The 57,671-nt window shown below is 39.1% G+C and carries 51 protein-coding genes and 1 pseudogene (2 of these 52 only partly in view); 37 read left to right on the top strand and 15 right to left on the bottom strand.

The window, feature by feature from the left end; all coding sequences use genetic code 11:
• Positions 1–122, bottom strand: partial view of a hypothetical protein gene (locus tag BUA60_RS23370; protein ID WP_258364888.1) — the 5' portion only. The gene continues 10 nt to the left of window position 1, outside the view; the window shows 122 of its 132 coding nt (coding positions 1–122); its start codon is at positions 120–122; the stop codon falls past the left edge of the window.
• Positions 123–810: 688 nt separating this feature from the next.
• Here BUA60_RS23370 and BUA60_RS09485 point away from each other — a divergent pair.
• Entirely contained in the window at positions 811–1,230 is a 420-nt protein-coding gene (locus BUA60_RS09485; protein WP_072861493.1) for an OsmC family protein, read from the top strand.
• 113 nt (positions 1,231–1,343) lie between these two features.
• On the opposite strand, the gene BUA60_RS09480 is transcribed toward BUA60_RS09485, so the two are convergent.
• Entirely contained in the window at positions 1,344–4,298 is a 2,955-nt protein-coding gene (locus BUA60_RS09480) for a TonB-dependent receptor (protein ID WP_072861492.1), read from the bottom strand.
• A 489-nt stretch (positions 4,299–4,787) separates the two neighbouring features.
• Between BUA60_RS09480 and BUA60_RS09475 the strand changes: the two genes are divergently transcribed.
• The 3 genes from BUA60_RS09475 to BUA60_RS09465 all read left to right on the top strand — a co-directional run bounded on the left by BUA60_RS09475 (position 4,788) and on the right by BUA60_RS09465 (position 8,321).
• Positions 4,788–5,243 (top strand): cold-shock protein, encoded by a 456-nt coding sequence (locus BUA60_RS09475; protein WP_072861491.1) that lies wholly within the window; start codon positions 4,788–4,790, stop codon positions 5,241–5,243.
• 1,205 nt (positions 5,244–6,448) lie between these two features.
• Positions 6,449–7,732 carry a serine hydrolase domain-containing protein gene (locus BUA60_RS09470; RefSeq protein WP_072861490.1) on the top strand — a complete coding sequence of 428 codons (1,284 nt, stop codon included), beginning with the start codon at positions 6,449–6,451 and terminating at the stop codon, positions 7,730–7,732.
• 160 nt (positions 7,733–7,892) lie between these two features.
• Positions 7,893–8,321 carry an FKBP-type peptidyl-prolyl cis-trans isomerase gene (locus BUA60_RS09465; protein ID WP_072861489.1) on the top strand — a complete coding sequence of 143 codons (429 nt, stop codon included), beginning with the start codon at positions 7,893–7,895 and terminating at the stop codon, positions 8,319–8,321.
• A 169-nt stretch (positions 8,322–8,490) separates the two neighbouring features.
• On the opposite strand, the gene BUA60_RS09460 is transcribed toward BUA60_RS09465, so the two are convergent.
• Entirely contained in the window at positions 8,491–10,779 is a 2,289-nt protein-coding gene (locus tag BUA60_RS09460) for a type IA DNA topoisomerase (RefSeq protein WP_072861488.1), read from the bottom strand.
• Positions 10,780–11,021: 242 nt separating this feature from the next.
• Between BUA60_RS09460 and BUA60_RS09455 the strand changes: the two genes are divergently transcribed.
• Both BUA60_RS09455 and BUA60_RS09450 read left to right on the top strand, forming a co-directional pair.
• Complete coding sequence (locus tag BUA60_RS09455; RefSeq protein ID WP_072861639.1) at positions 11,022–11,717, top strand: 3-keto-disaccharide hydrolase; 696 nt, start codon at positions 11,022–11,024, stop codon at positions 11,715–11,717.
• A gap of 169 nt (positions 11,718–11,886) precedes the next feature.
• On the top strand, positions 11,887–12,585 hold the full coding sequence (locus BUA60_RS09450) for a protein-L-isoaspartate(D-aspartate) O-methyltransferase (RefSeq protein ID WP_072861487.1): 699 nt from the start codon (positions 11,887–11,889) through the stop codon (positions 12,583–12,585).
• A gap of 29 nt (positions 12,586–12,614) precedes the next feature.
• On the opposite strand, the gene BUA60_RS09445 is transcribed toward BUA60_RS09450, so the two are convergent.
• From BUA60_RS09445 to BUA60_RS09435, 3 genes are all read right to left on the bottom strand, one after another.
• Entirely contained in the window at positions 12,615–13,202 is a 588-nt protein-coding gene (locus BUA60_RS09445; protein ID WP_072861486.1) for a pseudouridine synthase, read from the bottom strand.
• A gap of 79 nt (positions 13,203–13,281) precedes the next feature.
• Positions 13,282–13,665, bottom strand: coding sequence for a DoxX family protein (locus tag BUA60_RS09440; RefSeq protein ID WP_072861485.1), 384 nt, complete (start codon positions 13,663–13,665; stop codon positions 13,282–13,284).
• Between the two features lie 75 nt (positions 13,666–13,740).
• The gene (locus BUA60_RS09435; protein ID WP_072861484.1) at positions 13,741–15,042 is read right to left on the bottom strand and encodes an alpha/beta hydrolase family protein; all 1,302 of its coding nucleotides are present in this window, start codon (positions 15,040–15,042) and stop codon (positions 13,741–13,743) included.
• 213 nt (positions 15,043–15,255) lie between these two features.
• Between BUA60_RS09435 and BUA60_RS09430 the strand changes: the two genes are divergently transcribed.
• Both BUA60_RS09430 and BUA60_RS09425 read left to right on the top strand, forming a co-directional pair.
• Entirely contained in the window at positions 15,256–15,669 is a 414-nt protein-coding gene (locus BUA60_RS09430; RefSeq protein WP_072861483.1) for a Fur family transcriptional regulator, read from the top strand.
• 53 nt (positions 15,670–15,722) lie between these two features.
• Positions 15,723–17,705, top strand: coding sequence for a heavy metal translocating P-type ATPase (locus tag BUA60_RS09425; RefSeq protein WP_072861482.1), 1,983 nt, complete (start codon positions 15,723–15,725; stop codon positions 17,703–17,705).
• Positions 17,706–17,708: 3 nt separating this feature from the next.
• Here the strand turns inward: BUA60_RS09425 and BUA60_RS09420 are convergent, their stop codons facing one another.
• Positions 17,709–18,548, bottom strand: a complete 840-nt coding sequence (locus tag BUA60_RS09420; RefSeq protein WP_072861481.1) for a sugar phosphate isomerase/epimerase family protein — start codon at positions 18,546–18,548, stop codon at positions 17,709–17,711.
• Between the two features lie 281 nt (positions 18,549–18,829).
• Between BUA60_RS09420 and BUA60_RS09415 the strand changes: the two genes are divergently transcribed.
• The 5 genes and pseudogenes from BUA60_RS09415 to BUA60_RS09395 all read left to right on the top strand — a co-directional run bounded on the left by BUA60_RS09415 (position 18,830) and on the right by BUA60_RS09395 (position 25,603).
• On the top strand, positions 18,830–19,852 hold the full coding sequence (locus BUA60_RS09415) for a metal-dependent transcriptional regulator (protein ID WP_084532549.1): 1,023 nt from the start codon (positions 18,830–18,832) through the stop codon (positions 19,850–19,852).
• Positions 19,853–19,855: 3 nt separating this feature from the next.
• Positions 19,856–22,049, top strand: a pseudogene (gene feoB / locus BUA60_RS09410) (ferrous iron transport protein B).
• A 165-nt stretch (positions 22,050–22,214) separates the two neighbouring features.
• Positions 22,215–23,321, top strand: coding sequence for a nickel-binding protein (locus tag BUA60_RS09405; RefSeq protein WP_072861480.1), 1,107 nt, complete (start codon positions 22,215–22,217; stop codon positions 23,319–23,321).
• Between the two features lie 363 nt (positions 23,322–23,684).
• Positions 23,685–24,167 (top strand): cupin domain-containing protein, encoded by a 483-nt coding sequence (locus BUA60_RS09400; RefSeq protein ID WP_072861479.1) that lies wholly within the window; start codon positions 23,685–23,687, stop codon positions 24,165–24,167.
• Positions 24,168–24,214: 47 nt separating this feature from the next.
• Positions 24,215–25,603 (top strand): FAD-binding oxidoreductase, encoded by a 1,389-nt coding sequence (locus BUA60_RS09395; protein ID WP_072861478.1) that lies wholly within the window; start codon positions 24,215–24,217, stop codon positions 25,601–25,603.
• Between the two features lie 79 nt (positions 25,604–25,682).
• On the opposite strand, the gene BUA60_RS09390 is transcribed toward BUA60_RS09395, so the two are convergent.
• The gene (locus BUA60_RS09390; RefSeq protein WP_072861477.1) at positions 25,683–26,420 is read right to left on the bottom strand and encodes a phytanoyl-CoA dioxygenase family protein; all 738 of its coding nucleotides are present in this window, start codon (positions 26,418–26,420) and stop codon (positions 25,683–25,685) included.
• A 76-nt stretch (positions 26,421–26,496) separates the two neighbouring features.
• On the bottom strand, positions 26,497–26,889 hold the full coding sequence (locus BUA60_RS09385) for a DUF2784 family protein (RefSeq protein ID WP_072861476.1): 393 nt from the start codon (positions 26,887–26,889) through the stop codon (positions 26,497–26,499).
• Positions 26,890–27,075: 186 nt separating this feature from the next.
• On the opposite strand from BUA60_RS09385, the gene BUA60_RS09380 reads away from it, so the two are divergent.
• The 5 genes from BUA60_RS09380 (at position 27,076) to BUA60_RS09360 (ending at position 33,841) form a co-directional block, all read left to right on the top strand.
• Complete coding sequence (locus BUA60_RS09380; RefSeq protein WP_072861475.1) at positions 27,076–29,019, top strand: helix-turn-helix domain-containing protein; 1,944 nt, start codon at positions 27,076–27,078, stop codon at positions 29,017–29,019.
• A gap of 179 nt (positions 29,020–29,198) precedes the next feature.
• On the top strand, positions 29,199–29,711 hold the full coding sequence (locus BUA60_RS09375; protein WP_072861474.1) for a hypothetical protein: 513 nt from the start codon (positions 29,199–29,201) through the stop codon (positions 29,709–29,711).
• Between the two features lie 203 nt (positions 29,712–29,914).
• Positions 29,915–32,038: a M3 family metallopeptidase gene (locus tag BUA60_RS09370; RefSeq protein ID WP_072861473.1), complete on the top strand. Its 2,124-nt coding sequence runs from the start codon at positions 29,915–29,917 to the stop codon at positions 32,036–32,038.
• A gap of 203 nt (positions 32,039–32,241) precedes the next feature.
• Positions 32,242–32,757 (top strand): DUF4440 domain-containing protein, encoded by a 516-nt coding sequence (locus BUA60_RS09365; RefSeq protein WP_072861472.1) that lies wholly within the window; start codon positions 32,242–32,244, stop codon positions 32,755–32,757.
• Between the two features lie 193 nt (positions 32,758–32,950).
• Positions 32,951–33,841 carry a DUF4382 domain-containing protein gene (locus tag BUA60_RS09360; RefSeq protein WP_072861471.1) on the top strand — a complete coding sequence of 297 codons (891 nt, stop codon included), beginning with the start codon at positions 32,951–32,953 and terminating at the stop codon, positions 33,839–33,841.
• A gap of 224 nt (positions 33,842–34,065) precedes the next feature.
• Here BUA60_RS09360 and BUA60_RS09355 read toward each other — a convergent pair whose 3' ends face one another.
• The 3 genes from BUA60_RS09355 to BUA60_RS09345 are packed head-to-tail and all read right to left on the bottom strand — an operon-like array spanning position 34,066 to position 36,388.
• Positions 34,066–34,743, bottom strand: coding sequence for a type 1 glutamine amidotransferase domain-containing protein (locus tag BUA60_RS09355; RefSeq protein WP_072861470.1), 678 nt, complete (start codon positions 34,741–34,743; stop codon positions 34,066–34,068).
• A gap of 42 nt (positions 34,744–34,785) precedes the next feature.
• Positions 34,786–35,784 carry an NADP-dependent oxidoreductase gene (locus BUA60_RS09350; protein ID WP_072861469.1) on the bottom strand — a complete coding sequence of 333 codons (999 nt, stop codon included), beginning with the start codon at positions 35,782–35,784 and terminating at the stop codon, positions 34,786–34,788.
• 25 nt (positions 35,785–35,809) lie between these two features.
• The gene (locus tag BUA60_RS09345; protein WP_072861468.1) at positions 35,810–36,388 is read right to left on the bottom strand and encodes a TetR/AcrR family transcriptional regulator; all 579 of its coding nucleotides are present in this window, start codon (positions 36,386–36,388) and stop codon (positions 35,810–35,812) included.
• 414 nt (positions 36,389–36,802) lie between these two features.
• Between BUA60_RS09345 and BUA60_RS09340 the strand changes: the two genes are divergently transcribed.
• From BUA60_RS09340 to BUA60_RS09300, 9 genes are all read left to right on the top strand, one after another.
• Entirely contained in the window at positions 36,803–37,612 is an 810-nt protein-coding gene (locus BUA60_RS09340) for an AraC family transcriptional regulator (protein ID WP_072861467.1), read from the top strand.
• A gap of 89 nt (positions 37,613–37,701) precedes the next feature.
• A complete protein-coding gene (locus BUA60_RS09335) occupies positions 37,702–40,212 on the top strand; it encodes a TonB-dependent receptor (protein WP_072861466.1) in 2,511 nt (836 codons plus the stop codon).
• A gap of 272 nt (positions 40,213–40,484) precedes the next feature.
• Entirely contained in the window at positions 40,485–41,825 is a 1,341-nt protein-coding gene (locus BUA60_RS09330; RefSeq protein ID WP_072861637.1) for a DEAD/DEAH box helicase, read from the top strand.
• Between the two features lie 5 nt (positions 41,826–41,830).
• The gene (locus BUA60_RS09325; RefSeq protein WP_072861465.1) at positions 41,831–43,144 is read left to right on the top strand and encodes a DEAD/DEAH box helicase; all 1,314 of its coding nucleotides are present in this window, start codon (positions 41,831–41,833) and stop codon (positions 43,142–43,144) included.
• 47 nt (positions 43,145–43,191) lie between these two features.
• On the top strand, positions 43,192–44,742 hold the full coding sequence (locus BUA60_RS09320; RefSeq protein WP_072861464.1) for an SDR family oxidoreductase: 1,551 nt from the start codon (positions 43,192–43,194) through the stop codon (positions 44,740–44,742).
• Between the two features lie 111 nt (positions 44,743–44,853).
• Entirely contained in the window at positions 44,854–45,633 is a 780-nt protein-coding gene (locus BUA60_RS09315) for a HipA family kinase (RefSeq protein ID WP_072861463.1), read from the top strand.
• The gene (locus BUA60_RS09310; protein ID WP_072861462.1) at positions 45,623–46,006 is read left to right on the top strand and encodes a DUF3037 domain-containing protein; all 384 of its coding nucleotides are present in this window, start codon (positions 45,623–45,625) and stop codon (positions 46,004–46,006) included. The genes BUA60_RS09315 and BUA60_RS09310 overlap by 11 nt, the downstream gene beginning before the upstream one ends.
• 326 nt (positions 46,007–46,332) lie before the next feature.
• Positions 46,333–46,527 (top strand): cold-shock protein, encoded by a 195-nt coding sequence (locus BUA60_RS09305; RefSeq protein WP_031444295.1) that lies wholly within the window; start codon positions 46,333–46,335, stop codon positions 46,525–46,527.
• Positions 46,528–46,643: 116 nt separating this feature from the next.
• Positions 46,644–47,093: a KTSC domain-containing protein gene (locus BUA60_RS09300; protein WP_072861461.1), complete on the top strand. Its 450-nt coding sequence runs from the start codon at positions 46,644–46,646 to the stop codon at positions 47,091–47,093.
• A gap of 237 nt (positions 47,094–47,330) precedes the next feature.
• Here the strand turns inward: BUA60_RS09300 and BUA60_RS09295 are convergent, their stop codons facing one another.
• Complete coding sequence (locus tag BUA60_RS09295; protein ID WP_072861460.1) at positions 47,331–47,720, bottom strand: DoxX family protein; 390 nt, start codon at positions 47,718–47,720, stop codon at positions 47,331–47,333.
• A gap of 215 nt (positions 47,721–47,935) precedes the next feature.
• Between BUA60_RS09295 and BUA60_RS09290 the strand changes: the two genes are divergently transcribed.
• The 9 genes from BUA60_RS09290 (at position 47,936) to BUA60_RS09250 (ending at position 55,486) form a co-directional block, all read left to right on the top strand.
• Positions 47,936–48,508, top strand: coding sequence for a TetR/AcrR family transcriptional regulator (locus tag BUA60_RS09290; protein ID WP_072861459.1), 573 nt, complete (start codon positions 47,936–47,938; stop codon positions 48,506–48,508).
• Between the two features lie 101 nt (positions 48,509–48,609).
• Positions 48,610–49,710, top strand: coding sequence for an MBL fold metallo-hydrolase (locus BUA60_RS09285; RefSeq protein WP_072861458.1), 1,101 nt, complete (start codon positions 48,610–48,612; stop codon positions 49,708–49,710).
• A 14-nt stretch (positions 49,711–49,724) separates the two neighbouring features.
• Positions 49,725–49,931 (top strand): hypothetical protein, encoded by a 207-nt coding sequence (locus tag BUA60_RS09280; protein ID WP_143153156.1) that lies wholly within the window; start codon positions 49,725–49,727, stop codon positions 49,929–49,931.
• Positions 49,932–50,032: 101 nt separating this feature from the next.
• Positions 50,033–50,914, top strand: a complete 882-nt coding sequence (locus BUA60_RS09275) for a carbon-nitrogen hydrolase (RefSeq protein WP_072861457.1) — start codon at positions 50,033–50,035, stop codon at positions 50,912–50,914.
• Positions 50,915–51,943, top strand: coding sequence for an agmatine deiminase family protein (locus BUA60_RS09270; protein WP_072861456.1), 1,029 nt, complete (start codon positions 50,915–50,917; stop codon positions 51,941–51,943). It abuts the gene before it with no gap.
• Positions 51,944–52,214: 271 nt separating this feature from the next.
• Entirely contained in the window at positions 52,215–53,075 is an 861-nt protein-coding gene (locus BUA60_RS09265) for a helix-turn-helix domain-containing protein (protein WP_072861455.1), read from the top strand.
• A 68-nt stretch (positions 53,076–53,143) separates the two neighbouring features.
• Entirely contained in the window at positions 53,144–53,692 is a 549-nt protein-coding gene (locus tag BUA60_RS09260) for a carboxymuconolactone decarboxylase family protein (protein WP_072861454.1), read from the top strand.
• Between the two features lie 70 nt (positions 53,693–53,762).
• Entirely contained in the window at positions 53,763–54,185 is a 423-nt protein-coding gene (locus BUA60_RS09255) for an OsmC family protein (protein ID WP_072861453.1), read from the top strand.
• Positions 54,186–54,382: 197 nt separating this feature from the next.
• Positions 54,383–55,486, top strand: a complete 1,104-nt coding sequence (locus BUA60_RS09250) for an acyltransferase family protein (RefSeq protein WP_072861452.1) — start codon at positions 54,383–54,385, stop codon at positions 55,484–55,486.
• 314 nt (positions 55,487–55,800) lie between these two features.
• Here BUA60_RS09250 and BUA60_RS09245 read toward each other — a convergent pair whose 3' ends face one another.
• Positions 55,801–56,166, bottom strand: a complete 366-nt coding sequence (locus BUA60_RS09245) for an arsenate reductase family protein (RefSeq protein ID WP_072861451.1) — start codon at positions 56,164–56,166, stop codon at positions 55,801–55,803.
• A gap of 20 nt (positions 56,167–56,186) precedes the next feature.
• Positions 56,187–56,402 (bottom strand): hypothetical protein, encoded by a 216-nt coding sequence (locus tag BUA60_RS09240; RefSeq protein ID WP_072861450.1) that lies wholly within the window; start codon positions 56,400–56,402, stop codon positions 56,187–56,189.
• A 396-nt stretch (positions 56,403–56,798) separates the two neighbouring features.
• Between BUA60_RS09240 and BUA60_RS09230 the strand changes: the two genes are divergently transcribed.
• Positions 56,799–57,671 carry the 5' portion of a zinc-binding alcohol dehydrogenase family protein gene (locus tag BUA60_RS09230; protein WP_072861448.1) on the top strand. 141 nt of this gene lie beyond the right edge of the window, so 873 of the gene's 1,014 nt are visible here — the first part of the coding sequence; it begins with the start codon at positions 56,799–56,801; the stop codon falls past the right edge of the window.

The following is a 57,671-nucleotide window of genomic DNA, read 5'->3' as shown; positions in this document are numbered from 1 at the left end:
TAGATTCTGCGCTCGGCCCAACGGTTCTTCTTGATACTTTTAAAATTTACCATTAGAATACTTTCCCCTGTCAACTGAAAATTTGTTGATTCTGATTGTGATTTATGAATAAATGATTTCATGATTGTTGTTTTAAGTTTTTTTAATTACCTGAAACGCCTTTTGGTGTTCCAAATGTTGCTTTTAGAGTTTTCAATTGTTTGTTTTACGAAATGCTTATTGATTGTTTCCATGATGTTGATTTTTAATTGATGTTTAAATTGTTTTATTTATTGATTTTTAATTGTGGTCTGTTAACTGTACCTTCTTTTGCTATTCCAAATTCTACTTTTTGAAGATTCCAATGTTTGCTTTACAAGATGTTTGTTTATTGTTTCCATGATATTTTATTTAAATATGATTAATTGATTTACTACTAGAAGACGACGGAAGTATAAAATTGTTACAGTACTATGTATAAAATAGTACCGTTTTAAGCAATATTTAACAAATATATTCCATCGATAGGGGCGTGAGATGTTTTAAGTATTTGATTATCAGTTAATTGTAAAAACTTAATTTTTATCGACCTTAAAAAAAATAATTTGGTTTATAGGCCAAGAAAGGCACTATAAAGGAATTGTATGAATTTTATCGGATTATTATTACCTATTTAATATCTTAGAGGTTAGTGTGCTTAATTATTCGCTAGACATATATTAAGTGGTATATCCAAATACCCTAAAGAAAAGGGATTATATAGATCATTTAAAGACGAAGTAGTTGGAATTAGGTAAATAATAAATTGTAATAACTTAAAAATTAATAAGTATGAAATTCAGTAGAAAAGCAAGTGCAAACTGGAAAGGTAGCGGAAAGGATGGCAAAGGTACCTTGAGTACGGAAAGTACCATCTTGAAGGATACTCAATATTCCTTTAAGTCACGTTTCGAAGATGGCAAGGGTACCAACCCTGAAGAATTGGTTGGAGCGGCCCATGCAGGATGTTTTACCATGCAGCTCAGTTTTTTATTGGGGGAGGCTGGATTTACTCCCACTAATTTGGATACAGCTGCCAAGGTAAACTTTGAGGATGGGAGTATACCTCAGATATCTTTAAGTCTTAGTGGTACGGTACCGGGGATTAAATTGGATCAGTTTAAGGAAATAGCACAAAAGGCTAAAGAAATTTGTCCCATTTCCAAATTGTTGAAAACAAATATAGTGTTGGATGTGAGCCTGCAAAGCTAAGCTAATGCGTATTTATGGCCCTGCTTAAGGTTTACCCTTCAGGCCCCAATTATAATAAGGAAAAGCCACTGTTAAGTGGCTTTTCCCATTTATGTGGACGCTATTTGCAATTCCTATTTAAGTGTAAAATTTACCCTGGCAAAAAGGAATCTACCACCTATTCCAAATTGTTGTGCTCTACGGGACCAATCGAAACGACCGTCGCTACGGTTACCAAATTCGTCCTTGGCCCTGTCCGGATAGATATCGAATAAATTATTTGCCCCTATCGTCAAAGTTAGGGCATCCGTTGCCTTATAGCCTACAGAAAGGTCTGTAACCAATTTAGTGCCGAACACCTGTTGGTTGGCCACCGTTGTTGTTGCTTCGGTTACCTCTCCAAAGTATACATTTCTAAGGAAAATGATAAATTTATCGGAGGTAAGGCTGTTGGAAAGGTTTATCTTGGTCCTAGGCACTGCCTCTTCCAAATAAACCCTACTGTCCTCTGGAAAGTAGGTGCCGACCTTACCAGCATTTCTTAGTACATCCGATGCATTGATATCCCCCACTTTTTTTGTTTTGGACAGCGTTCCGGCAAGATCCGATTTTAACCTCCAATTGGCACCCAGATCCGTTCTGTGGGTAAGAACAATATCCAGTCCTTTGGATTCGGTATCAATCGCATTGGCGAAGAATGAGGCTGCCGTGGCATTGGCTTGTCGTAATATATTCAACAATTCCAATTGTGATCCAGAATATACAGCTGGTATGTCGTCCACTCCTGTACCTGCATCAGCTGAAGGGCTAAACTGCCCTGTATAGACAACTCGGTCATTTATTTTAACGAAATAACCGTCTACAGTTATAGTTAAATTGGCATCCGGTATTTTGGCGGTAAGCCCCAAACTGACACTTTGGGAAGTTTCCTCCTTCAACTGTGGAATACCCAAAAGGTCGGCCGCCCTACTATTATTAGCAAAAGTCCCTACCTCCTGTGGATTGCCCTGGTTGTCAAATATGGTCGAGGTGGAATTAAAATTGATTTGGTGTAGGGAAGGTGCCCTAAAGCCTGTATTCAAAGCGCCACGAATATTCAGATTATCCGTAGCCTTGAATCTTCCTGCCAATTTAAAATTGATGGTGCCTCCGAAATCGCTGTAATTTTCATAACGGGTGGCGAAACTTGCCAAAAACGCTTCTGAGAAATCAGCTTCTACATCAAAATATCCTGCTACACTACTTCTTCCCCTAGAAAGTTCATTACCTGGCGCAAAACCTGGAAACACTTGAGAACCCCCAGGTCTAGCACTTCCGAAAAAATCCCTTGAGGGAGACTGGCTAGCCACAGTAATTAATTGTCCAGCACTGGTATATTGGCCATAAGAAGCTGGCTCTCCAGCCACAATATCATAGTTCTCCACTCTATATTCTGCACCAAAGGCAATGTTTAACCCCGACATTACGTCGTCAAAGAATTGAGTGATGTCCAAATTGGAGGTGTTTTGAAGAAAAGAAAATCCCCCTGCATCGAAAAAGGTAGGAGAGGCATTTTGCATGGAGGCATTATGTGTGTTTCCAATGGTATATAAAAAAGAATTCTTACCATATGTATTACTTAAGTCAATGCTCCAATTTCCAACCATCCCCTTTATTCCAAGAGATATGGATTGGTCTTTAATACTAGAGTTGATTTCGGGTAGAAAACCATTGAAATAAGCTGGGGTATAGGTCCTGTTTTGGTTAGGTAACCTATAAAATCCTGCTGAATTACCAGTTCTCGAGCTGATTCCTGCAAAAGAGTACAGGGTAGTGCCGATATCATCCAAGGGCAAGGAGAAATTTGCAAATAATCTACCCCCACGCAAGGCAGACTGTCCTACCCGCATATTGTAGTCACTTCTTTGTTGCCCTCGGGCCGCTAATTCCTCGGTCGTTGTATTATTGGATAATGGGTTGTAAAAAATGACTGTGCCATCACTATAAACTTTAGTTGGGCTATGTAACTCCTCAGGGGTAAAGCCACTTATCAAATCTTTATCATCCTGGGTTAAAAATGGAAGATTCTGAGCCAAGGAAACCACATCGGAATCCCCTAGATTGGCCAGATCCATACCTTGACTCACAGCCAATCTTTCCACAGAGTTATAAGCATTGAATATAGAACCTTCCCACTCTTTCATTCGGCTATAGTCTTCCCTAACGTCAAAATCTCCGGAGAGGTTTATAAATCCACCATTATCACCTAATGGAATACCGTAACTGGCAGAAATATTGGTGGTTTCACCGTCCACACCCCCGGTTTGATCATTGGCATTTTTGGTAAAATTGGCCCCTGTGGTGACGGTTGTGGTAAGTTCATTTACATTTTTGTTCAATATAATATTGATAACCCCTGCAATGGCATCCGAACCATATTGAGCGGCCGCACCGTCCCGTAAGACTTCTATACGCTGTATGGCAGCAGCAGGGATGGCATTTAAATCCGTTCCCACGCTTCCTCTACCAAAGGTTCCATTTACGTTGATCAAAGAAGAGGTATGCCTTCTTTTGCCATTAATCAATACCAAGACCTGATCTGGTCCCAAGCCTCTAAGGGAGGCCGGATCAATGTGATCTGTACCGTCCGAAATGGTCTGGGTATTGGAGGTGAAGGATGGTGCCACATAATTTAAAATCTGGTTTAGATTCACTTGGGGGGCCACATTGTTCAGTTCCGTCATGTCTATGACATCTACGGGAACCGTACTTTCTGTGGCAGTCCTATTTGGATTACGTGAACCTACAATAATTACTTCTGACAAGGCCACACCTGAAGTAAGCCGTATGTTCATTACGGTATTGTTGACCGTTACCTGTAAGGTTTCGAATCCAATATAGGAAACCACTAAAATGTCGCCCATGGAGGCCTCAATGGTAAAGTTGCCATCAAAATCCGTGGTTGTACCTGTGGAAGTCCCTTTAATTACAATGGAGGCACCGGGCAATGGTGTTCCCTCTTCATCCAAAACTGATCCCGTTATTTGGGCGTTGGTAAAACCAACCATCCCAAAAACGAAAATCACTGCAATAAAGTAATACTTTTTCATATGTGAGTTTTTTGAGTTTATATGCTTAGAAGTTAAGGATTTTTAAGGTGAATTGTAAGAAAAAATCCCAAAATGTGATGCAATCATTTAAAAAAGAAGACTTTACAAACGGGTTTGTTACAAGAAGCATTGGTGTTGCTTAGGGATTGGAAGTACTTGGTGCTATGGGAATTGACATAGGACCATGGTATTTTAATGAAGAAATAGCATAGAAGCGGTAATTTCTTCTTTTTATATCCCAAAATCCTGAAAATCATGTCCAATTTTCTTTAATGGAGATAAAAAATTGGGGGACTAAATTAAAATATTTGAAATACTAGCCTTATATTTGTTGAAATTAAAAGAGTTGCGCATTGACCTGTAATTACCATTGCTGCTACTAAATTCTTGGGTAGATAAAATTAGATTCATTTTTCTTTTTCAAACACTCGTTTAGTATTTCAACCGCTGCTCAGACGAGATTTACAATTTATAATTTTAAAAAAAACAATGGCAAAATCGCAACAAACGTATAGTAAAAGTGAAAAAGAAAAGAAGCGTCTAAAAAAGCGCGAGGAGAAACAAAAGAAAAAGGAGGCCCGTAAATTGGAGTCTAAGGAAAATGGACCTGGTATCCAATTTGCCTATGTTGATCACGACGGAAATTTAACGGATACGCCACCAGATCCCACTAAAAAAATAAAAATAGATGCCTCTACCATAGAAATAGGGGTGCCTAAAAGAGATGACAGTGATGTGGAGGAATTCGACCCGGTTAGAAATGGTAAAGTATCATTCTTTGATACTTCCAAGGGATTTGGATTTATAATCGACACTGAAAATCAAGAGAAGTATTTTACCCATGTTAGCGGGCTCATAGATGAGATTGCTGAAAATGACAAGGTTTCCTTTGAACTTGAAAAGGGGATGAAAGGTATGAATGCCGTACGAGTAAAGAAAATTTAGTATCCAAGCCAGTTTGCTTATAGGAATTGGCTTATTTATAGATTTTAAGGAATAGTACATATTAATCCATAAACGTATTGGATTTATGTACTATTTTTTTTTGTCCTAAATTTATACAAGAAAGTCCTGTATAAATGGGATCATGCTTAATTATTGTATTTTTTTTTGACTCAATTTATGGACATAATCGAATGAATATTTTATTGTAGTAATTCTTTCATTTTACTGAAGTGGTTGTTATTGTTTTTTATCGGATTTCGTGAATCTTCAATTTCTTTGCTTGTCCAAAGAAACCGACGCAGGAGGTTCATGAATACCATATTGCAAAATAGACATGCAATGAATAAAACGAAACCGCCGGTTCACGAATTCATCTTTAAGAAAATAACCAGCCATGAGCTAAACAAACCCGCCTTACCGTCGGGCAGGAGAAAAGACCCTTCTTCACTAGGTGGTCCCTAAAATCTCGGGATTTTATGGACTGATGCCATGGCCTAAATTATTTCCAAGGCTTCAATAATTCTTTACGGCCATAACGTCTTCACCACGGAAGAAGATTGACCTAACAATGGACATCTAGGACAATATTAAACGTTATTTAATAAATGATTTATTGACACTATGTCGGCTGAAAGAACAAAGGAACGGCCTATTTTTGTTTTAGTAGTTAATCAAGGGGTTTTCACTCTGGGTTTAGGAAGGCGTCCATAGAGCATTTCACCCTAGTGAAAGCGGCCTGGACGCTGCGGCCGTGAGAAGTCTGTAGATTTCAAGAAAAGAAAAATCAGCCTAGCCTAGGCTACATCTGGCTCCTCTTAACCAAGGTACACCGTACCTTGGTTATTCAGCCCTGGTCGTTTTTTGGGCGATGCAAAAAATGAACAGAACACGAACAGTGGGATAGCCTATTCTATCTTTTTCTAATACACACACAAACAACTTTTGGAATTGATCCCATAAATGTGTCAATTTTCGGCAAGCGCAAAGAATTTTAGCGTAATATAAGGCTCTGCCCAGTTATGCACAAAGCCGTACCCAGTAGATGTGTTTGGACAGATATTATACTCTATTAGCCAAGACCCAAGGAGGGAAATCGATCCAACATATAAAATCAGGATCGAAAACTGTTTATTGTTTTTTTAAACCAAAAAAAATAATAACTTCTGGCCTTCTTTAAAAGAGGAACTAATCAAATATTTAATACCATGGTAAAATTCATCAAAGGAAACATCCTATTATTGGGATGTCTATTCTTTTTATCCTTTTCACAATCTCAAAATTTAGATTCGGCCCTGCCCGAGGAGGTGGGGATGTCCGCTGAAAGGTTGGAACGATTATCCGCTACTTTGGAGCAGTATGTTAAAGACGGCAGAATGTCTGGAAATGTTGCACTGATAGCCAGAAAGGGAAAAGTAATCTATCACAAGGCGTTTGGGGCGAGTGATATTGAGGCAGGGAAAAAGATGACCAATGATGCCATATTTAGAATAGCTTCACAAACGAAGGCCATAGTAAGTGTGGCAGCCATGATCTTGCAGGAGGAAGGAAAACTATTGATTGCAGATCCAATAGGAAAATATTTGCCGGAATGGAAAGAAACAACCGTAGCCAAAATACGTGATGATGGTGGGTATGATGTTGTAAAGGCTAATCGTTCCATAACCATCAGGGATTTATTGACCCATACTGCCGGTATTGGCTACGGTCATGGCCCCGCAAAAAAAGAATGGGAAGAGGCCGGGATACAGAACTGGTATTTTGCAGACCGAAATGAACCTATTACGGAAACTGTGGCGCGAATGGCAAAATTACCTATGGATGCGCAGCCCGGCGAGCAGTTTGTATATGGATATAACACGGATATTATAGGGGTAATTGTTGAAAAAGTCTCCGGAAAATCATTGGATGCATTTATAAAGGAAAGAATCTTGGATCCTATAGGCATGGTGGATACACATTTCTATTTGCCTAAAAATAAAACTGAAAGACTGGCTACTTCTTATATGGCCTATGAAGGCAAGCCTTTGGAAAGATCACCAGATCCCGGTTTGGGTATAGGTCAGGGCCATTACATTAAGGGTCCACGCAAAAGCTTTTCTGGTGGTGCCGGTCTTCTTTCTACGGCCATGGACTATGCTAAATTTTTACAAATGATGTTGAATGGAGGTACATTTAACGGAAATAGGATATTGTCCCCGAAAACCGTGGAATTGATGATTGCCGATCACGTGGATATTCGGGGGATTCCCTATGGAAGTAGAAAAGGCTCAGGATTTGGGCTCGGTTTTTCCATTACAAAAAATGTAGGTGAAAGGGGAGAGCCTGGTTCTGTAGGTACTTTTGAATGGGGTGGGGCATATGGGTCCACTTATTGGGCAGACCCGGTGGAAGAGCTTGTAGTAGTTTATTTTAAACAACTCATACCCACCAATGGGGTTGATGATCATGCCAAGTTGAGAAGTTTAGTATACCAAGCCATTTTGGAATAAGCTTTTCCCAATATTTTGTTGAAACTATGTGATTATTAGGGAAAAGTGTTAAGATATTGTAAATTTTAGAGGATTTAGAGCAATCTATTCTTTTAAAAAATCTTTATCCCATAGGTTTGCACATTAATAGTCAGATTAAAAATTAGAGATACTGAATTTTATGAGTAGAGTTAAGGAAAATGACAAGGTAAAAGTACATTACACTGGAAAATTAAAAACCGGACAAATTTTTGATAGTTCTTTGGAAAGGGAGCCTATTGAAGTTACTTTGGGACAAGGACAACTAATTCCTGGTTTTGAAAAGGAATTGGTGAATATGGAGGTCAATGAAAAGAAAACGATAACCGTACCCAAGGAAGAAGCTTACGGAGATATTATGGAAGAATTATTTCATGAAATTAAGAAGGCAGAACTTCCTGAAGACATTAAACCCGAAATAGGAATGATGTTGGTTGCAAAAAATCCGGACGGTACAGAAAACCAATTGCGAATTACAGATGTTAAGGAAGAAAGTATTGTTATTGATGCCAATCACGTTTTGGCAGGGCAGGACCTTACTTTTGAATTGGAATTAGTAGCCATTTTATAGGCTTATAGATTATACGGCATTGACTTTCCATTTTTGTGTAGGCAGTGCAAAGTACATAAGGACCGTCCATTTTTTGGGCGGTTTTTAGTTTCCGCTAATCCCAATGTTCTATTCTTGGATGAATGATCCATTTGGACTAAACTATTTCCTTTTCCCTAGGGTTGGAATATTAGTAATTCCCATTCAAAATAGAAAGAACTAGGGCTTTGGTCAAAGGTTTGTCCAAAGCTTTGGCTTTTACCTCACTAAAAGTAAACCTGAAATCGCAGCCTTTGTTGTGATTGCTGCAGCCATAGGACGTTTTGCCCTTAACAATCCTACCATTTTTGCATTTGGGGCAACTTGGGACATCGGTATTCGGCTTTTTCTTTGGTTCCAGAATAACCTTAAAATTTTCATCGAAGCGTAGCAGGCCTTCAACATCCTCTGCGCCATTGTATGTAAACCCCTTTAAATTTACCGTACAACCCTTTTGTAGCAGCCTGATCATCTGCTTTTCTGAGATTTTTTTGTGGTGAATAGTAAATGGCAATAAAAAATCACAGCCATTTTTGTACCCACTGCAGCCATAGGCCGACTTCCCTTTTATTAGGTTGCCGTTCTTGCATTTTGGACAGGTTTCATCCGTAATGCCACCTATATTTTTTTTAGTTTTTTGGGTTTCTTTTTTAACGGGTTCCTGAGAATGGGAGATATTGGCGCGTTGGGTCTCACTTCTTACTTCATATACCAATTCATCTACCATCCTCTTCATGTTGGCAATAAACATGCCGGCACTAAACGCGCCTTTTTCTATGTCCTTTAATTGCTTTTCCCACAACCCTGTCAATTCTGCAGATTTTAGCAATTCGTTTTGTATGGTATCAATAAGTTGAATACCAGTTGGGGTAGGTAATACCTGCTTTTTTTTTCTTTCTATGTACTTGCGCCTAAATAAGGTTTCTATTATACTGGCGCGGGTTGATGGCCTACCAATTCCGTTCTCTTTCATAAGTTCGCGCATTTCATCATCATCGACCTGTTTTCCAGCTGTCTCCATGGCTCTTAGCAAGGTAGCTTCCGTAAATTGTTTTGGTGGTTTGGTCTGCTTTTCCAAAAATGAAGGCTCATGGGGACCTTTTTCACCTTTAACAAAATTGGGCAATATTCCAGTTTCTTTTTTTTCTTTGGAATTGGCAGTCTCAAAAACAACCCGCCACCCTTTTTTAAGGATTTCCTTCCCGGTGGTTTTAAATGAAATGTTGGCCGCCTTGCCTATTACCGTTGTGTTTGAGACATCGCAATCATCATAAAATACAGCTATAAATCGCCTAACGATACTATCGTAAACTTGCTGCTGGGCTGCACCTAACTTTATTTCGACCCCAGTGGGAATGATTGCATGGTGGTCCGTTACTTTTTTGTCATTGAAAACCTTTGTGGATTTCCTTATCTTTTTTAACAACAGGGTAGAGGTCAACTGTTCGTATTGGGTTAAATTACGAAGTATTCCCGCTACCTTAGGATAAACGTCATTAGGTAAAAAGGTGGTATCTACCCTAGGATAGGTGACCACTTTTTGTTCATATAATTTTTGGACGATCTTAAGTGTTTCATCTGCCGTAAATCCAAACTTTGTATTGCAATACACCTGTAGACCTGTAAGATCGAACAACTTGGGAGCGTATTCCTTACCTTTCTTTTTGGTAATGGCAACAATTTCGAATTCATGTTCCTTTACTTGGTTGGCAAGAATTTCCCCGTCCTCCATTTTTAGGAAACGGCCCTCTTCATAATTAAAAACCGTATCCCTATAAAGTGTCTGTAACTCCCAATAAGGTTGGGGTATAAAGTTTTCTATTTCCTTAAACCTATTGACCACCATGGCCAAGGTTGGCGTTTGGACCCGCCCAACCGATAACATTTGTTTATATCCCCCGTGTTTCACAGTATAGAGACGGGTGGCGTTCATTCCCAATAGCCAATCCCCAATGGCACGGGAAAAGCCGGCATAATAAAGATTGTCGTAGTCATGGGAAGATTTTAATTTGGTAAATCCCTCCTTTATGGCCTCAGTGGTTAAGGATGAAATCCATAATCGCTGTACTTCGCCCTTATAATTGGCCTGATGCAGTACCCAACGCTGAATAAGTTCCCCTTCCTGTCCGGCATCCCCACAGTTTATTACCACTTCAGCTTTGTCGAATAGACTTTTTACAATTTTGAACTGTTTTTGGATTCCCGCATTATCCACCACTTTTGTTTTAAATTTTTCTGGGAGCATGGGTAAATTGTTCAGGTCCCAACTTTTCCAATGGGGCTTATAATCGCTTGGTTCAAATAAAGTACAGAGATGACCGAAGGTAAAGGTAACTGCGTAACCATTTCCTTCAAAATACCCGTCGTGTTTGGTATTTGCCCCCAACACTTGGGCAATTTCCCGAGCAACACTAGGTTTTTCCGCAATACAGACCTTCACTTTTATTCTTGTTTTGAATGGGTGCAAATTACTTAAATTATACTGAACCCCCACATTCGCATTGTGCAGTATTTTCTTCAACTGTTGTCTCGTGACTAGAGACCAATTAATATTTTGGGGATGACAAAAAGGCACTTAAAGCAAACTAGTTGGATATTATTTCATTGGAAAATGATACATTTAAGGGATATTGGATAATAAATGCTATAGTGTGGAATATTTCAATCAATAAAAATGAACGGATGAAAAGTATAATATTGGTCATTACCGCTTTCTTGACACTAATTAGTTGTACTTCCCAGTCTTCCAAAAGTCTTTTTAATGGAAAAGATTTGGACGGCTGGCATGTAGATGTACCTGAAATGGACAATAATCCCGAAGCTATAAATCCCTTTATTGTTAGGGAGGGTATGTTGGTAAGTTTGGGAGAGCCACAAGGCCATCTTATTACCGATGCCGTTTATCAGGATTTTAGATTGGAAGTGGAATATCGTTTTGCGGGAAAACCTGGTAATTGCGGTGTGTTGGTTTTTGCTTCAACACCCAGATCCTTGTATGAAATGTTTCCTAAATCCATAGAGGTTCAAATGATGCATGATAATGCCGGGGATTTTTGGTGTATCGTACAGGATATTGAAACGGACAATATGTTGGAAAGGCGGGGACCTAAGGAGGAATGGGGAATTACCGAAGGCAAATTGCGAAGAATAAAAAATTTGACCGATGGTTCCGAAAAACCGTTGGGTGAATGGAATTCCATGACCATAGAGTGCCTTAAAAACTCAATTAAGGTATGGGTAAATGGTGATTTGGTGAATTATGGTTATAATGCTACCGCAAGTAGTGGAAATATTGCCCTGCAGGCTGAGGGTGCGGAAGTAGAATTCAGAAAAGTATTGCTGACCCCTATTTCGAAGCTGAGCGAAAAAGCACCCTGATCAACAATGCCCTGCTACTCCCATCTTGGATACTTCTAAATATGCTTAGCTCTAGTCATAGTTTTTATGCTTTCTGTGGTGGGTTTCTTTAACGTTGCCCCGTAGAATAGCTAGTTATTATTTCGTATCTTATTAGTTGTTAATAGGTTATTGTTTAAGAACTAGAGTGATGATTTATAAACCCTTATTTGTTTATGGCCTAACGATTTGTTTTGCAGGTGCAGTTATTGCCCAGGACGATCAAGATTTTAAGCGGGAGCAGATGGTGAAAACACAGCTTCAGGACCGAGGAATAAAAGACCCTTTAACTTTGTATGCAATGCTAAATGTACCGAGGCATAAATTTGTGCCTAAAAATTTGGTAGAGCATGCCTATAGGGATGGGGCACTACCTATTGGAAGCAATCAGACTATTTCACAGCCGTACATTGTGGCATATATGACAGAAACATTGAAATTGAAATCGACCGATAGAGTTTTGGAAATCGGAACGGGATCGGGATACCAGGCGGCGGTATTGGGCAAAATTGTGGATTCTGTTTTCACTATTGAAATAATACAGGATTTGGCCATGTCCGCCAAGAGCCGACTGAAGAACTTAGGGTATGACAACATCATTGTAAAATGGGGCGATGGATATCATGGATGGCCAGAAAAAGCACCTTTTGACGCAATTATGGTCACTGCAGGGGCAGATTCGATTCCCCAACCCTTATTGGACCAATTAAAAAATGGCGGACGTATGGTAATCCCCGTTGGATTAAACGATAATATCACCTATTTGGTAAGTGTGTTAAAAAAGAAGGATAGGGTAATAACTAAAAATTTGTTCCCTGTTCGTTTTGTTCCCTTCACAAGAAAACAGTAATATTTATAGGAACGGGCATAGCCTAACATTTAAAAAGATAGTTCCTTGATGGGGATTACTTTTCCCGGGCTTAATTCCTTCAAACGAACATCCCCAATGCGCATGCGAATTAGTCTTAAAGTGGGAAAACCCACGGCAGCAGTCATTTTGCGTACCTGACGAAACTTGCCTTCGGTTATGGAGATACTGATCCATGAAGTTGGTCTATGACGTCCTATTCTCAATTTGTTGTTCGGTTCGGGCAGGGCAGGGAGAGTGGATAATCTTTGGACTAGGGTAGATTTGGTTATATATTTCCTACCATGGAATCCAATCTCCACTCCATTTTGTAGAAGTTCTATGGCTTCATTGGTTATTTCGCCATCCAACTGCACATAGTATTCCTTTTCCACACCAGAACGGTTGACTAGATCGCTCAGTTTTCCATCGGTAGTGAGCAGGAGCAATCCCTCCGATTTTTCATCCAGTCGCCCAATGGGCATAATCCCATCCGGAAAGTTATAAAGTTCACCTAAGAAGCGTTTGTTGCGTGATTCCTTAGCATCATTGGAGTGCAACTGACTTAGCATTCCGAAAGGTTTGTAAATTTTAAAATGTAGATGGGCATTTTCCGGCATGGTTGGAAGGTACTATGAATTAAACTGTTTTTAAACCGCCAAAGGTGTAATTTTTTTTCGGTGGATAGTATTTTAAACATCAATCCAAGCTATTTCCTGTTGCATATTTTTTAACGCCCCAGGCAAGACCTATAAAGACAAACTGTATTGGCAAGCGGATCATGGCTGCTTCCGAACTACCAATGGCGGGTTGGTCAGAAAAAACATCCCAAACATGGATCGGAAGAAATAGGATCATGAGCCAAAGTATCCCTGTTGCTCCCATCCGGGAGTAATGCGGAATCAAGAGAAGAATACCCAACGCAATCTCTATTACTCCAGACAAATAAACGACCCACACTTTATAGGGTAAAAAATCAGGTACAAAAACTAGATAAAACGTTGGTTTTATAAAATGTTGTACCCCTGCGTATATCATAAAAAGGGCCAAAAGTATTTTAAGAATGGTCCATAATAGCTTCATGGCCTCACTGTTTTAAAAAGATATAAAATAAAGTTGTGTATTGCGAAAATAAGGACATTGCTTCATCCATTGCTCCTAGGGAGCAGGTTTGGCATGAAGAAGTTCCATGCCCGTTGAAGATCGCGGCTTAAACCCGGTCCAATTCTTTTCATTGGAATTCTCCTGTAACTCCAAAAATTTTGAATAATCCTTCTGTTTCAGATGAATACCCAAAAAAGCAGTTAAAAAATGTTGGTTTACATTATTAATCTTTCTCTCGTCCCAACTTGGTTCGGCGTACCTATAGTATTCGTCAATATGTAGGCCGGGAGCCAAAGCTTCCACCGGTGGTGGATTAGGGGCTACATTGTGCCTGGCATTTTTATAGGTCAATAAATATCTGTCAGCATTAACAGCTCCGGTATATATTGCCTTAATTCCTTTTTCATAGCCAGATATGTCATCTTGGTTTCCTGCAACAAAAAAGGTAGGAACTTTAAGCCCTTTTAAACCCTCTGCATCCCAAATACCCCGCTCCATGCCCCATGGGGCAAAGGCTACAACCGCTTTTATTCTAGGGTCGACCTTAGGGAATTCCGGATTACTCATGGCCAAGTCAACGATGGCCTTACTTCCCCCTGTTATGCTCGAAAAAAATCCCACAAGACCATCGCTATATCCGGCTCCAGCTACGTTTAAAACTCCGTAACCTCCCATGGAATAGCCTATGATACCGATGTTTTCGGAATCCACCAATCCCGTTAAAAAGTTTTTGTTCTTGGATGTTCCCAAATCCGCAACTTGGTTCATAACAAAGGAGATATCTTTTGCGCGATTCACCAAGGTACTTGAAAAAGGGGAGGCATCCTTAAAAGTTGAATCCGTGTGATCTATGGATACGACTACATATCCTTTGGATGCCAAATTCTCTGTTAGATAGGTCATAAGATATCTGGAGCCCACATAGCCATGTGCCACCACTAAAAGTGGAAAAGGACCATTGGTGGTAAGGGGTGCGGCATCACGGGATGCCCTACCCTTAATGGTAATGGGAATCAGAGGGCGCAGGGAATCATTGGCGGTTCCCATGACCTCATTGTAAAGGACAGTTTCTATTGCTCCCTTCGCCAACTGAGCGGGATACCAAACCTCTACTTTTAATGGTCGATCATAGATGGGGTCGATTCCATTTTTTGAGTTTAATACATCTGCCTGTCCCTTATTAATAAAATCCAAAGTGCGTACGCCAACGGCATAGGTTCCCCGTGCAGATAACTCAGGTGCGTCCGGAAGTGCATCACCATAAACAAAAGACTCGGTTTGGGCATTTAAGGTTAGGTTGTAAATTAGAAAACAAAGTATTATTTGGAGATGGGAAAAACGGTTGATAATTGACATGATCCAGAGTTATTGGTTTTGTTTAAATCTACGAATTTTAATTGAACAATTTTGTGTTTCGGGCTTACCCTTTGTGCCATTATCATTACTTTTAAATGATAAATTTTCATTGGTGGTATTTTGAACGATCCATTGAAAGTAATGCCATAGGTATCCAAGAAGCAATCATTATCTTAAATTGCAATATTAAAAACTAGACCACATCAGAAAGTTATGGAAGAATCTGAAAGGCAATTGAAAAGATTTGGTGTTAGGCCAACGGCTATGCGTATTTTGGTGCATCAATTTATGGCTTCGCAGAATTCGGCCGTTAGCCTTAGTAGCGTAGAGGGAAATTTTGAGAAATCCGATAGAACCACCTTATACAGGACTTTGAAGACTTTTGAGGAAAAGTGCATTGTGCATCAAATAGATGATGGCACCGGAATTCCTAAATACGCCCTTTGCGATCATGATGATGGTATGGCCAATCACTCGGACCTGCATTTGCATTTTCATTGCACTAAATGCAATAGGACTACCTGCTTAACCGAACACAGAATACCACAAATTAATCTTCCCGACAACTTTATACCTGAAGATGTGAATATGCTGGTAAAGGGAACTTGTGAGCACTGTAACCAATAAATGCACATACATTGCACTGGCATTAGGGTTAATTTTGCTTTCAAATTATAAGTATGGAATATCAGCACGATCATGAAGAACACAATCACAATCATGACCACGGAGGAATTTTTGGAAAGAGAACGGAGCTATATTTTGCCATTTTAAGCGGTGTCTTTTTCTTATTGGGATTGATTTTGGCCAGAGTACTGGGGGCAACACCATGGGTTTCACTGGTCTGCTATATATTGGCCTATTTTTTTGGAGGATATTTCACCCTGCTGGAGGCTATAGGCAAGATAAGAAAGGGGGAATTTGAAATAGATTTCCTAATGATAGTCGCTACAATAGGCGCTGCGTATATAGATAGATGGGGGGAAGGAGCCCTATTACTGTTTTTATTTAGTTTAGGACATTCGTTGGAGCATTATGCCATGAACAAGGCCTCAAAGTCAATCAAGGCCTTGGGTGAACTTTCGCCGAAGACGGCATTGTTGAAAAATGGTGGGGATTTAAAGGAAATTCCAGTTGAGGAATTAAGGTTAAACGATATTATAGTAGTAAAACCAAATACCAAAATAGCTGCAGACGGGGTAATAGTTAAGGGTAGTAGTAGTATTGATCAGTCCTCTATAACGGGAGAAAGTATTCCCGTGGACAAAACAGCGATACACGATGTTAGCGATTTGCCCCCATTTGAAAAATTAGACCCGTCCCATATTGTCTTTACCGGGACTATAAACGGGGATTCCATGCTTGAAGTCCAAGTTTTAAAATTGAATGCGGATGCCACAATATCACGTTTGGTGAAAATGATAAACGAGGTGGAAACTAAAAAATCGCCCACCCAATTAACTACCAAAAAATTTGAAAAGTGGTTTGTACCCATAGTGGTGGTTTTGGTAATAAGCCTTTGTTTTCTTCACTTGATTATTGATGAGAAGGTCCATGATAGCCTATATAGGGCTATAAGCGTTTTAGTAGCCTCCAGCCCTTGCGCCTTGGCCATTTCAACACCCAGTGCAGTAATCAGCGGCATAGCCAGAGCTGCCAAAAAGGGTGTGGTCATTAAAGGTGGTCGTGCCCTGGAAGATCTGGGTAGCCTTACTACCATTGCTTTTGATAAAACAGGTACCCTTACCGAAGGCAAGCCTAGGTTGATTAATGCAATTGCATTGAACGGATATGACAAAAAGGAGTTTTTAGAATTGGTCCTGGACGTTGAAAGCCTAAGCGACCACCCCTTGGCGAGGGCCATAACCAAAGATCTTATGGACGAATATAAGGTTGAAAACAGTAGCCGTTCCTCCAATATGGAGGCCATACAGGGCAAAGGAGTAGTGGCGCAATACAATGGTGGCCATATTTATATTGGCAATGGTCAACTGATGAAGGAAAAGGGAATACAAATTTTAGGAGAAATTCAAGACCAAATAGACCAATTGCAGAAAGAAGGACAGACCATTATGCTTGTTGGTTATAAGCAAAAGGCTATCGGACTGTTGAGTGTTATGGACTTGCCCAGAAAAAGTGCAGCTCCAACCTTGGAGCGACTACGGAAAATAGGGATAAAACAATTGATAATGTTGACCGGGGACCATCAAAACGTGGCAGATTCCATTGCGGCACAAATTGGACTTACGAAGGCGAAAGGAAATTTACTTCCGGAAGACAAGGTAAAGGCTATTGGGGAATACGTTAATAAAGGCATTAAAATAGCCATGGTAGGAGACGGTGTAAACGATGCACCGGCCATGGCCAACAGCACTGTTGGTATTGCCATGGGCGCGGCAGGAAGTGATGTAGCTTTGGAAACAGCAGATGTAGCTTTGATGTCGGACAGGATAGAAAGTCTTCCCTTTGTGATCGGCCTAAGTAGAAAATCCAAATCAATTATTAAGCAGAACCTATGGGCAAGTATGGGGATTGTGGCATTTTTAATTCCAGCAACCTTGTTCGGATTTGCCAATATCGGAGTTGCCGTAGCCATACATGAGGGTTCTACCATACTGGTAGTCATCAATGCACTGCGATTGCTGCGTTATAATTTGGATTAGAGTTTATTTAAAACCTATTTCGATAAGGCCTTTATGGCTAATTTTTATGGCTTCCAGAGGTGTTATGTCAAAAGTTTTATCTTGCTCTACCATGTAATATTCCATCCCAGACAGTTTTTTTTGGGCTAGGATATCGGAAAAATTAATTTGTCCTTTACCAACAGGAGCAAATTTTCCTTCGGAGTCCATATCTTTTACATGCCACATTTTAAACCTACCGGGATATTTCTTAAAATAGGCCACAGGGTCTTCTCCTGCTTTGGTTACCCAAAAGAGGTCCATCTGAAAATTAACATATTTTGGATCGGTATTTTCAAGCAAATAATCAATGGTCACTATACCCTCGTTTCCTTTTTTGAATTCAAAATCATGATTGTGGTACAGTAGTTTCAACCCTGCTTTATGACATTTTTCTCCAAGGGTACTTAAGACAATGGCCAATTGCTTATAATCGTCCCTCAATCCCATGGGAGGTACAGGAATTACAAAGTATTTGAAACCGGCCGCCTTTACATCGGCGATCATGTTATCCGCATTCTCTAAGGTAACACCCCCCTGGTGTGTGCTAATAGGGGTCAGCCCTATTTCCTTTAGTAGTTTTTGAAAGTCCTTGGGAGACATATTATAAAACTTGCCATCCTTGTAACCTGCCGCCTCAATGTTCTTATAACCTGCCTCTGCAACCGCCATTAGAGTGGCTTTGGCATCCGCTCCCATATTGTCCCTAACCGTGTAGAGCGCCAGCCCTCCAATTTTTTGTTGGGCGTTGGCAACGAACATACTGATCATTAGAAGGGGTAGAATCAATTTTTTTAGGGCAGGGGAAGACAGTAACTTTATCATAATGCTGGTAATTAATCTTTTTTTAAAAGTAGTATAAGTTTTTATGAATAGGCTACAAAATGGAAGATAAAATTTAAAAGTACACCACAATATTAAACGCGAATGCAAGGTAGAGACCAGGTTGATTGACCATGCTTATAATATAGTCTATGTGAAATATTTTTTTAGGTTAATCTAAAAATTAATAATTATCTTTATAAAAAATTATAAAACCGAGGTTAAAATGGGCCATGGCCTACATTTAAGCGTACGGTAGCCAAAAATATATCTACAACAGACCAATGAATACCTATAACCCTATAACTGCACTGGCAGTGTTTTTTGCTTTATCAATTTTGGCATATTTATTATTTAGGCCAAATAAGGGATGGTTTTGGCTGATAAAAAATAGTTCGGTTTCGAATGACAAAATTGTCGTTGAGGATGTTCTAAAACTGTTGTATCACAATGAAAATGCGGATAAACATCTTAATGTCAACGACATTATCAGAACTTTAAAGTACAATGATAAGCTTATACTCGAATGCATTAATAGAATGTCCGACCATGCTTTGATAAGCATACAGGGAGATAGCGTGAAACTTACAAAATCGGGCAGTGATTATGCCCTTCGTATAGTTAGGGCCCATAGGCTATGGGAGAAATTTTTAGCAGAAAAGACTGGGTTTAAGGAATCGGAATGGCACGAAAGGGCAGAAAGAATGGAACATGAATTGTCCAAGGTGGAGGCAGATATTCTGTCTTCCCAGTTGGGTAATCCCCAGTTTGACCCACATGGTGATCCCATACCAACCAATACGGGAAAGATTGCCAAAGTTAAAGGAATACCAGTTTCGGAACTGCCTATTGGCACTATTGGAAGAATTATCCATATCAAGGATAAGCCCGAAATAATTTACAAGCAGATCCTGGCAGAAAACATCCATATCGGATCTGTGATACGGATCATGGAAAAGACGCCAGCCCGTATTGAATTTCATTCAGAGGGGGAAGCCTTTGTATTGGCGCCCATAATGGCAGGTAATATAACGGTTTCAGTTTTGGAAAAGGACGTAGTATTTGAAGAAAATTTAGCGAGGCTGTCCATTTTGAAGGAAAATGAAACTGCCAAGATTATAGGAATATCCAAGGAAATTAGGGGAGATAGTAGAAGAAGATTGTTGGATTTGGGTTTTGTGAAAGGAGCAGAGGTCAAAATAGACCTTCTGAATCCTTTGGGCGATCCCAAGGCCTTTTTGATCAAGGGAACCAGTATTGCCCTTCGTCAAAATCAAGCATCGAAAATTCTAATACAAAAAGATTAAATCATGGAAGTTAAACCAAAAAGTGCGTGTGAGACCTGTGCCCAATTCAATGCTGACGGATTGAAGAAGTTAGGGGTAAACACCTCCGATTTTGATTATGTGGTAGCATTGGCCGGTAATCCGAATACCGGAAAGAGTACTGTTTTTAACGCCATGACCGGTTTACGACAACATACCGGTAATTGGCCTGGCAAAACGGTAACCAGGGCGGAAGGTGCTTTTGAATACAATAAGGAAAAATTTAAACTGGTAGACCTACCGGGCACCTATTCTTTGCTTTCTACCTCGGAAGATGAGGAAGTTGCCAGGAATTTTATTCTTTTTGGAAAGCCCTCGGTAACGGTAATAGTAGTAGATGCCAGTAGGCTGGAAAGAAATTTGAATTTGGTATTACAGATTTTGGAAATTACCAATAACGCAGTCCTGTGTTTAAATTTAATGGATGAGGCGGAAAGAAATAATCTGGAAATAGATACCCGTACTTTGGCCAAAGACCTAGGTATTCCTGTGGTCCCTACTAGCGCTAGGTATAATAGGGGAATTCCGGAACTGATCCAGACTATTAGTGAACTGGCCAACGGTAAAATTGTTTGTAAGCCCCATCGCATTAAAAATATACCTAAAAATATAGAGCAGGCCCTGGAAAAATTAAGCGTGGAAATAAAAGAAGTCTATCCGGACATTCCCAATAGTAGGTGGATAGCCTTACGCTTGCTGGAAGGGGACAGAAATATTTTTGAAACCCTTAAAACGGGTGAATTCGTTTAATTATAGCTCAATGAATACTAACAAAATAGATCATATTATTGCTCTTTCCAATGACCTGCGTTGGCAAATTGGAGATGAATTCCATGATAATCTGGCGGAAGGAATTTATGCTGATGCCGCTGAAATAGTAAAGGGCGCTGTACGTAAAAAGGATGAAAAGGGAACTTTTAGGATAGACGCCAAAATAGATAAGATCATTACGAGCAAGGTCTGGGGTTTCCCTCTTATGTTTGTAATATTGGCTGTAGTGCTTTGGATGACCATAGTTGGCGCCAATTACCCTTCCGCAATGTTGTCCGGATTGTTGTTAGATACGATTCATCCGGCTTTAAAGGGATTCGCCTCCAACATTGGCATGCCATGGTGGCTGGACGGTTTTTTGATTGATGGGGTGTACTTGGCGGTAGCCTGGGTCATTGCCGTAATGTTGCCTCCTATGGCGATATTTTTTCCCTTATTTACCCTGTTGGAAGATTTTGGATATCTACCAAGGGTTGCCTTTAATTTGGATCATTTATTTAAATTATCCGGAGCACACGGTAAACAGGCCTTGACAATGAGTATGGGCTTCGGATGTAACGCTGCAGGTATTGTGGCTACCCGGATTATAGACAGCCCTAGGGAAAGATTGATTGCCATTATCACCAATAATTTTTCACTTTGTAATGGGCGTTGGCCCACGCAGATTCTGATTGCAACCATATTTGTGGGGGCCCTTGTACCGGCTACCTATTCGGGGATTATGTCATTGGCGGCCGTTATAGGCATAGCTGTGTTGGGCATGGTGTTTATGTTTTTGGTTTCTTGGGGCTTGTCCAAGACGGTGTTGAAAGGAGAAGTTTCTACCTTTAATTTGGAATTACCTCCCTACCGTCCTCCGCGATTTTGGAAAACCATCTATACTTCAATTATAGATAGGACCTTGATTGTGCTATGGCGCGCAATTGTTTTTGCTGCCCCTGCGGGAGCCGTAATTTGGCTTATATCCAATATTTATTTGGGAGATGATAGTATTGCTGCTTGGTTGATAGATTCTTTGGATGGCTTTGGATTCCTTTTGGGCCTCAACGGCGTTATTTTGGTGGCCTATATTGTAGCTATTCCTGCCAACGAAATTGTGATACCCACTATTTTGATGTTGACCGTTCTGGTTACAGGAATTTCTGCAGGAGAAGGGGCTGGTGTAATGTTCGAATTGGATTCCGTAACTGCCACTGGGGATATTCTGAGGGCAGGGGGGTGGACGCTCTTAACGGCTATTAACCTAATGTTGTTCAGTTTGTTGCACAATCCATGTAGCACTACAATATATACTATTTATAAGGAGACCAAAAGTGTAAAATGGACTACAGTGGCTTCGGTATTACCGGTTATATTAGGATTTGTGGTTACATTTTTGGTAGCACAGATTTGGAGATTACTTGCGTAAATTCTACACCTCATTATCGCTCTTAAATAAAATTCCCGACCTCCAATTAAACGAGTAAAGGGGAACTATTCTATTCTTAAATGTTCTTTTAATAATGATAAAACGAAATAGGCAAACTCTTAGCTAACTGAATTAAAATCACTAACTTGAGTAAAAATTTCTGTTATGCCTATTTACATGGATCGTCACGATATTCCTGAGGAGATTACCGCGGTGCATGTTGCGCAAATGCATCGGGAGGATTTAAAAATAGAGCATCTTTATGGATGCAAGGGTATGACCTATTGGTGCGATGAAAAAAGGCGTACGGCATTTTGTCTTATCCAAGCCCCAAATAAGAAGGCCATTCAGGATATGCACAATCATGCCCATGGCGAGGTGCCCCATAGAATTATAGAAGTTGAGGCTTCTATAGTGGAATCGTTTTTGGGTAGAATAGAGGATCCGGAAAAATCCCAAAAGACGGAATTAAACATTATCAACGATCCGGCTTGTAGGACCATAATGGTCGTTGGATTAAGAAAATCATCATTTAAGACTATGGATCCCAATCATATGATTGGGGAGTTGCTAAATTATAATAGATCCATTCTGCAATCCATAGATAAATTTTTGGGCAGGGTGGTAAGACAAAAATCCGGTAATTTTTTATTGTCCTTCAATTCGGTAACCAATGCCGTGCTTTGCTCCCAAGAGGTCTTTTCCAAGCTTGGAGGGGTATCTAAGGATAAAAGTCCGGATATTCAATTGAGTATTGGTTTGCACGTAGGGGTTCCCGTAACCGAGAAGGATGGTATTTTTGAGGATACCATCAAATTGGCAGAACGGTTTTGTACTATGGCCCATGGGAAAATTGTTTTATCCCAAGAGGTCAAGGAATTGTACGAGAGTGAAAATTTGAACGTTAAATTGAGCCATAAGAACATAAAAGCCCTGAGTGTTGGAGAAGAAAAATTTGTAAACCAATTGATGGATTACACCGAAAAAGAATGGACCAATGCATCCTTCAATTCAGATCATTTTAGTAAAAACCTAGGCTACAGCAAATCCCAATTATACAGAAAAATGATCGGTCTTACCGGGAAGTCGCCCAATAGCTTTATAAGGGACTACCGGCTGACAAAGGCCTTGGACCTATTGGATAAAAAGGTAAATAATATTTCCGAAATTGCCTTCGGTACAGGATTCAACAGTCCAGCCTATTTCTCGAAATGTTTTATGGATAATTTTGGGATCCTTCCCTCTAAATATGTCCAAAATTATGCTGAATAGTCTTTAAGAATAAGTTTATCCATGATTGAATTTTGTAACTATTTGAATTAATTATGGAGGTCATCGTTGTAAACTTCATTTAATTTTACTTCTAGTCAACGATGTTTATCGTGCACGATTAAAATGGTAGCGATATATAGAATTGTAATCCCCCATTTGCAGCGGTGTAGTTTTTGCCGTATTCCCCCTGTTTTAAAAATAAAGTAACCAATCGCGAATTATTTTCCCAATTCCATCCTTTCCTTTTGATATGGGTCAAGGTGAAAAAAGGAAAAAGAAACGGTAAAACCTCCAATAATCTATTTCTAGGAGGGTTGCCTCTAATACAATAGTAACAATTATTAATCTTAAAACATTTTAGTCATGAACAACACTCTAAAGTATTCCCAATTGAAAGTTATCACTTTGTTATTGACACTTTTTGTAAGTTTTTCCTTTTTTGGACAGGGCAGCCTAGAGAATGGTTCGGAAATCTCCTTTGTAAAAACGCATAAAGATAAGGATTTACAATGGGGCCCTTGCCCATCTTTTATGCCAGAGGGTTGCACAATATCGGTATTGCACGGAGACCCTTCCAAAAAAAATGTGGATGTTTTTTTTAAGGTGCCCGCCAACTATGAAATACCGGAGCACTGGCATACTTCCGCCGAGCGCATGATCCTTGTTTCTGGGGAACTTCATGTTACCTATGAAGGTGAAACAGAGCAGATAATGAAAGTGGGCTCCTATGCCTTTGGTCCGTCTACCAAACCTCATACCGCAAAATGTGGAGATAAAGACCCTTGTGTCTTGTTTATAGCCTTTGAGGAGCCCCTGGATGCATTTCCAATGGTGCTTAAAGAATAATGAGAAGTCTTGAAAATTAAGTTAAACGAACATTAAAAATTAGAATTATGGAAATGGTAATAGGCATGGATGCGGATCGTATTGCATCCTTTAAAAAAGAAATAAGGGGAGAAGTAGTAATGCCTTCCGATGGCAAATACAATAGTATCCGCAAAGTTTATAATGGTATGATAGATAAACATCCCGGTATGATCGTCATGTGTGTGGATGTGGCCGATGTAATGGCTTCGGTAAACTTTGGCAGGGAAAACGATTTGTTGATCGCTGTTAGGGGAGGTGGTCATAATGGAGGGGGTTTGGGTCTGTGCGATGACGGTATGGTCATTGATTTATCCGGAATCAAATTTGTTCAAGTGGACACTTCCAATAATACGGTACGTGTTGGGGGTGGCAACATTTGGGGTGAAGTAGATCATGCCACCCATGCTTTTGGATTGGCAATTCCGAGTGGAATGATTTCTACAACAGGTGTAGGCGGATTAACACTGGGAGGTGGTGTAGGTTATCTTTCCAGGAAATACGGACTTACCATAGACAATTTGTTGGAAGCAGATATGGTGTTGGCCGATGGTTCTTTTGTTACCACAAACGCCAAGCAGCATCCTGATCTTTTTTGGGCCATTCGCGGGGGTGGTGGAAATTTTGGAATCGTAACTTCCTTTAAATTTCAAGCCCATCCTTTAAAAACTGTAATTGGAGGACCTACCTTATGGCCAATAGAGCAAACTGAGGAAATTATGGCTTGGTTTGATGATTTTATACATAAAGCCCCGGAAGACCTAAATGGTTTTATTGCAACCATGATTATTCCAGGTCCACCATTTCCCGAACATTTGCACAATAAGCAATTCTGTGGAGTTGTATGGTGCTATACGGGTCATCCAGACAAATTTGAAGAAATTTTTAAACCCGTTTTGGCCAAGAAACCCTTGTTCCAACATGTGGGCGAAATGCCTTATCCTTCCATTCAAACAATGTTTGATGGGCTTATGCCTCCGGGACTGCAATGGTATTGGAGGGCCGACTTTTTTAATAAATTAGGTCCAGAAGTTAGGGCTGGGCATTTAAAATACGGATCTAAAATCCCGACCCCACTTTCACAAATGCACTTATACCCCATTAGCGGAGCTGCAGCTAGGGTTGGAGATAAAGATACACCATGGGCATATAGGGATGCCAAATATGCAGGTGTAATTGTAGGGGTGGATCCGGATCCGGCAAATGCCGATAAAATCACTAATTGGTGCAAGGATTATTACAATGAATTGCATCCACATTCCTCTGGTGGTGCCTATTCCAATTTTATGATGGATGAAGGTCAGGAACGGGTAAAAGCAAGTTATAAGCATAACTACCAGCGATTGGCCCGTATAAAAAAACATTATGACCCCAATAACTTTTTTAGGGTAAACCAGAATATTCTTCCAAGTAACTAGAGGGGTAGAAAACAATTTGGGCAAGCCATCTAATGGGCTTGCCCTATAATGAAAGATATCTTCGAGTTCTTGAAGTCCACTAAACATCCAAAATTTTCAGGGCTTCTTTACCTACCCGTTGTTTGGTTTCCTCGGTAATATATTTTTTTTGATCTATCTGTTGCGGCTGGTCAGAGGTGCAAAAATAACTGTGTATACTTCTTCTAGGCTTATCAGTACGGTTGGTAGTTCCTCCATGCCAGGCGTGGGAGTTAAAAATAAAAACCGATCCTGCCGGTGCGGTGATGATGATTTCATCAGGATGGGGAAGGCTGGGGTCCTCCATTTTTTCTTGTGGCGCTATTCCAAGTTTATGGGTGCCGGGCACTATACGTGTAGCTCCATTATTTTCTGTAAAGTTATCCAATAACCAAATGGAATTACAGACTTTGTACTCACCTTCCACCATTTTATTGCCCCAATCTACGTGTAAATTTTGATGTCCAAGTCCAGGTTTCGCAGCTCTGTAGTTCAGGGAGGATAATTTAAAGGATGAGCCAAGTACAGCAGCAATACCTGCCAACACTCTTGGATGTGTGTAGAAAATATCAAATACGTCACCTTTGTTAACGAGATCGGCCAAGCGATCGGCGCCCTCCTCCTTAGGATGCCTTATATATTTGGATTCGGCCAATTCCGATCCGGCCGACCCACCTTCATTGAGCATTAGGGCATCAATCCTGTCGTTTATGGCTTTTACCTGTGCATCTGTCAATAGTTTGCCCAAAGACAAATAACCTTGGCTTTCCAATATTTCAATTTCCTCCTTTGTGAGCATATTTAACTATATTAATTAATGATTTCAAGCTAAAAAAGATACGATATAATTGTCAAAAAAATATTTGTTACAGCATTTAACGAGGTTTTCTTTTTCTTCTTCCAGATTTGAGGTTTGCCCAAAGTGAACATAATAAAGCCAAAATTGCCAAGGCAAGGGTATAGAAATTTATAAGTTCGGCACTGGGCAACCAGCCCGTAATTTTTTTAACCAAAAAGGCAATATAGCTATTCGGTAAATTGTGTTCACCCAAGCGTCCAAGAATCTCATAATGCCAATGGGTTAAAAAACAATATCCCCAACCTTTCCAAATCCCCAACAAAACCCAAGACCCGAAGGTTAAAAGTAAGGTGATAAGATTAAGTTTTCGTGTACGTTTTAATATCCATCCGAACAAATTAAAAATTATGAGAACCGTATGGAAAACATAAAAAAAAGAATTTGCTATCCTCAATAATAATTCATCCATCAGGAGAAATGTTTAGTTTCCGAAAAAGATAGTGAATTTAAATTGTTGTAGAGATTCTAATAAATTTGGAGTGTTCATTGAATAGGTTGGTAGTCTTATATTCTTATTAATCAACTTATTATGATTAATATTTTGTAACTTAGAAAGAGTGCCATTTTCTCCCTAAGATTATTAATCCAATATTTTATGGATAATTCTGATTCAAAGAGTCAAGACGATTTTTTTCTTCTAAAATTGACTGAAATTATTCGTAGTAATTTCGATAACGAGCAATTTGGAGTAAAAGAGGCAGCCCGTATATATGGGGTAAGCCGTTCACATTTGCATAGGCGTTTAAAGAAGTTGACCGGTAAATCCGTTAGTCAGTTTATTCGCGAATTGAGGCTTGAAAAGTCTATGGAGCTTCTCCAAAAAGATATGGCTACGGTTTCTGAAATTGCTTATTCCGTAGGTTTTCACAGCCCTACCTATTTTAATACTTGCTTTAAGGAGTATTATGGCTTTACTCCTGGGGAAGCTAAAATTCGTGAGCACTTGGAACAGCAACGTACGACCGCAAAAAAAACCGATACGCCAAAATTGTTGATGACCATAGTCTTGGGAATCCTTTTTCTTATTAGTCTTATTGGCTATTTTCAATATAGGGGTATTTGGGCAAAATCAGTGAATAGTACTCCAACAACTTCACCATTGCCCTCTAGCCATAGTAGCAAGTCCATTTTGGTATTACCTCTAAAGAATTGGAGTGGCGATCCCAAATTGGAATATATAAGTGATGGGATGACCGATGCCGTAATCAGCAGAATTTCAGAAATAAGGGAAATGGACAGGGTGGTACCTTTTACGTCGAGCCTTCAATTCAAGAACAGTGAAATAAATATGCCTGAATTGGCTAAAAAGCTTAACGTTTTTTACATTTTGGAAGGTAACTTTCAAAAACATGGTAGTCAATTCAAAATAAATTTAAGATTGAATGATGGTCCTCTGAACAAATTACTATGGTCCGGCTCCTATTCCGGGGAATGGAAAGCGAATGAAATTTTCGAAATTCAATCGAAGGTTGCGGAAAATGTCGCCACTATAATGAATGTGAAACTTACAGACAAGGATTATGATGCCTTCAAAGGTATACCCACAAAAAATGAAGAAGCCTATAATTACTATCTCTTGGCCCAATATCAAAACAATAAATATAATCAGACATCCTTTAAAAATGCCATTCCTTTGTATGAGAAGGCCTTGGACTTGGATTCCACTTTTATAGACCCTTACCTTGGCCTCGCTGATATTTATGTTACAGGGGGAGCTGTTTGGGGTATGTATGGCGAGCAGGAGGCTTGGAAAAATGCTAAGTATTATTTGGAAAAGGCTGCCTTAATTGATGTTGATAATATGCAATTGTCCGATCAATTGCATATTGGTAAATTCTATTTTGATTGGAATTTTGAGGCTGTGGAGCACTATGTAGATGATACCTATGCCCGGATAGGTGCCGATAATTGGAATGAAAATCTCTTTGTTGATTATTATCTTAAGACCGGTAAATACTCATATGCCCTATCAGAACTAAATAAGCTTATTTTGGAAGATCCATCGTATGGATGGTTATTTGCCATTAGGGCCTCGGTGATTTTTTTCGTGTCTTCCACAGAGGAAGCAATAGAGGAATTGAGGCAATATGATCCGCTGTTTATGGATGATATGTTTTATTTAAGGGAAGCTGCCAAATGGTACTACTATTTTGGAGAATATACTGCCTCTAAGGAAAAGCTAGGGCAATTGATGAATATTTTCGCAGACCGTCCACCCATTGTAGTCTGGCTTAATGCGTTACATTATGAAATGGCCAATAACTTGGAGGGTGTTCAAGAAAGCCTTACCACCTTGCAGAAACAGTTCAGGGATGGATCGTCTGGTAGCCCGGCCTGGTTTATGGCACTTTATTACTGTCATATCCAAAATAGGCAGGAAGTATTTAATTGGCTTCAAAAATCCTATAATAACCACGAAGTGGAAATGACCTGGTTACGGGCCGAGCCGTTGTTGGCACCCTATAGACAAGATCCAAGATATTTGAATCTGTATTATAAAATGAAATTTCCCGTCCCTCCACTAACTATTCCGGATTAATGCCATTGGGTCCGTGGATCCATTATTCTTTAAAGTAACATAGTTGTAAGGCTTTAACACATTTATTAAACGCTTTAAAATTAAGTTTTAAGAATAGGATGTATAATTGTTATGTATTGATTAACAACTAGTTATATCTTGTGGTTTCATCTATTTAATAATAATTTAAACCACCTATCATGAAACAATTTGCAACATTATTGATTTTTTTTGGTCTTACGTGCTTTCTTTTTGCACAGGAAGACAATGACGGAATTACACCTGTAACCTTGGATGCCATTACCCTATCACCTATTAATGTAGCCTATTTAAACAAGGTTAATGATTCACATACCCCTGAAGTAGTTCAGGAACTGCAATTCAAAGCCGCCAATTTTGATGTAACCTCCTTATCCGAATACGACAAAAAAGCCATTAGGACTTTCGATGTTATCTTTAAAGCAAGTAACGGGGATATAATTGCTTCTTATACCGCAGATGGTTCAATAGTAACAGCCTTTGAGAATTTTGAGGATATTGTTCTTCCAATGACCGTCAGAAAAATGGTATTTGATGGAAACGAGGGATGGAAAATGGAGAAGAACCGCTACATATGTGTATTTTCCGAGGATAATTTGACGAAAAAACAGTATAAAGTTACTTTGACCGACGGAAATCATAAGAAGAAAATGACCTTCGACTTTGATGAATAGGGATATTTATACTTCGATAATTTTGTAGCCTTACTCCTCCGGTAAGGCTTTTTTATGCTTGTTTATTAACTGTATCAATTTGCTGAATTATAGGATTTAGGGTGTTAAAGATCATATACAAGAACAGTTTATTGAGAGTGCCAAAGAACTGGGATTCTACTAATTTCAGTATTTTTGTATTTAATCCTTAAAATGATCAGTGAATGAAAAAAGTTTTTTCCGTGTTATTATTAACGCTTATATTTTCCGCTTGTAAGGACTCAAATAAAAAGAATAATATAACCTCCCAAAATTCCATGAACACCAATCATAATCCATTAATCGCCGAAAGTACCTTGCCATATGGAGCTCCCGATTTCACCAAAATTAATAACGATCATTTCAGGGAAGCATTATTGCAAGGAATGGACGAGAAAAGAGAAATCATTGAAAATATTGCAAATAGTACTGAAGCGGCGACTTTTGAAAATACCATATTGGCGCTGGAAAAGAGTGGTGTACTTTTAGATCGGGTGAGAAATGTATTTTCTGCACTTACCGGTGCCCACACCAATGATACCCTACAAGCCGTCCAAGAAGAAATGGCACCTAAATTTTCGGAACTTCGGGATGCAATTTATCTCAATGACACCTTATTTCAGCGGGTAAAAACACTGTATGAAAAAAGGGAAAGTCTTAATTTGGATGGGGAATCCTTAAGATTGTTGGAGAATTATTTTGAGGATTTTGAAATCGCCGGTGCCAACCTTTCTCCTGAAAACAAGGAAATCTTAAAGTCGTACAATTCCAGATTGGCTACTTTGAGCAATACTTTCAATAAAACCTTGTTGGAGGCCAATAATGCCGGGGCAGTTATTTTTACAGATAAGTCCGAGCTAGAAGGACTCTCGGATGCCGAATTGAAATCATTGGAGATCAAAGATGGGCAAGGCTGGAAAATTGCACTTCAAAATACCACACAACAACCTTTATTGCAATCCTTGAAAAAAAGGGAGACAAGGGAGAAATTGTTCAAGGCTGCTTGGTTGCGTGCCGATGGCACTGCCCAGGATACCAAGGCCGTTATTACCGAAATTGCCGAATTAAGAGCCAAAAAAGGGGCCTTGTTGGGATTTTCAAATTATGCAGAATGGAGCTTGCAGAATACCATGGCCAAAGTGCCGGAAAACGTATTTAAACTTTTCAAGGGACTTGTTCCTTCAGCTACGGCCAAGGCGGGGCAAGAAGCCAAGGAAATTCAAGAAATGATCCAGAAAACGGGAGGGGATTTTACCCTTGCCCCTTGGGATTGGAACCACTACGCCGAAATGGTGCGAAAGGCTAAATACGATTTGGATGAAAACCAGATTAAGCCATATTTTGAGCTGAAGACAGTATTGGAAAAAGGGGTTTTCTATGCCGCCGAAAAATTATATGGAATTAGCTATAAGGCCAGAACAGATATCCCAACCTATCACGAAGATGTATTGGTATATGAGCTTTTTGAGGAGAACGGAGATCCATTGGGATTGTTCTATGGCGATTTCTTTTCCCGCCCAAGTAAGCGGGGAGGGGCTTGGATGAGCAATTTTGTAGATCAATCCAAACTCTACAATAAGAAACCTGTGATCTACAATGCTTGTAATTATCCGAAACCTGTAGCAGGTGAACCGGCATTGCTTACCTATGATGAGGTAGAGACCATGTTCCATGAATTTGGACATGCGCTCCACGGCTTTTTTGCCGACCAGCAGTATCCTTCCTTGTCGGGCACTTCGGTGGCCAGGGATTTTGTTGAGTTTCCTTCCCAGTTCAATGAAAACTGGGCGCTTTACCCTGAAATCCTGAAAAACTATGCCCTGCATTACAAAACAGGGGAACAAATTCCGCAAGAGCTCATAGATAAGATAAAGAAATCGGGCACTTTTAACCAGGGGTATAGCCTAACCGAAAATTTAGCAGCTTCCAACTTGGACATGCAATGGCATACCATTGGATCGGACATTAAAATAGAGGATGCAAATGCCTTTGAAAAGGAAGCCTTGCATACAACGAAATTGGATGTGGTTTCTGCCGTACCGCCACGTTATAGATCTACTTATTTCGCCCATATATTTGGCAGTGGATATGCGGCAGGTTACTATTCTTATCTATGGACGGAGATGCTGCACCATGACGCCTACAATTGGTTTGAGACACATGGTGGACTTACCAGGGAGAATGGTCAGCGATTACGGGATATGATTCTTTCTCGTGGCAATACTTTGCCCTTGGAAAAAATGTACAAGGATTGGCGCGGCGGGGATCCAAAAATTGAACCTATGTTAAAAGCAAGGGGTTTACAGTAATTTTTGCCTTGTCTAATCTCGATATTTCAAATTAAAAAGGGGCTATTGTGGCCTCTTTTTAATTTTTGCCCATTGTGGTAGTCTGTTTTATTGCTTTCATAAAATAAGAAGTAGGTACATACCACGATTCACGGCAAGGGAAATATTGTAACAAAGCTATAAGGGTATTATCTTTAGTAGCGTAATACTAAACATTGATCATTATGACAACCGTTTCATCTTTTAGGATAGTGGGAGTTTTAATCCACATATTGTTATTTTTCAACATGGGGCACGCCCAAGTGGAATCCTCCTCCGAACTTTATAGAACCATAATGGGATTGGATAGTATCTTATTCGTAAATGGGTTCAATAATTGTGAGCTTAAGGAGATGGAGCATTTAATTGCACCAGATTTGGAATTTTATCACGATCAATCTGGGATAAGTACCTCCAAGGAAGATTTTTTTAAGGCTATAGAACAAAATATTTGCGGTAACGGAGATAAGAAGCCAATTCGTAAATTGGTGGCTAACAGTATGGAAGTGTATCCTTTGTATAATAACGGCGTTTTGTACGGGGCGATACAGAACGGGGTCCATGAATTTTATATAAAGGAGGCCAATAAAGAACTGTACATGACAGGGATAGCCAAATTTTCCCATGTTTTTATACTACAGGATAGTATGTGGCAGTTAAAACGGGTATTGAGCTATGATCATAGATCCCCCAAGGAATAAATTTCTTAAATAGTAGCCTATCCTTTTATGGAATTGTGCTGTCTCCCAGAAAATAAATGATGAATGCATTTCATCGAAAAAAATAAAAACTATTGAAATAGTGGTAGGGTATACCCCATCTTTGGTTGTTATTATATATAGCCTTTAAATAAGGAGGTATACCAATAATTACTAATTACTAAAATTTATAACTATGAAAATTAAACTATTTACAATTGCATTGTTTGTTGTAACCGTTTTAGTCTCTTGTACGGACAATAATGATAAGAATAGTGATTATGGAAGGCTTTCCGTTAACCTAACGGACGCACCTTTTCCACATGACCTGGTAGCAGAGGCCAACGTTATTATTTTTAAGATAGATGCCCGTTACAAGGGGGATATGGATATTAATTCTGAGGTAGAGGACAATTCAGATTCCTCAATGACAACGGAAGAAAAATCTTCCTTTGTTGTTCTGATGGAAGATGAAATGGAGGTCAACCTTTTGGAGCTTACCAATGGAGTTACCAAGAATTTGGTGGATCTTGATGTGCCTGTTGGAATTTACGACCTTGTACGGGTATATGTTAAAGGTGTAAATGTTGTACTTACGGATGGCTCCACATTTGATTTAAAAGTACCTAGTGGGGAACAAACGGGTATAAAGATCTTTATAAAACCGGGTCTTGTGGTTGAAGGTGGACTTAGTGCCGATTTATTGTTGGATTTTGATGTAAGCAAATCTTTTGTAGCCAAAGGTGGAGGCAGTAAATTTGAAAATATAACCGGCTTTAATTTTAAACCAGTCATTAAGGCTTGCAATATGTCTACCGCTGGCACTTTGTCCGGTAAGGTGACAACACTTCAGGAAGAAATTGCAGTGGGATTGGAAGGGGCGCAAGTGGCCGTTTTTGCAGCCGACACCTTGAATACTACTACTTTTACTGATGCTGATGGAAAATATATGGTTATGGGACTAATGGCAGGAAGTTATGATGTTGAGGTAGAATTATCAACCTACCAAGAGGAATCAGTTACCGATATAGAAATAGTTGCTGGAAATACCACCTCCCAAGATTTTATTTTGGTTGCTGGGGAATAACGATATTTTATAAGAAATAAAATAAGGTGGGTGTCATAGCCCACCTTTTTTGCATAAGATTTTAAAATTTGCTGAATTTTCATAGCTGCGGGGAATCCAGTCCATGACAAAATTCAAGATTAATTGTGCCAAATTTTAATAAAATGCTAACATGATCCGATTGCAAAAAAATAGCCGAACAACTATTGAAAGATGTTCGGCTTTTATAGCTTAAAGACGATTCCTTAATTTAGGGATACCAATAATTTTTGAGCAACCAGTTCCGAAGATGCCGGATTTTGTCCTGTAATCAAATTGCCATCCTGAACGGCATAAGGGGCCCAGTCAGATTTTTTGGAGTAAATACCTCCATTTTCTTTGAGCATGTCTTCCACAAGAAAGGGTACCACATTGGTGAGTTGCACGGCTTCTTCTTCGGTATTGGTAAACCCGGTTACTTTTTTTCCTTTTACCAAAGGTGAGCCATCTTCATTCTTAACGCCTTTTAATGCCGCCGGGGCGTGGCACACAAAGCCAACTGGTTTTTTCTGTCTATTAAAGGCTTCAATGAGGCTAATGGATGTGGCATCGTTAGCTAAATCCCATAATGGCCCGTGGCCTCCTGGATAAAATATAGCGTCGTAATCATTGGGATCAATTTCTGACAATGCCAATGTATTGTTAATTTTTTCCTGCGCCACGGCATCATTTTTAAATCGCTGCGTATCCTTAGTGCTGGCATCAGGAGTGTCACTGCTGGGATCTATCGGGGCCACCCCGCCTTTTGGGGTAGCCAAGGTAATATCGGCCCCTTTGTCCAACAAAGTATAATATGGGTTGGCAAATTCTTCGATCCAAAATCCCGTTTTCTTTCCGGTATCCCCCAATTTATCATGGGAGGTAAGTACAAATAATATGTTCATTTTAGTTTTTTTAATATTCTTAATTAGGTAATAATCCAAGCCTTAGACTTTCACGATCATTTTCCCTTTGTTTTTACCCTCAAACAAATCCAAAAATGCCTGTGGGGTATTTTCGAAACCTTCCACCACGGTTTCCTTGTAGGTTAATTTGCCTTCCATCAACCAAGTGGATAATTGCTTCATGGCCTCCGGGAACTTCTCCGAATAATTGGAAACTATAAAACCTTGCATTAATGCGCTATTTTTTACCAAAAAGGGGTGAACACTGATACTTTTTGGTATTTCAGTGTTGTTATACACCGAAATAGCACCGCAAATGATCATTCTGGCAAATTTGTTGATATTAAATAAAACAGCATCTGAAATAGGGCCGCCTACATTGTCAAAATAAATATCTATACCATCTGGACAGGCAGTTTTAAGGGCTGTTCCCATATCCTCCGTAGTGTTATAGTTAATGGCATGGTCAAAGCCAAAATCTGAGGTAAGCATTGCTACTTTTTCATCTGTTCCTGCAATACCCACCACATAGAGTCCTAAGATTTTTCCTATCTGTCCTACTACACTGCCCACGGCACCTGCAGCACCTGAAACTACTAAAGTTTCCCAGGCCTTAGGTTTGCCAATTTGGGTTAGCCCACAATAGGCGGTTAATCCGGTCATACCCAAAATGCCCAAATAGGCACTGAGCGGAGCTAGGTCCTTATTTATTTTTAAAAGGCCTTCGCCTTTGGAAATCTGTTGGGTTTTCCAGTCCATCATCCCCGAAACATAATCGCCTTGTTGAAATTTATCGTTCTGGGAATCAATAACTTTGGCAACTATACCGGAAGTTATAGGTTTACCTACCTCAAAAGGTGGAACGTACGATTTGGCATCGCTCATTCTTCCCCTTAAATACGGGTCAACGGAGATGTAAGTGGTCTCCAAAAGTATTTCTCCTTCTTGGAGGTTTAGATCCTTTTTTTCCTCCACGAATTGGAAATCCGATAAAGTAGGTTTCCCTTTAGGTCGATTTTTTAACAAAATTGTCTGAATCATAATGTTGTTTTAAGTGAATTGAGTTTTATTTTTTAATACTGTTCCAGGCCGCCTGAAAGGCATCCTCCAAGTGATCCTGGTTTAACTGAAAGACTCCCCGTTGTCGCATTACCATTAAAAAAGAGAGGGGATTTATGGAGTACGCATATAATAGGTAGGGCGACAAAGGTTTTATAATACCTTCCTTTTTTCCCCTTTCCCAAAGGTCCAGTAAGGGTTGAAGGTGTTTTAGCCCTTCCTGTCTACTGGCTTCATCTATAATAGGGGTGTTGTCGCACTGGGCCAGAAACATGGCTTCCTCCACTTCCTTAAGTTTAAAATCGGCAATGCGTTTCCAAATGGTTTCAAAACCTTTAACGACCGAAATGTCATTACTATAGTTTTTGAAGGCATAAGCGGTATAGGCCGACTTAACTTCCAAGTAAACTTTATTTACCAAATCCTGCTTATTTTCAAAATACAGGTATATAGTAGCGGGGGAAACGTTCGCCATTTTGGCAATCTTGGACATGGGGGTAGCATGGAACCCATTATTATTGACCAAGTTAATGGTAGCTTTTACTAAGGCATTTCGCTTTTCAATACTTTTTTGAAGTTTGGCCATAATGTTCTAAATGGGAATTTAAACGTCCGATGTTCAATGTTGATAACAATACGAATACAAAGATAGTATTAAAATGAACGTTCATTCTTTTTTATGTGACTTTAACATAAGTTTACAGCTTTGGAAAATTTGGAAACCAATAACAGCTTGTTATAGGATGTTATTTGTGGGTAATAGGGGGAAAGTGGTAAAAATACGAACAGACCTTTTTAACACATTGTAAAGGAAATAAGGACGGCCAAATTAGTAGTCTTCCAACCAGTATACCCTGTAAATACGTTAAGTGAACAGCAATTGGAAAAGAAAGGTTAATTTAACTTTATGATAAATTTATCATAAAGTTAAGTTTAATAAAATCGACTTTAAAACGTAATATTTACATTTACCGCTATATATAGATAACTACAGGCCATTTTGAACGATTCCATTAGCACATATAACAAAATTAACGCTGAAGTCGGTATAAAAATAGAACCATTTGATGTCACTAAAAGGTATACCAAGCCCCACAAGCACAATAAATACCTTGAAATAGTCTATTTTATAAAAGGTAGTGGTTTCCATCATTTGGATATGCAAAGCCATAGTATAGAACCACCCTTGCTGTTTATTGTTAAAAAGGATGAGGTTCATCACTGGGAGATTACCACAAAACCCAAGGGATATGTGATCATTATCAAGGAATCGTTTTTAGAAAAAACTCTGGACAAGTACATCAATACTCAGTTGATAAAACTGAACAACTGTCAAAAAATAAAGGTAGCAGAAGACGATAAATCATTAAATTTTTTATTCAAGTCCCTGTGTTGGGAGATGGAACAAGTTAATTTGAACCAAGAAGCCCTGGAAGGGGGATTAAAGGCCATATTGGCAAAAATGGTAAAGTATGCCACTTTGCAAGGAGGGGAAAATACCGATAAGACCGTGCAATTTGTAAATTTATTGTCCGAAAATTTAAAAAATAATGTTTCCTTCTATGCGGAGACTTTAAATACTACCTCACAGAACCTTAATGCTATATGTCATAAAGTGTTCAATAAAACAGCCTCGGATGTCATTGCCGAACATATTATTATGGAGGTGAAGAGACAATTGGCTTATACAAACAAATCAATCAGTGATATTGCCTATGATTTGGAATTTAAGGACACTTCGCATTTTACCAAATATTTTAAGCGATATACACAACTTACCCCTTTACAGTTCAGAAAGAACTTGATTTAAGTATTAGTACCATTCCTTTTTCAAATACACCATTTTAAGTTGGAAGGCTGCTCTATTTTTGTCAAAATTTTTAATTAGAATTAATATTTATGAATTGTAAAAGCTTTTTTATGTTGGTTGCCCTAATGGTGGGTATGCAGGTGTCTATGGCCCAAATTTCAGGAAAAATTATTGATGCCACTGATAGTTCACCATTGGAATATGCTACGGCAGCCTTGTATAATCAGATAGATGGTTCCCTGATAACGGGAGTGGTAACTTCCCAAGATGGTACTTTTGTTATAGATGGAGTAAAACCTGGAACCTATTATATGGAAGCCTCCTTTATGGGGTACGATACCAAAACCATATCTGATATAGCCATAGATAAAAGACAATCTGTAAAAGATCTTGCCATAATTGGTTTATCCATTGGGAACCAATTGGATGAAGTGATCATACAGGGAGAACGGGCAACGGTTCTTCACAAGATAGACCGTCAGGTTTTCGATACCAAAAAATTCCAAAGCAGTCAGGGAGGAAATGCCATTGATGTGGTGAGAAACTTGCCGTCGGTCACTGTTGATGCACAAGGTGGTATTAGCGTTAGGGGTAGTTCTGGATTTGCCGTCCTGATTAACGGTAAGCCTACCCAAGGGGATGCCAGTGCCATATTATCCCAATTACCGGCAAATGCCTTGGAGACCGTGGAGTTGATTACCGCACCTTCGGCCAAATATGACCCTGAAGGTAAAGGGGGTATTTTAAATATTTTAACAAAAAAGGGGGCGACCAATGGAATTTATACCCAAATTAATGTTCGTGGCGGATTACCATCCATAGAGCCCTATGATACCAAGGAGGCGGCCCAACGATATGGTATTGATGCAACTTTGAACAAGCGAACAGATAAATGGAACCTGTCCTTTGGAACAAGTTACCAGCGAAATGATAAAACAGGTAGGAGGGAAGGTGAGGTTTTTGTGATCAATCAAGCCGAGGATAAACAAACCTTTTTGCCTTCCGATGGAGAGAGGAGTTTTGATGATATCAGCTATAATGGACGTTTTGGTGTGGATTTTACGCCTAATGAGGCCGATACCTATTCCTTGGGTTTCTATGCGGGAAAGCATACCGTAGATCGTTTGGCGGATATAGATTATTACGATAACCATGCCATTTCACCTATAGGCAGTGGCAATAGGCAATATACTTTTCAATATTATAATCATAATTTAAGAACTAGAAAAGGCGATTTCGCCCTGGGCAGTTTTGATTATGCCCATAAATTCAACAATGATTCCAAATTGTCTACCTCCCTATTGTATGAATACACTTTTTTGGGCGGCCCTACTTATAATGACAATCTAGGCCTCACCGATCGTAATATCGTTTATCAGCAGGAGTATAACACCAATGACAACCCACTAAATGGGTATAGGGTGAATGTGGATTACCAATTTAAGCCCTTTTCCTTTGGAACCTTGGAAACGGGCTATCAATTTAGGGATATTGACCACACAGGCGAGTTTGTATATGAGCGCGATGGTGTTCTGGTACCTGAATTTTCCAGTAATATAAGCCTGCAGCGAACCATTCATTCAGGATATACCCAACTAACGGGAGCAAGCCATAAATTGGACTACGCAGCAGGTTTGCGCTTGGAATCCATGGATAGAACTTATTCCGAGGATTTAAGGACTGCAGATCCCGAGCAAACCTATACCTATGATTTTGTTAAGCTATTTCCATCGGCTTCCTTGCAATATACTGTTAACGATGCTACCAAATTAAAAGCGGCCTATAGCAAAAGGGTAGAACGTACAACTACCTTAAAAATGAACAGTTTTGCGGAAAGGGAGCACTCCGAGGTTTTTGAACAAGGGGACAATCAATTGAGACCGGAGTTCATAGATTTGGTGGAATTGGGAGTCATCAAAAATTTCAACGGAGGTAATTCGGTCAGCGCCACTGCTTATTACAGACATGTGGACAATGTGATAAACCGTGTGAATACCTTAGCCTATGAAGCCAATGGAGCTGTATTGGACAGTATAATTAACAGGGTCTATTCCAATGTAGGCAAAAGCAATGCAGTTGGACTTGAAATAGGGGCTCAGTTGAAACCAAGCCAAAATTGGAGCAATTATATAGGAGCTAATATTTATTCCTATGATATTGAGGGAGCCTTTGTATTTAGGCATAGGGATGGTATTACCAGAAATTACGACGTAAACAGTAGTGCCACTATTTACTCTTTCAACCTAAATTCTACCTATTCTTTCTGGGAAAATGCCTCCTTACAATTTACTTTCAATTATTTGTCTAAGACAAATACCGCCCAAGGAGAGGATTCTAGGTTCTATTCCCCCAATCTTAGTTTCCGAAAGTCGTTTTTAGACAATAAGTTAACGGCAACGTTACAATGGCAGAATATTGATATGGGATTGTTGGACACCAATGAACAGCGAATAACTACCTATAAAGCCAATGAATTTTACACTACTACCAATTACAGGTATGAGGTAGATATGATATCCATTAACTTATCCTATACTTTCAATGCCATAAAAAATAAGGCCAAGTTTATAGAAAGTGAGTTTGGTAAGAAAGAATTCTAAATAGGCAAGCCTTGTAATTTCACACCAAAAAAAGGTTTAGTAAATAATATTTGCTAGACCTTTTTTTTTGTTCCATTAAATATGGTCATTGGGAGCTAAATAGGAGTAAAAGTATGCAAAATAAATGACTGCGTGTATCTGTATAGATTATAAGATGAAAAGTGTAGTGTTTATTTGCATCTATAAAAGTCCAGGAGTTTATTAAATTTGAATATATACCAATTACTGGCATTCCCGAGAAAACTGTGGCTATCTTTGCCGAAAATTATTATATGTCAAAGCAGTTTTCTGATTTAGGAATTAACAAACACCTACTTCAAAGTTTAATAGACCAGCAAATATCAGTGCCCACTGATATTCAGAAGAAGGTAATTCCTCTGATTTTGGAGCAAAACAAAGACGTGGTTGCTCTGGCAAAAACAGGAACCGGTAAAACAGCTGCTTTTGGGTTGCCTTTATTACAATTGATAGATACAGATAATAGTGATATACAATTGGTAATATTGGCGCCTACACGGGAACTGGGGCAACAGATTCATGCAAATCTGGTTTCCTTTTCCACCCATAGTCCATCTATTTCCATTGCTTCCATATGCGGAGGAATCCCTATTAAACCGCAAATTGAACGTTTAAAGAGTATTACCCATATCGTAGTGGCCACACCAGGTCGCCTAGTGGATTTGGTGAATAGGAAGGCCATCAATATTAAAGATATCAAATATTTGGTTTTGGATGAGGCCGATGAAATGGTAACTGCTTTAAAGGTTGACTTGGATAATATTATTTCAGAAATTCCTAAATCCAGAAGAACATTATTGTTTACCGCCACCATGCCGGGAGCCTTAAAACAATTGATCCAGAATTATATGTCAAAACATGTGGTTCAGATAGAAGCGGACATGGCTTCTGTAGGGCATCAGGGCATAGAGCATAGGTATGTTGTAGTGGAACCCATTGAGAAATTGGAAGTTCTGCTACACTTTTTAAAGTCCAGGGAAGGCGAAAGGGGAATTATTTTTTGTAAGACGAAAGCGGCGGTCAATAAATTGGGAAAAAATTTGGCCATTAATAAATTTCGATCAGGTGCCATCCATGGCAGTTTAACCCAGGGAATTAGAGATCGGGTCATGGGACAATTTAGGGAAGGGTTTATAGATGTTATGGTAGCAACCGATTTGGCAGCACGTGGTATCGATGTTAAGGAGATATCCTATGTGGTAAACTATCATTTACCGGACACCTATGATACCTATGTTCATAGAAGTGGACGTACCGCTAGGGCAGGGGCAGCAGGATTTTCATTAAGCGTTATCCAAAAAGAGGAAGTAGAGGACATTGCCGATTTTGAAAAGGAGTTGGGTATAGATTTTGAGGAATTTAAAAAGGCAGATGCCCAAAGTATTGAAGAAAACAATGCCTTGATATGGGCTAACAAAATATTCAAGACCAAACCCAACCGAAATATTTCCCAGGAATTTAGGGAAGAAATAAGAACAGTTTTCCATCATTTGACAAAGGAGGAACTTATAGATAAGATATTGGCGAATTACCTGGCGCAATCTACGAGTCACAGTCCAAAAGTAGCAGCGCCCAAAAAGAAAAAAAATAAGTAGTAGCCATGGCAAATAATATTAAAGACCAGGAGGATGTCTTGGCAAAACTAAATATCCAGCAGTTGAATCCCATGCAGGAGGAAGCTATTGCCGTAATTGGAAAAACTACCAACACTATTATTCTGTCGCCAACGGGTACGGGCAAAACTTTGGCCTTTTTGTTGCCATTGATAGAAACTCTGGATCCCAACATTGACGAAGTACAGGCACTGATATTGGTGCCTACCCGCGAATTGGCCATACAAATTGAACAAGTGGTTAGAAATATGGGAACTGGTTATAAGGTAAATGCCGTTTATGGCGGACGCCCTATGTCCAAGGATAAGATTGAAATTAAACATAACCCCTCTATTTTAATAGGAACACCAGGGCGTATCTTGGACCACTTTGATAGTGACCGGTTCTCTAAGGAAAGTATTGAGACCTTGGTATTGGACGAGTTTGACAAGGCCTTGGAGATAGGATTCGAAGTTGAAATGAGCGCAATTCTAAATGAATTGCCGAATATTAAAAAGCGCATATTAACCTCAGCAACCCAGGGTGTCGGAATTCCAGATTTTGTGAAAATGGATAAGCCTTTGGTTATTAATTATTTACAGGGAAAAAAGGAGTCACAGTTAGCGATCAAAACTGTGGTTTCCACTGACAGGGATAAGTTGCCACGTCTATTGGATTTGTTATTGCATCTTGGAAACGATCCAGGAATAATCTTCTGTAATTTTAGGGATAGTATAGAGGAAGTGAGTTCTTTTTTACAGAAAAACAGGATTGCCCATAGTTGTTTTTCAGGGGGAATGGAACAAAAGGATAGGGAGCGTTCCCTTATTAAGTTTAGAAATGGTACTAGCCAGATCTTGATAGCTACAGATCTGGCAGCAAGGGGAATAGATATCCCTGAGTTAAAATATATTATTCATTATGAACTGCCGCATTCCTTGGAGGAGTTTATCCATAGAAATGGAAGAACGGCCAGGGTTAATGCCAAGGGCACCGCCTATGTGTTAAAATGGGAAAAAGAAGGCCTTCCTTCATTCATAAAGGATACGGAGATAGCGGATATTTCAAAGCGGACGGTTCGAAAACCGCAATTTTGGGAAACGTTGTTTATTTCTGGAGGCAGAAAGGACAAAATATCCAAAGGGGATATTGCCGGCCTGTTTTTTAAACAGGGAAATATGAATCAAGATCAATTGGGGGAGATAGAGTTAAAACAAGACTGTGCCTTTGTTGCCGTACCTCTGGAAATTGCAGAAGACTTGGTGCAAAAATTGAACAATTCACGTTTAAAAAAGAAAAAAGTTCGCATTACGGTTCTATAATTTTTTTGAGTAAAAACTAGATATTTATCCGTTGGAAAGCATTAAAAATGAAAGAAGATCTAAAAGGGAATAAAGCTGCGATCACTCCAGAAGAGATCGATAATTGTATTGCACTCTTGCAGCAATTAGTGGACCACACAGATCAGATATTTGATATTCCAAAAGAAAAAAGAACCGCTTTAATAAAAGTATCGGGCCAATTTTCCAGACCCAATAGGGAAGAATTTTCCAGAAGAAAAAAGGACGGTAAGAAAAGTGCCATTCGTAAAAAAGAAGCAAGGGATAAAAATGCTCGGAAGGAAACAGGTATTAGAAATGCACGCGAGGCCCACATATTTGTTGCCCCTAAACTTTTGCCTTCTGCAGAATTGGTCAATCATAAAAAACAGGAACTGGAGGTATCAAGAAACTGTTATGTTTGTAAAACGGAGTTTAGCGAATTACATCATTTTTATGATACCATGTGCATAAAATGTGGTGATTTCAACTATACCAAGCGTTTTCAAACAGCCGATGTAAAAGGGCAAGTTGCCGTTGTAACTGGCTCCAGATTAAAAATTGGATATCATATTACTTTAATGTTATTACGCGGTGGGGCTACTGTGATCGCTACGACCCGGTTCCCTGTTGATTCGGCATTGCGCTTTTCCAAAGAGGATGATTTTATTGAATGGGGGCATCGATTAAAAATACACGGTCTGGATTTACGTCATATCCCAAGTGTGGAAATATTTTGTAATTATATAGAGCGGCAGTATGACCGATTGGATATTCTAATAAATAATGCAGCCCAGACCGTTAGACGGCCCGCTGGCTTTTACCATCATTTGATGTCCAATGAAGAAAGCGCCATATCATTACTTCCTCCAGATGCGCAAAAAGTTTTGAGCGATCATACAAGTTGTTTACAGGAATTAAAAGAACTAACCTCGGGAGTATCTCCCAATCAGAACATGCCGGTTACCTGGCATGGACCGGAAGCGGGAATCGGAATAAGGGCTTCGGCCAAATTATCGCAAATTCCCTATAGTTTTGATAGTGTCTTGGTAGCACAGGAAGTATTTCCCACGGGGGAATTGGATGCCGATCTTCAACAGGTAGATTTAAGAAAAACAAACAGTTGGCGACTTAAACTGGGAGAAATTGAAACTACTGAAATGTTGGAAGTACAATTGGTAAATGCCGTTGCCCCTTTTGTATTGTGCAACCGTTTGGCAGAATTAATGAAGAAGGAGAACACGGGACAAAAACATATCATTAATGTTTCGGCAATGGAAGGGAAATTTCATCGTTCTTTTAAGGAATCACGCCACCCACATACCAATATGGCCAAGGCCGCTTTAAATATGCTTACCCATACCGCTTCAGGGGAATTGGCCAAAGCAGGAATATTTATGAATGCCGTGGATACCGGATGGGTTACGGATGAAGACCCCGCTGAACTATCTAAAATGAAACAGGAAGTCTATGATTTTCAACCGCCTTTGGATATTGTGGATGGTGCTGCAAGGGTTATGGATCCGTTAATTGACGGAATAAATACCGGGAAACATTGGTCTGGTAAATTCCTGAAGGATTACTTTCCAATTGATTGGTAATTGTATCGGGGCAAATTATAGCTTGAATTTTCTTCAATCTGAAAAAAACAGACCAATTCACTGGAATACAAATTCTATTTTACACAACTAACTTTTTTTATCTTCGTGCTTATGAATTCAATTGATATAAGAACAGTTGATGTTGTTCAATATATAAAACCTTTACGTGAAGGTGGTTCCTTGCCGGCGATTGTAAAAGCCGACGATGGATTTTTATATGTTTTAAAATTCAGAGGGGCAGGTCAAGGAAAAAAGGCATTAATAGCGGAACTAATTGGAGGCGAGTTGGCCCGGGCCATAGGACTTAAGGTACCTGAATTAGTGTTTATGAATCTAGATGATTCATTTAGCAAGACAGAACCGGATGAGGAAGTTCAAGATTTACTTAAATTTAGTGTAGGTCTCAACCTAGGCTTGCATTTTTTGTCCAGTGCCATAACTTATGATCCATTGGTTTCCAAGGTAGATGCTTTGATCGCATCAAAAGTTGTGCTGCTGGATAGCATTATGAGTAATATTGACAGGACGGCAAAAAACACCAACTTATTGCAATGGAACAATGAATTGTGGGTAATTGATAATGGTGCAAGTTTTTATTTTCACCATAACTGGGAAACTTGGAAAAATCATCTTACAAGAACTTTTCCGCTAATAAAAGACCATGTGCTTTTAGAGTTTGCCATAAAGTTAAAAGAGGCGGCATTGGTAATTAAAAGTTCACTTAATACCGATAAAATTGCTGAAATCATAGCGTTAATACCTGAGGAATGGTTGTTGGATGAGGCCGATGATTTAAATCCTGATGAAATTAGAGCGGCCTATATTGAATATATAAATGCCAAACTTGCCATGATCGATACATTAGTTAAAGAGTCTGAAAATGCAAGATAAAGACAAATACGAATACGCAATTATTAGACTTGTTCCTAAAGTGGAGCGTGCAGAATTCTTTAATATTGGGGTAATACTTTTTTCAAGACGGAAGAAATTTTTGGAAGTAAAATATTTAGTAGACCCCCAAAAATTGCAATGTTTCTCAAACGAAATTGATATTAATGCTATAGATAAATATTTAAAGGCTTGGACATTGGTATGTAAGGGAGCACCTTCGGGAGGAGCAATCGGCAAACTGGATTTACCTGATAGGTTCCGTTGGTTAACTGCCTCCAGGAGTACTATGATTCAAAGTTCGGAAACTCATTCGGGCCTTTGCCAAGATCCTAAAAAAGAATTGGAAAATCTATTCGAAAGCTACGTTTTATAGTAGGAACGATGGCGTAGAGTAGGGGATACATGAATTTAATGATTAATTGTTGATCTTAAAACAGGAGTTCATATTCGGGAATTAAAATTTATTTAATCCGCTAAGAGCTTATATATGACCTTCGGGGTCAATCCACCGAAAAGGTATAATGGTCAGGCTTATAGCAGGATACAGTGTTTTTAAATGGGCAATTGTTTAAGTGAAAACACCCAGTTTTATGTTTCTAAAATTATTGTTAGTAAATATAAATGAAGTAAATAGCTGTTTTTTAAAATATTAGCACCATCTTTGCAGGATAATATTATAATAAATTTAATTACATTACGATGAGTAGTAAAGGAACAGTAAAATTTTTCAACGACACAAAAGGTTTTGGTTTTATCACTGAAGAAGGAGTTGAAAAGGATCATTTTGTACACATTTCAGGTTTAATCGATGAAATTCGCGAAGGCGATGAAGTATCTTTTGACCTTAAAGAAGGTAACAAAGGATTAAACGCAGTAAACGTACAAGTTATATAATATATACTTCCATGTTTAATGAAAAGCCCATCAATACTGATGGGCTTTTTTTATTTTATAAATACATCGGGATGTGCGAAATTAGACGTAGTTTCGCGCCCTGTAAAAATATCATTATGAAGCGCATTAACGAATACAAGAAATTATTTGGAATAGAAAAGGAGATCGATCTTAAGGTACTTAAGAAAAGTTATCGCGACTTGGTAAAGGAATGGCATCCGGATAAATTTCAAGAAGGGGATAGTAAGCGTGAAGAGGCAGAGATAAACAGTAGAAAGATAATTGATGGCTATCATTTTTTGGTGAGCATTGCTCCTGAAACCAAGGCAGCGAACTTGGAAGCCTATACTGAAACTATTACCAATTCGGGTATAGCCGACTATCATCACAAAGGCTTACTATTGGAAATAACCTTTATGGACGGATCTACTTATGAGTATTTTGGAGTTACCAAGCAGGTTTATATAAAGATGGTCAATTCCAATACGGTCAATCGTTTTGCCAAGCGCATGATCTATCCCAAGTACAACTATAGACAATCCAAAAAGCAGCTGCAAGAAGCATAAAAGCTATAAGCTTTTAGATAATCGCTTGGCCGGTCCTGTCCGTTTCATAGGTTATCTATATAACGTAAAAAGTGAAGGCCCAATGGGCTTTTTCTTTTTTTAGGGGGATGTTGGATAATTGGTTTACCATAGCCTTCGCAATAAAGACTACGAACCTACTTAAACATCCAATTCCAAAGGATGATACTATCTTTAAAATTGTAAGTTGGGTTATGGAAAGCTAAGATATCTCTGCAATTAAATGCCATTCAAGATTACTTCGGCGACAACAATTCCAACCGATAATAGAAATAAGATCAAGGCCGGGAAAGACTTGATACTGGGGTCGTCTGCCTTAAAATGCATGGCGATTGCACCTAACATAAAGATTCCCATGGCACCTGCGGTAGGGGTACTCAGATCCTGTATCCAAATAGATACCAATAATAATACCGCAAGAGTAACCTTAATGGTGCCTACTATATACATAATTGCAGGCGAAAGGCGATAAGTTTCAAATTCTTCCTTCATGGATTTGGAATCACCTCCTCGCCAAGGAGTGGGTTTGTTGAAACGAATAAACCAAACATTTATAATACTTATAAAAATGATGATCTTCGCGGCTACTATAAAGTAGTAAATAGGCATAGGTTTTCAGTAAAATTAAAATTGGTATTGGTTATCAATTCCTAAGATAAGGATTATCTCTTTGCGCTTAACTCCAGGGAATAAAATATTTGGGGTGGAACTATACTATTTCTTGAGGAATTACATTGGGTAAACTAGTTTTTGCGACGAAAAAATAAACTGGAAAAACCTATATAAACGAATATTTATTCGATTTTAAATTATATCTTTGTCCTGTGAGGGTAAAAGATGAAACAAAACAATTGGCGATTGTAGAAAACACTTTGGACGTTGTTTTCGAAAGGGGATTTGCCGGAATTAAGATGGCAGATCTGGCCAATCGCGTTGGTCTTTCGGTGTCTACTCTCTATGTATATTACAGGAATAAAGAAGATTTAATCGTATCTATTGCCGTAGAACTTATAGAAAGGGAAACCCAAAGAAGTGAACAGGAAATAACGGAGGATTTGCCCTATAAGCTAAAACTAAAAATGTTATGGTTGTTTTGGATCAATTTCAGTATTAACCATAAAAGGGAAATGAGCTTTTTGGAGCAGTTGAAAAAATCGCCTTATTACGAAAAAGTACCCGTATCCGTAAAGGAGACCAAAAGTAAAATGGCAATGAATCTAATTGAACTGGGGAAACAGGAAGGCCTGCTAAAGAATGTTGACAATAACATACTAATTGGTATAATTGGATCCCTAATGGGGGAAACTGTAAAATTGATAATGGAAGGCAAAATGGAATTGAATCAGAAAAATATCGATTTAATGTTCTCTATGGTTTGGGATGCCATTAAAAGTTAGCTTTTTTTGAATCAAAACAGAATAAATATTCGATAATAAATGTATTTAATGCGGCATTCCCGGTTAAAAGTAATTATCCATTGAAAAAAATAATAAAGAAAATGAGTATAGTTATTGGAAGCGGACTTCTATTGGTGATTGTGATAGGGGTTCTATTTTTGTATTTAAGCCCCGAGTTTGGAGGTTCGCCAAGCTTAGAGCAGAAGAGGGTCTTTGTAAAATCCCCGAATTATGTTAATGGGAAATTCATCAACAAAGGCAATGTTAAACTGGATATGAGTATGCGCGATATGGGGAAGAGTTTGGCAGGTTTTTTTGGACCAATACCACATACCAAGCCAAGTAGGGATATTCCTGTTTCGAAATTGGATTCATTGGATATTGTAAAATATCAGGACAGTACACGGTTAATCTGGTTTGGTCATTCCGCTTTTCTATTGCAAATGAGCAACAAAACTATCTTAATAGACCCTATGTTCGGGAAGGTCCCTGCGCCACACCCTATTTTGGGCTCCAATCGTTTTAGTAAAGAACTGCCCATCGATGTTGAAAAACTTCCTAAAATAGATATCGTTTTAATTTCCCATGACCATTATGATCATTTGGACTATGGCACTATTCAGAAATTAAGGCACAAGGTGAATATGTTTTATACTCCTTTAGGGGTAGGGGCACACTTGCAAAAATGGGGAGTGGAAAAAGAGCGTATTGTGGAGTTGGATTGGTGGGAGGAAGTTACCCATGAAGGATTGGTTTTTGGATGTACCCCGGCACAGCATTTTTCCGGAAGGGGATTTTCGGACAGGGCCAGCACCTTATGGAGTTCATGGGTGATTCGGTCCGAAATGGATAATATTTTTTTTAGTGGAGATAGCGGTTATGGTCCTCATTTTAAGGAAATAGGGGACAAGTATGGTCCTTTCGATTTTGCCATGATTGAATGCGGACAATACAATGAGATGTGGCCGGATATCCATATGTTCCCAGAGCAAACGGCCCAAGCCGGATTGGATATAGGGGCAAAACGGATAATGCCGATTCACTGGGGAGCTTTTAAATTGGCAATGCATCCTTGGACAGAACCTGTAGAACGGGTAACCAACAGATCTAAGGAATTAAACTTGGAGGTAATAACTCCAAGAATTGGTGAACCTGTCAACCTTCATAGATTGGAAGAAACAACCTCCCCATGGTGGGAATAAATCTGAAATACCTTATGATAACCATTTTTAAGACTAATATAAACGAAGAACAGGAGTCAAGTGTCAGACAGTTTTTAAATCTGTTCAAGGAGATAGTAAAAGTAGATTTCGATTTTGAGGATTCCGATAATATATTACGCATTGAAACTGTTAGAGATATTGCCAAGCAAGTGGAAGTAGTGTTAAATTCCAACGGTTATTGCTGTACAGAATTATTGTAGGCACAGATTTTATTGTTGAGAAGTTCTTTTCGTGTCCATTTTAAACAAATCGATTATTATATAATAAATATTACTTTTGCAACATCTTTTATTATACCAAAATGAAGAAATATAAGATTGCAGTAGTACAGTTAAACCTCAACGATGTTGCTGAAAACAACTTAAAAAAGTGCATCGCCTGGGTTAGAAAAGCAGCAGAGCAAGGGGCAGAGGTTATATGTCTCCCTGAACTATATAGTAGCCATTACTTTTGTCAAAGTGAGGATACGGATAATTTTGCTTTGGCAGAACCGTTGTACGGAACCTCCTTTAAAGCCTTTAGTGCTTTGGCCAAGGAATTGGGAGTGGTCATAATTGTCCCCTTTTTTGAAAAGCGAATGGCTGGGATTTATCACAACAGTGCCTACATTATTGATACGGATGGTAGCGAAGCCGGACTATACCGAAAAATGCACATTCCGGACGATCCGCATTTTTATGAAAAATTCTATTTTACACCAGGGGATCTGGGCTTTAAGAACAATCCTACCAAAAAAGGTAATATAGGAACCCTTATATGTTGGGACCAATGGTATCCTGAAGCGGCCAGACTTACCGCGCTTAAAGGGGCTGAAGTATTGTTTTACCCAACGGCCATTGGCTGGCATCCTCAAGAAAAGGAGGAATACGGGGAAAAGCAGTACAATGCCTGGATGAATGTTATGAAAGGTCACGCTGTGGCCAACGGGATCTTTGTGGCTGCGGCCAATAGAATTGGCTTGGAGCAATATATTCCCAATACAGCCGGTATTGAATTTTGGGGAAAGTCATTTATCGCAGGCCCCCAAGGTGAAATTTTGGCCGAGGCCTCCCATGATAAGGAAGAAATCCTTATAGCGGAAGTGGATCTGGGCCTACAGGAGAATGTACGTCAGAATTGGCCATTTTTTAGGGATCGCCGTATAGATGCCTTTTCCGACATCACCAAAAGAGCTTTGGACTAAATGAGAAGGTTTCCTGCAGAATGGGAAAAACAACAGGGCATTCTGCTCTGTTTTCCCCATAACGGTAAAGATTGGCCAGGTAAGTATGGGGCTATACAATGGGCCTTTGTAGAATTTATCAAGAAGGTAACATCCTATGAACAGGTTTTTTTGGTAGTGGACAGTGCGCAACACCTGGAGAAGGTTAAGGAAATGCTGGAAATGGCTACCATAAACCTTAAAAAAGTTACTTTTATAATTCAGAAAACCAACCGTAGTTGGATGCGCGATTCGGGACCCATTATTGTTAAAAATGGCAAGAACCGCGAGGCCTTAAACTTTAACTTTAATGGTTGGGCCAAATATTCCAATTACAAACTGGACAGAAAGGTGCCCAAGGCCATTTCGGAAATCTTGGAAGTACCTTTGACACAGGTGGTTTACAAAGGAAAACCCGTTGTTTTGGAAGGTGGGGCGTTGGAAGTAAACGGTAAGGGAACCCTTATCACTTCGGAGGAGTGTCTTTTACACCCGAAGGTACAGGTAAGAAATGCCAACTTTACCAAAACGGATTATGAAGCTATCTTTAAGGAGTACCTGGGTATAACCAATACCATTTGGGTGGGGGATGGCATTATAGGAGACGACACCCATGGTCATATAGACGATTTGTGTAGGTTTGTGGATTCTGAAACCATAGTAACCGTAGTGGAGTCGGACCCAAAGCACAAAAATTATAAGGCCCTTCAAGATAATTTGAAGCGGCTTCAAAAAGCTACCTTGGAAAACGGGAAGGCTCCAAGAATAGTTACGCTTCCAATGCCCAAGGATATTGTTTTCGAGGATTTGGTACTGCCTGCTAGTTATGCTAATTTTTTGATTCTTAATAACTGCGTTTTAGTGCCCACATTTAATGATCCCGCCGATAGGATAGCCCTAAATACTTTGGCCACCTGTTTTCCGGATAGGGAAGTTATTGGTATTAGCGCCATTGATCTTATTTGGGGGTTTGGAACCTTACATTGTTTGAGTCAACAAATCCCGGCCTAGTATCTAAACCCATTAATAGGTTTAGACCACATACGGGATTCTTAATTTCCCATTTCTTATAAGTTTTGGTTTACCTGAATTCCATTAGGTAGACTATACTTCCATTCCATAATTTTAAAAGAATCTGTATTTACTTACAAGAGTTTATCATTATTGACATGAAAGCAATAGCATGTTCTTACGACCAAAAGAAAGTAGAAAATACCAATTTTCGGAATCATGAAACAATTTTATAGCGTGTAATAAGTATCTGGAAAATAAGGATCAATTTATGGAATTTATAGGGCATACCGAAGAGTATCTTTTTTTAGAAACTATTGATGGCCACAGTTGTGACCTTTTAAAGGAACACATTGATAGTAGTCTCACCATTTTGTGGTTTCAATCCGATACAAATATTCTTATAATAGATGGAAAGGAAGAAGTGTTTTATAAGAACCAAATTATTTTTTTAACGGAATTCCATCAAATTGTTCCAAAGAAAATAGGGGCAATTAGGTTTTTAAGGTTCAATAGGCCTTTTTACTGTATTCTGGATCATGATAGTGAGGTAGGATGTAAAGGAATCCTATTTTTTGGTGCGTCACAACTACCTTTGATATCCCTTGCCCAGGAAGATCTCGAAAAATTTGAAACGCTATGGAAAATGTTTACCATAGAAATGGAGTCCAATGATAATTTGCAGATAGATATGCTGCAAATGATGTTGAAAAGGTATCTTATACTATGCGCCAGACGCTATAAAAATCAAGAAAACTTTCCCCAAGAGCGCAATGAAACCGATTTGGTAAGGGAATTTAATTTTCTGGTAGAACAGCATTTTAGGAACAAACACAGTGTTGCGGATTATGCCGAATTGTTGCATAAGTCTCCTAAAACCATATCCAATATATTTTCAAAAATGGATTCGAAATCGCCTTTGAAATATATACACGAACGGATTGCTCTTGAAGCCAGACGTATGCTGTTCTATACAGATAAGCCCGTCAAGGAAATAGCGTATCAACTTGGATTTGAGGACATCCAGGCTTTTAGTCGGTTTTTTAAGAAACAAGAGGGTATTTCCCCTTCTGAATACAAAGAAAAAGGGGAATTGGGAACAATTGCCAATTCTTCGGGAATTACTACCTAACAAAACCCTTCTTCCGGGTCGCATCTTTGCATTGTTAAAATAATGTATAACAATAAAAATAAAAAACAATGGAAAGATTTCAAGTACCAAGTAGGGAAGAAGTAACTTCTAACAATCAAGCAATTTTCGACAATCTGGAAAAGGCCGTGGGATTCGTCCCTAATTTGTATGCCTATTATGCAAAGAACGATACTGCCTTAGCTGATTACCTAACATTACAGAATAGGAAAACAAGCCTAAAAACAAAGGAGAAGGAAGTTATTAACTTAGTGGTGAGTCAGTTTAATGGATGTAACTATTGTTTATCCGCCCACACACAAATTGGTAAAATGAACGGTTTTACCGAAGATCAAATATTGGAAATAAGGACGGGTACCGCCAGTTTTGACGCTAAATTGGATGCTTTGGCAAAGTTTGTATTTTCAACGGTTGAAAATAAAGGAAGGGCCACTGAAAAAGCTAAAGAGGAATTCTTTGCCGCTGGATATACAGAAGCCAATATGATAGATGTGGTTATTGTAATTGGGGATAAGACCATCAGTAACTTAATTCACAATTTGGCGGATTTTGAAATAGATTTTCCTTTAGCGGAAGAACTACAGACGGCAACTATCTAAATCAGGCATTATTCAATAAAGACCCCTTGGGGAACATTAAATCCGAGGGGTCAAAAAAATAAGAAACAAAATGAGTACAAAAATTAACATAAAAAATTTACCGGTAGGCTATCAATCGGTGATAAGCAACGGAAAACATGCTATAATCGGGGACGAACCCATCCCCTCCAAAGGTACCGATTTAGGGTTTTCCCCAGTGGAATTGATATTGGCGGGAATCTCTATGTGCAAAGTGGCCACCATAAGAAATGTAGCTAGACGAAAAGGCTGGGAAATAGGGGGGGTGGATGCCCAATTGGAACAAACAGCAGTGCGCCAGCCCAATGGTAGCTTCAAAACCACAGTGAAATCCAACATCCAAATTCAGGGAAACCTCACCGAAGAGCAAAGGGAGTTATTGATTCATGAGGCGGACAACTGTTATGTAACCCGGCTAGTCAGGGGAGAATGGGAATTTCAGGAATCAGCTCAGCTGGAATCTGTGGAGGCATAGATTTATTTTTTAGAATATATTAGTATAAAGTGACCCTGATGCATGGATTGGGGTCACTTTATTTTTTTTCTCATCAATACATTGCAATGTTAACCGTCGTATATCAAGGATTTAGTAAAATTCAATGAAAGGCAGCAATTAATTTGGTAGAACAATTGTACTGATTAACTTAGGGGGTAAATAATATGTAATTCCTCATGAAAAGATTTAAGGCCCTCGACGTCTTCCGCGGATGGACTATTTGCTTAATGATAATCGTTAATACACCAGGAGATTGGAACTTTACCTTTTCTCCATTGTTGCATGCCAATTGGCATGGTTTTACTCCGACCGACTTGGTTTTTCCTTCCTTTCTTTTTGCGGTAGGAAATGCTTTTGCTTTCGTTAAGACCAGATGGGCCGATAAACCCCTTTCTGAAGTTTTTCAGAAGATTATAAAAAGGACCTTAATAATCTTTTTATTGGGATATCTAATGTATTGGTTTCCTTTTGTATCATGGACAGACTCCGGGGATCTGGCATTGGTTCCATTTAGTGAAACCCGGATATTGGGTGTGCTACAGCGAATAGCAATTTGTTATTTTATTGGAGCAACCATGATTTATTTTCTTACCAACCGCCAGCTCATCATCGCATCTGCAATTATCCTACTTGGCTATTGGGGGTTGCTCAGTGCTTTTGGCGACTATACCTTGGAAGGAAACCTGGTAAGAACTCTAGATAGGTTAATTCTTGGTGATAGTCACCTTTACGGTGGTGATGGAATTCCTTTCGATCCAGAGGGGCTGTTAAGTACGTTACCGGCCATCTGTAATGTGATAGCAGGGTATCTCGTAGGAAAGTTTGTTATTCAAGGGGGTATTAGCTATGAAAAATTGGCCAAAATGTTAATGATAGCTACGGGATTATTGGCCGTTGCCTATTTTTGGGATTTAAGTTTCCCGTTTAACAAGAAGTTATGGACCAGTTCGTTTGTTATCCTTACCATCGGTCTCGATATCATGGCACTTTCCATTCTGATTTACGCCATCGAATTTCTTAAAAAGCCAATTAACTTTAATTTTTTCGAAGTCTTTGGGAAGAACTCCCTCTTCATTTACCTCCTGTCAGAATATTTGGCCATTACTTTGCTTTTTGTCCGCGTAGATGAAAATCAAAGTTTGTACAATTATATCTACGAAAAGGGCTTCAGTTGGTTCGGACCTTATTACGGGTCTTTCGTCTTCGCCATGGCCTTTATGATGTTTTGTTGGTTGATTGGACTTTGGCTGGACAAAAAGAAGATTTATATTAAGGTCTAATTCCTGCCCTGCATTTGAACGGGGGAACATTTATGGCAACTTGCAAAATCAACCTTATTTAAGATGTTAAAATTAAGAGGCTTCCCTAAAGGACCGGTCTAGCGTAGTATAGGTTTATCAGGTCGAGTGCAGTCGAGGTATGTCAGGTCGAGCGCAGTCGAGACCTTATTCTTATTACTGTTGTGAAAAACACGGACTGCTCTAGGCGGTATTCTTAATTAAGCATTACAAAATTTATAGATGTCCAATAACTGTATTGGAGTTGTAAGTGGATTTTAGGATAATTTCTGTCAACCAAAGATAAATGGGGAATATTAAATTTTAATAATATCCGTAGGGGTTTCCACTAAAATGGTCATTTTGCCGCGGATGGCAATGGGTTGCTTCATAATCTCAGGGTTGTGCCTAATCATTTTTATCCAATCGTCTGCAGAAAATTCGTGGGGATCAAAATGGGCTTTATAGGATGGATGTTCCTGGTTCACTAAATCCTTTACTTCAATACCTAACCTATCCGCCAGTTCAGCAATTTGGGTGCCGGTTAGAGGGACGTTAAGGATATCAATTTCAAATATCGGCAATCCTTCAGCTTTGGCATAGGCCAAGGTTTGCTTGGCTCTTGTGGATTTGGAACTGTAATAAAGTGTTATCTGTCTTTCCGAGGTAGCTATTTCTCCCATAGGTTTATTTTAAAATTGTCTTACCCATTTTTTGTATGGGTCTCTAAATGATGTTTTATCAATTGTTTTAAACTCTCCAAATATTCCTTTAAATCTTCCTTGTTTACATGGGGATGACTTTTTGCAGGAATGGTCAAAGGATTTTCATCCAAGGAACGATATAACTCAGGATAATTGGTTTCAATATCCGCAGTGAGCTGTGAAATCTCGCCTAATACTTTTCTTAAATCATTCATGGTGAAAAATGTATTGATTGATACTATAAATATAAAGAAGTTTTTAGTTTTAAACCCTGATGACGGTCATGTAAATCATATACTTTTCCAGATAATTTTCATGGAACAGGAATTATATTCAATGATAAAAACTGATACCGCTTACAAACTATATACCTTTCTAGGTGTGTTAAAGGCAAATCATTTTAATTCAAATGTAATGATAGGCCTATGGCCCCTACATTTCGGGTTAATTTTTTGTAACCCTCTTTTTTTGGAACAATTCAATTATATTTATGAATCAAGAAGCTTTGTTTGTACAAAAGCACAGGTATAGGTTTTTTAATATATGACCGTTCTGCACAGTTGGTACCGTACTACTAAGCCTTGGGGCCAATAAAAAGAAAATTAATAATAATGAAAGCAATAGGATTTAAACAATCATTACCCATTACGGAAGAGAATAGTTTTATAGCCTTTGAAACTGACAAACCAACCCCATCGGGATATGATTTGTTGGTCAAAATATGGGCTATTTCCGTCAATCCGGTCGACTTTAAAATTAGACAAAATGCCGCAAAGGATAAGGTGTTGGATACCCCAAAAATTATTGGATGGGATGCGGTAGGAATCGTGGAGGCCATAGGTGATAAAGCTACAAAGTTTAAGGTGGGAGACCAGGTGTATTATGCAGGTGATATTACCAGAAGTGGGAGCAATGCTGAATATCAGCTTATAGATGAACGTATTGTAGGTCACAAACCTGCAAACTTGAGTGTTCCCGAGGCCGCTGCAATGCCATTGACTAGCTTAACAGCTTATGAAGCCTTGTTCGACCGCATTAGGATAGACCCTGAAAAGGACAAAGGAAAATCGGTTTTAATTATAGCGGGTGCTGGCGGGGTAGGCTCCATCGCCATACAATTGGCCAAGAAATTGTGCAACCTAACGGTTATCGCCACGGCTTCCAGGGAAGATTCCATAACCTGGTGCAAAGATTTGGGAGCGGATCATGTAGTGAATCACTACAATTTGAAAGAGGAATTGGAGAAGATTGGCCATAGTCAGGTCAATTATATATTGGATTTCGTGGACCTGGAGGGGTATTGGGAATTGGCGGCGGATATCATTAAACCCCAAGGGCACATTGTTTCCATTACCGGAAGCAGTACTCCTTTAAACATCAATTTGTTAAAAAACAAAAGTGTAACCTTTTCATGGGAGTTTATGTACACCCGTTCCATGTTCAGCACGGAGGACATGGAGCGACAGTACGAAATTTTAAACCAT

Source organism: Arenibacter palladensis (genome assembly GCF_900129275.1).
Classification (GTDB): domain Bacteria; phylum Bacteroidota; class Bacteroidia; order Flavobacteriales; family Flavobacteriaceae; genus Arenibacter; species Arenibacter palladensis.
The sequence above is the reverse complement of the archived record's forward strand: the minus strand, read 5'-3'. Positions and strand labels throughout refer to the sequence as shown.

Coding starts and splice junctions, on each gene's coding strand:
- BUA60_RS09485 (WP_072861493.1), top strand. CDS start 811: ATGAAATTCAGTAGAAAAGCAAGTGCAAACTGGAAAGGTAGCGGAAAG.
- BUA60_RS09480 (WP_072861492.1), bottom strand. CDS start 4,298: ATGAAAAAGTATTACTTTATTGCAGTGATTTTCGTTTTTGGGATGGTT.
- BUA60_RS09475 (WP_072861491.1), top strand. CDS start 4,788: ATGGCAAAATCGCAACAAACGTATAGTAAAAGTGAAAAAGAAAAGAAG.
- BUA60_RS09470 (WP_072861490.1), top strand. CDS start 6,449: ATGGTAAAATTCATCAAAGGAAACATCCTATTATTGGGATGTCTATTC.
- BUA60_RS09465 (WP_072861489.1), top strand. CDS start 7,893: ATGAGTAGAGTTAAGGAAAATGACAAGGTAAAAGTACATTACACTGGA.
- BUA60_RS09455 (WP_072861639.1), top strand. CDS start 11,022: ATGAAAAGTATAATATTGGTCATTACCGCTTTCTTGACACTAATTAGT.
- BUA60_RS09450 (WP_072861487.1), top strand. CDS start 11,887: ATGATTTATAAACCCTTATTTGTTTATGGCCTAACGATTTGTTTTGCA.
- BUA60_RS09445 (WP_072861486.1), bottom strand. CDS start 13,202: ATGCCGGAAAATGCCCATCTACATTTTAAAATTTACAAACCTTTCGGA.
- BUA60_RS09440 (WP_072861485.1), bottom strand. CDS start 13,665: ATGAAGCTATTATGGACCATTCTTAAAATACTTTTGGCCCTTTTTATG.
- BUA60_RS09435 (WP_072861484.1), bottom strand. CDS start 15,042: ATGTCAATTATCAACCGTTTTTCCCATCTCCAAATAATACTTTGTTTT.
- BUA60_RS09430 (WP_072861483.1), top strand. CDS start 15,256: ATGGAAGAATCTGAAAGGCAATTGAAAAGATTTGGTGTTAGGCCAACG.
- BUA60_RS09425 (WP_072861482.1), top strand. CDS start 15,723: ATGGAATATCAGCACGATCATGAAGAACACAATCACAATCATGACCAC.
- BUA60_RS09420 (WP_072861481.1), bottom strand. CDS start 18,548: ATGATAAAGTTACTGTCTTCCCCTGCCCTAAAAAAATTGATTCTACCC.
- BUA60_RS09415 (WP_084532549.1), top strand. CDS start 18,830: ATGAATACCTATAACCCTATAACTGCACTGGCAGTGTTTTTTGCTTTA.
- BUA60_RS09405 (WP_072861480.1), top strand. CDS start 22,215: ATGCCTATTTACATGGATCGTCACGATATTCCTGAGGAGATTACCGCG.
- BUA60_RS09400 (WP_072861479.1), top strand. CDS start 23,685: ATGAACAACACTCTAAAGTATTCCCAATTGAAAGTTATCACTTTGTTA.
- BUA60_RS09395 (WP_072861478.1), top strand. CDS start 24,215: ATGGAAATGGTAATAGGCATGGATGCGGATCGTATTGCATCCTTTAAA.
- BUA60_RS09390 (WP_072861477.1), bottom strand. CDS start 26,420: ATGCTCACAAAGGAGGAAATTGAAATATTGGAAAGCCAAGGTTATTTG.
- BUA60_RS09385 (WP_072861476.1), bottom strand. CDS start 26,889: ATGGATGAATTATTATTGAGGATAGCAAATTCTTTTTTTTATGTTTTC.
- BUA60_RS09380 (WP_072861475.1), top strand. CDS start 27,076: ATGGATAATTCTGATTCAAAGAGTCAAGACGATTTTTTTCTTCTAAAA.
- BUA60_RS09375 (WP_072861474.1), top strand. CDS start 29,199: ATGAAACAATTTGCAACATTATTGATTTTTTTTGGTCTTACGTGCTTT.
- BUA60_RS09370 (WP_072861473.1), top strand. CDS start 29,915: ATGAAAAAAGTTTTTTCCGTGTTATTATTAACGCTTATATTTTCCGCT.
- BUA60_RS09365 (WP_072861472.1), top strand. CDS start 32,242: ATGACAACCGTTTCATCTTTTAGGATAGTGGGAGTTTTAATCCACATA.
- BUA60_RS09360 (WP_072861471.1), top strand. CDS start 32,951: ATGAAAATTAAACTATTTACAATTGCATTGTTTGTTGTAACCGTTTTA.
- BUA60_RS09355 (WP_072861470.1), bottom strand. CDS start 34,743: ATGAACATATTATTTGTACTTACCTCCCATGATAAATTGGGGGATACC.
- BUA60_RS09350 (WP_072861469.1), bottom strand. CDS start 35,784: ATGATTCAGACAATTTTGTTAAAAAATCGACCTAAAGGGAAACCTACT.
- BUA60_RS09345 (WP_072861468.1), bottom strand. CDS start 36,388: ATGGCCAAACTTCAAAAAAGTATTGAAAAGCGAAATGCCTTAGTAAAA.
- BUA60_RS09335 (WP_072861466.1), top strand. CDS start 37,702: ATGAATTGTAAAAGCTTTTTTATGTTGGTTGCCCTAATGGTGGGTATG.
- BUA60_RS09330 (WP_072861637.1), top strand. CDS start 40,485: ATGTCAAAGCAGTTTTCTGATTTAGGAATTAACAAACACCTACTTCAA.
- BUA60_RS09325 (WP_072861465.1), top strand. CDS start 41,831: ATGGCAAATAATATTAAAGACCAGGAGGATGTCTTGGCAAAACTAAAT.
- BUA60_RS09320 (WP_072861464.1), top strand. CDS start 43,192: ATGAAAGAAGATCTAAAAGGGAATAAAGCTGCGATCACTCCAGAAGAG.
- BUA60_RS09315 (WP_072861463.1), top strand. CDS start 44,854: ATGAATTCAATTGATATAAGAACAGTTGATGTTGTTCAATATATAAAA.
- BUA60_RS09310 (WP_072861462.1), top strand. CDS start 45,623: ATGCAAGATAAAGACAAATACGAATACGCAATTATTAGACTTGTTCCT.
- BUA60_RS09305 (WP_031444295.1), top strand. CDS start 46,333: ATGAGTAGTAAAGGAACAGTAAAATTTTTCAACGACACAAAAGGTTTT.
- BUA60_RS09300 (WP_072861461.1), top strand. CDS start 46,644: ATGAAGCGCATTAACGAATACAAGAAATTATTTGGAATAGAAAAGGAG.
- BUA60_RS09295 (WP_072861460.1), bottom strand. CDS start 47,720: ATGCCTATTTACTACTTTATAGTAGCCGCGAAGATCATCATTTTTATA.
- BUA60_RS09285 (WP_072861458.1), top strand. CDS start 48,610: ATGAGTATAGTTATTGGAAGCGGACTTCTATTGGTGATTGTGATAGGG.
- BUA60_RS09280 (WP_143153156.1), top strand. CDS start 49,725: ATGATAACCATTTTTAAGACTAATATAAACGAAGAACAGGAGTCAAGT.
- BUA60_RS09275 (WP_072861457.1), top strand. CDS start 50,033: ATGAAGAAATATAAGATTGCAGTAGTACAGTTAAACCTCAACGATGTT.
- BUA60_RS09270 (WP_072861456.1), top strand. CDS start 50,915: ATGAGAAGGTTTCCTGCAGAATGGGAAAAACAACAGGGCATTCTGCTC.
- BUA60_RS09265 (WP_072861455.1), top strand. CDS start 52,215: ATGGAATTTATAGGGCATACCGAAGAGTATCTTTTTTTAGAAACTATT.
- BUA60_RS09260 (WP_072861454.1), top strand. CDS start 53,144: ATGGAAAGATTTCAAGTACCAAGTAGGGAAGAAGTAACTTCTAACAAT.
- BUA60_RS09255 (WP_072861453.1), top strand. CDS start 53,763: ATGAGTACAAAAATTAACATAAAAAATTTACCGGTAGGCTATCAATCG.
- BUA60_RS09250 (WP_072861452.1), top strand. CDS start 54,383: ATGAAAAGATTTAAGGCCCTCGACGTCTTCCGCGGATGGACTATTTGC.
- BUA60_RS09245 (WP_072861451.1), bottom strand. CDS start 56,166: ATGGGAGAAATAGCTACCTCGGAAAGACAGATAACACTTTATTACAGT.
- BUA60_RS09240 (WP_072861450.1), bottom strand. CDS start 56,402: ATGAATGATTTAAGAAAAGTATTAGGCGAGATTTCACAGCTCACTGCG.